The following is a 57,671-nucleotide window of genomic DNA, read 5'->3' as shown; positions in this document are numbered from 1 at the left end:
CCGCGCATGAAAGCTAAAGGAGCAATTTGTATGATTCCCTTTAAGATATAATCCTCCAGTTTTTCATTGGGCAACATATCGCGCAGGGCATCATAAAGCGGCTGCATATAAGGATCCAGTTTTTCTTTCATGTCACCGGGCAGGAAACCCAGATTCTCTCCCGCTTCAACAGCAGGACGTGTCAGGATAATCCGTTTTACTTGTTTTTCTTTCAGCGCTTTTATCGCCATGGCAACACCAGTATACGTTTTCCCCGTACCGGCAGGACCTACGGCAAAAACCATATCATTCTTATTGATGTTATCCACCAATAATTGCTGGTTCGGCGTCATGGCTTTGATAATTTTGCCGCCTACACCGTGAACCAGAATTTTATCATTACTGATTATATTTCTGTCGTCCTGCACGTCACCTAAAATAACACGTTCTATGACATTATTATCAATACTATTGTATCTTGAAAAATGCAACATTAGTCGTTGGAAACGTTTTTCGAACTCGTCCAGAATTTCTTTTTCTCCAAAAGCCTTTAAAGTTGATCCTCTGGCAACTATTTTTAATTTTGGAAAATATTTTTTAATGGTTTCAAGATGAGTGTCTTGAGCACCCCAAAACTCTTTTGGAGCGATGTCTATGAGCTCTATTATTCTTTCGTTCAAAAGTTGTAGTTTTATATTTAATTATTCAATCAATAAAATTAATCCATTTTGGGATTTAAACCTCGGTTTTATTTGGTTAATGTTTAGAATTTGTTTTTGCTTTTTTGCTTTTTTGAATTTACTATTATTAGCTTTGCATTTCTCAAATTTAATGAAAATTAATTTGAGCTTACACCAATAGTTATAAACAAAAGTATGTCAATAATTACCCTTACTACCGATTACGGCTTGAAAGACCACTTTGTAGGTGCGTTAAAAGGGAAAATCCTATCTGAATATTCAGAAGCTCAAATTATCGATATTTCGCACGATATTGACCCATTCAACACTGTTGAAGCCAGTTACATTATTAGCGCTTCTTATTCCAGTTTTCCAAAAGGGACAGTTCATCTCATTGGTGTGGACTTGGAATTGAATAAGGAAAATCAGCATATTGCCATGCAATGGAATGATTCCTTTTTTATTGCCGCCGATAATGGCATTTTAAGCATGCTTTCGCAAAAAATTGTCCCTCAAAAAATCGTATCCATCAATATCCATGACCGTTTACCTAGCGAAGCCACCGACTTGGATGTTTTTGTAAAAGTAGCCTGTCACATTGCTAAGGGCGGTTCCCTAAACGTCATTGGTAAAGAAATCAGCACCATCAAACAAATAACGGAACTCAAAGCAGTGGTTTCAGATGACAACAACATGCTCAAAGGACATGTGATTTATATTGACCATTTAGGAAACGTGGTAACCAATATCTCCAAAAAACAATTCTTAGAAGTGGCCAAAGGCCGTCCCTATGAAATCCTGATGAAAACCAAAAATATCAAAACCATATTACCCAATTACTCAGCGATAGCGAGCTCTGACAAATATCCGATAAAGAATTACGAAGGTGAAAAACTAGCCATTTTTAATGAAGCCGGTTTTCTGGAAATTGCCGTTTTCCGCAGTAATCCCTCAAATGTAGGTTCGGCAAATAGTTTATTGGGATTAAATTATAGAGATATCGTTTCTATTCAATTTAAGAATTAGAAAATTCCTGTAAATCTCAAAATCATCAATCGTTAATCATAAATATAAAATCTAACATGTTCGTACGAATAGTAAAAATGAGTTTCTCCGAAGAAAATATTCCCGCGTTCCTGGAAAATTTTGAATCCGTTAAAGAGAAAATCCGAAATGCAGCAGGAAATCGTTTTCTGGAACTGTATCAGGATAAAAATAATAAAAGCATCTTTTTTACCTATAGTTATTGGGAAACCGAAGCTGATTTGGAAAATTACAGAAAATCCGAATTATTTAATGAAGTTTGGACTTTTACCAAAAAATTGTTCAATGCTAAACCGGAAGCCTGGAGCGTGGATAAATTAGCTAGTTTGCAGTGATCAGTAATCAGTGTTCAGTCGCAGCTTGCCAACCGAACAACACCTAATTTATAATTCACAATAAAAAAAATGAAATCAATCGTTTTAAGAGAAATAAAATCCTTTTTCGGTTCGCCTATTGGGTATTTGGTCATTGTCTTATTTCTAATTCTAAACGGATTATTCCTTTGGGTATTTGAAGGAGAATACAATATACTAAATACCGGTTTTGCTGATATGAGTCCTTTTTTCACCTTATCGCCCTGGATCTTAATTTTTCTGATTCCTGCCGTAACCATGCGCAGTTTTTCGGATGAGAAAAAACAAGGAACACTTGAGTTATTACTTACTAAACCATTGAGTATTTGGCAAATTGTAAACGGGAAATTTCTTGGCGCCTTCTTATTAATTGTATTGGCTATTATTCCAACATTTATCTATGTTATTGTCATTTCTAATCTGGGGATGCCAGAAGGCAATATCGATATGGGTAGTACTATCGGGTCCTATTTTGGATTATTATTCTTAATTTCTGCCTATACATCCATTGGAATATTTACCTCTACTCTTTCTGAGAATCAAATTGTGGCCTTTATTGTTGCTGTTTTTTTATGTTTCTTTTTCTATTTTGGCTTTGAAGGTCTCGCCTCTTTATTACCTACGTTTTCGAGCTTAATTTCGGCGGTAGGCATGCAGGATCATTTTAAGAGCATGAGCCGTGGCGTTATTGATACCAGAGATGTTCTTTATTTTGTAAGTATAACGACGTTGTTTCTTTCGTTTACTGTTTATAAACTTAAATCTTTTAAATTGTAATGGTATTTCATAAAAAAAACAACCTGAAAAACGTATTGTTTATCATCCTATTCTTGTTGGTTCTCAATGGTATTGGATCCCAATTTTTTCATCGATTTGATTTAACCAAAGACAAACGCTATACTCTTTCACTTACTTCTTTAAATATTGTTAAACAGGTCAAAGAGCCTCTTTCGATAAAAATATATATGCAAGGTGATTTACCGGCTGAATTCAAAAGATTACAGCAGGAAACCAAACAGCTGTTAGAAGAATTTCAGGCCTATAATTCGAATATTGTATTTGAATTTGTCAATCCCCTGGAAAATGAAGAAGACAGCATGAATAATGTTAAAACGCTTTATTTAAAAGGGCTAACACCTATAAACATCACTGTTGACGATAAAGGAAAGCAATCTCAAGCCATGGTTTTTCCTTGGGCAACTGCCGTTTATAATAATAAGGAAGTCAATATTCCTTTGTTGAAAAACCGAATGGGCGCTTCAACAACTGACAAAGTTATAGGATCTGTTCAGCATCTTGAATATTCTATTGCCGATGCTTTAAATAAGATTACCAAAGACAAACAAAAAAAGATTGCCGTAGTCAAAGGAAACGGAGAACTACAGGATATTAGGATGGCCAAATTTCTTCTGCAAATTAGAGAAAGTTATCATATCGGTCCGTTTACCTTAGATTCTGTTGCTAAAAGCCCAACAGCGACTTTAGAAGCATTGGATAAATATGATTTGGCTATCATTGCCAAGCCTACAGAAAGCTTCACCGATACGGAAAAACAAGTATTGGACCAGTTCATCCTCAATGGTGGAAAAACCCTTTGGCTTATTGACCAGGTTGCGGTAGAAATGGATAGTCTTTACAACAATTCCGGTGCCACCTTAGCTTTTCCTAGAGATTTGAATTTGAACGACATGTTCTTTAAATATGGAATAAGAATCAATCCTGACATTGTCAAAGACGAGCAAGGAAGCCCTATAAAACTGGCTTCTGGCGAACAAGGTAGCGCTACCCAATACCAAGATTTCAATTGGAAATTTGCCCCTTTGGTCTATCCAGAAAGTACTCATCCTATTGTAAAGAATTTAGGCGGTATTAAATTTGATTTTGCCAATCCTATTGACACTTTGAAAAACGGAATCAAGAAAACGGTACTTTTAAAATCATCCCAATATTCTAAAAAAATAGGAACACCTTCAGAAGTCAATTTGAATATTGTTGCCGAAGAAACCAGTCCAAACCATTATATCAAGACAGGAAACATTCCGCTTGCTGTTTTATTGGAAGGTTCTTTTCATTCTATGTTTGAAAACAGGGTTTTGCCTTTTGAACAAAAAAACTTCAATGCTAAAGGAATGGAGAACAAAATGATTGTAATCTCGGATGGAGATTTGATAAAAAACCAACTCGATAAAAACTTTCAACCCGTAGAATTGGGATACGATCAAAGATCTGGGAATTTATACGACAATAAAGATTTTCTTTTGAATTGTGTCAATTATTTATTGGATGACTGCGGACTTATTAACATTCGATCTAAGGATCTTGATTTGCCTTTATTGGATAAAGAAAAAGTTTATCAAAACTATACTCGAACTCAACTCCTAACTATCGGGCTACCAATCCTAATTTTAATACTTTTTGGAACTGTATTTACATTTTTAAGAAGGCGAAAATACAGCCGCTAGATGTTAATAAAAAAGTTTCTTTACTAGAATAGTTTACGATATATTTGTAAAATGTATTTTATTTTACAAACTAAAATAGATACCACAAAAAAATAAAATAAAACAGATGAAATTTATAGTATCGAGTTCATACTTATTAAAACAATTACAAGTTTTAGGTAGCGTTATCAACAGTAGCAATACTTTGCCTATTTTGGACAACTTTCTATTTGAATTGGACCACAATGAATTGACGGTATCGGCATCAGATTTAGAGACTACTATGTCTGCCACCTTATCCATTGACTCTACCAGTAAAGGAAGTGTTGCGGTACCGGCAAAATTACTTTTGGAAATCCTTAAGACTTTCCCTGAACAGCCCTTAACTTTTACTGTTGAAGAAAACAATACAATTGAAATCAGTTCAAATTCTGGTAAATATGCGCTAGCTTACGCTCCAGGAGAAGAATTCCCAAAAGCGGTGAATTTAGAAGAACCGTCTGTAACCTTAGTTCCTGCCGATGTATTGGCGACTGCGATTAGCAAAACTATTTTTGCTGCCGGTAATGATGATTTACGTCCTGTAATGTCAGGCGTATTTTTCCAATTTTCACCTGAAGGTCTAACCTTTGTGGCAACAGATGCACACAAATTAGTAAAATATGCCCGTACAGATGTAAAGGCTTCTCAGGTTGCTGATTTTATCATGCCAAAGAAACCATTGACTATTTTAAAAAATATCCTTTCTACTTCGGATGCTGAAGTAAAGATTGAATATAATGATTCGAATGCTACTTTCTCTTTTGATAATTACATTTTAATGTGTCGTTTGATCGATGGAAAATATCCTAACTACGAAGCGGTTATTCCAAAAGAGAATCCAAATAAATTAATGATTGACCGTTCTCAATTTTTGAGTTCTGTGCGTCGTGTGGCTATTTTCTCCAACAAAACGACCCACCAAATCCGTTTGAAAATTGCCGGTGCTGAGTTGAATGTTTCTGCCGAAGATATTGATTATTCAAACAAGGCCGAAGAAAGATTGACTTGTGATTACCAAGGCGACGATATGCAAATAGGTTACAACTCTCGTTTTCTTACTGAGATGTTGACTAATTTACAGTCGGATATGATTATGCTAGAAATGTCATTACCTAACAGAGCCGGAATCCTAACTCCTGTAGATGGACTAGAAGAAGGTGAAACCGTTACCATGCTGGTAATGCCAGTAATGTTGAATAGTTAACAAAAAGTTAATATTTTTATTAAGTTTTATTTGTTAATTAACATATTATACTTATCATTGTATTTCAAAATACGCTATTAACCAAACCATTTTTTATATTGAAAAAAACCGCTATTTCCTGAAGAGGATATGCGGTTTTTTTTTGTTCGAAAGTAATCGAAAACTGATTACTGATTAGCAGGGACTTCTTCCTTAAATCACTCCCATTTTTTTCATCAAGAAGGTAGCGCTTTTGTTTTTGCAAATCCCGTCGCGAAGTTTGTAATCAAAATACAGTTCTTCATTTTGAATTTCGACTTCGAAACATTTGTTGATTAGCTGATCCGGAAATTCATTTGTGGTCAAGCAAACCTCAATATCATGGGTTGCAATGGCGCCAATCGCCTTTTTACCAATGACTTTTTTAACAACTTCAATGGTCCCATTGCGTTTATCATCTGAATTTGTTCCTCTTAAAATCTCATCTAATAAGACAAAAGCAGGTCTTCCTTCCAGTTCATCCATAATTTGTTTCAAACGCTTTATTTCGGCAAAAAAATAGGATTCACTATCCGATAAGGAATCTGATAATCGCATGGAAACTAAAACCGGCAACGGATGCACATTGGCTTGGCTGGCACAAACTACCGAGCCCATGCCTGACAAAACCATATTTATCCCTAAACTGCGCAGAAAAGTACTTTTCCCGGACATATTGGACCCCGTCAAAATCATATAGGATTGCGGATAAAAAGAGACCTCATTCCCTACCCTATTTTTCGAATTCAGCAACGGATGGCTCAAATTAGAGAAATCAATTTTATAATCGGAGTTTAAATCCGGATAGACAAAGTCCGGATTGTTATACGAAAAGTTAGCCAGGCTGTTCAGCATTTCAAATTCTCCAATGACGTCCAGCCATTCCTCCAAGGCTTGCGCATGATCTGCCTTCCACTGAATCAAATTCTTTAAAACGTGAATATTAAAAAGAAAAGTTCCGTTGAATAAGGATGCTGTAAACAGATTGGCTATGCTATCCATTTTAGAAAATAAAGAAGCTAATTGCTTCAAATGGATACTGGCATTCTCTTTCTTGTATTTGAGTTTTGCCTGCAATGCCATTAGCTTTTCGGATTCAAATGACTCCTCTTCTATTTGTTGCATCAGTAAACCGTACTGATTGATTATTTGATCAATATTGGATGAATTGGCTATTTCGATTTGAATACGCTTTAAAAATCTTCCTAGAAAAGCTAAATTAAAGACAAACAAATAAGCCATCAGAGACAGGAAAACAGCATTAGAGGTCCAGAAATAAGCCAAAACAAACCCTGTAAAAACAACTGGTGAAACATAAGAAATAAACAACGTCATTTTTGACAAAGGCTTGCTGTTAAAAACACTCCATTTTAATAAAGTCTCGTAACTGGATTGATTATCCTGACTGATTTTGGCCAAAGCCAAGAAATGTTGTCGCCAATTTATTTTTTGAGTCAGCTCTTTTACCGCCTGTTGATTGTCTAAAATTTCCTTATTAGGCAAAAGGTTTAACACTTGGCTTGCCAATGTCTTTTTTCCAATATAGGTGGCTGTTCTATTCAGATTTTGAAACAGGGAATTTTCACCAAATACATCTAAGTCATAGGCATAAGGATGATGAAAATCATTGAATTCCTGTCCGTTTTCAAAAGGGATTGATTTTCTTTCTAAATAGGAAATTTCGTTTTTATTTACTTCTAAAAGTGCCGTATTTAATTTTCTTTTAAAAAGCAAGTCCGAATGAATACGCATCAAAAAAATGAAAACCGCAATAAAAGCTACTGCCAAAGCAATGAAAATCATTTCCTCCTTCTGGAAATAATAGTAGATTGAACCGATAAAAAAAACAATACAGACCAATCTAAGAACGCTGACGGTATTGTGTTTTTTGGTGATTTTACTTAATTCTTCAGAAAAGTCTCTGCTTTTTGCTTTATATATTTCCATATTCCAATTAAATGAAATACAAATATAGGATTACAGGGGTAAATAAACATTCAAAAAATCCCCGAAAAAGCTTATTTGATTTGAAATTAGAATATAGCAACGGGGATACGTCAAAATACATCTTTTGAAACTTTTAAACCATTAAGACATTAAGAAAATTAAACTGCAATGAAAACTAAGTAAAAAGTTCATTAAAATACACCAAAGAAGCATTTCGTACTATTCCTCTCCACCATAGCAATAGTATGAAACAGAACTTAATAAGCTTAATTTCTTAATGGTTAAAATTTATTATTAATTGTGCATTTGTCATTTTCTTATAAAACTACTCTATATGAATCGACAGAATAGGTACGTCAAAACTGTTGGCAAATTTCTTAGTCAAACTGGGATGGAATAATCCTTCAAAAAAGCTTCTTTTATAAGTGAGCATGGTCAGCATATCAATTTCTTTATACAAGATAAAATCCAATATGGTTTCTTTGACTTCATCACTGGCAATCACAAAAAATTCGATTGGTTCATCAGCAAATTCTTCTTCCCATTTTTTAATCGTTTCCTTATCAACATCAGATTTTTCGGTTTTCACATAAAGGCATTTTAAATCAGCATGAGCCATTTTGGCTATTTCCAATACTTTCTTCAGTGCTTTTTTATCTTTTGGTCTAAAACGGGTTGTAAAGCCTATGGTATGGATTTTTTTAAACTGTGCATCGAGAGGAACGCATAACAATGGCACCTTGACATCCATTAAAACCGCTCCCGTATTGGTTCCCGAAAAGAATTCTGACCAACCTGAAGCGCCGGCAGTTCCCATAACCACGTAATCAATTTTATCGTCTTTGATTGCTTTGTTAATATTAAAAACCAAATCACCATCCATAAGACGATGACTCATTTTTATTTTATCGAGATTGCGCTCCTCGGCTATAGCGCGAAGTTTGGGTATCTCGTCTTTAAACATATCAAATTGAGACAGTTCTACTGATTCATAGATAACCATATAATTTTCGGGAAAAAACTGATTATCGAATATCGGCAAATCGAATGTATGCAACAGAATAATTTCGCCCTGAACAATTTTTGCAAATTCCAAAGCATGAACAAATGCATTAGTTGCTACTTCAGAAAAATCGGTTGGAAATAGAATTCGTTTCATTTTATAAATATTTAAAAGTCATTACTAATCAAATTTACATCTAAAGTTAAGACTTTAATATGATAATTATCAGTATTTTACACTTTTTTTTATTTCAAGAACAGTAGCAGTTCATAAAAATTAGATGCTTAAGTCGTTGAGGGGAATTCGCATTTGATGATAGTTTTTCGTCGGTTTGATTTTCGATTGAAAACACTAGCAATGCCGTTTTTATTAAAAGAAAAAAAATAAGGTTACTATTTTCTTTTTTAGTGGTGTTCGCAGAATCTTCGATTTCAAGTCTAGCCGTCGGCTACATGGTTGTTGTTGATTAAGAGATTCTTTACTTTTTTCCTTGATGAAAAAAGTAACAAAAAAATCACTGCCTGAAAATTAAAAACTTAAAAACTACCTCAAAACTATGTTCCGCAGCCCGAGCCGTTCGTCCTTCGTCCTCAACTCGCGGACTGCTGCCACGTCGTTTTTATCGTTGTTTTTTGACGTTTTTAATTTAAGGGCGGGATGAGAAGTTGTGAGCAGAAGCTAAGGTCAATTAAAACTTCGAAATAACAGTAATTTGAGATATGATTAGAACAAGTATAAAATGTCATTTAATATTGCTTTTTTTGAATAAAAATTTTAGCTCGAACTGAGGTTTTTAATATTTACAGTCAACGGCTATACTTATTTAGATTTAGTACCTTTGCCACTTAGAATAAAAAATATGTTATATAACGATTCCATAGTAGCGCTGGCAACGCCTTCGGGTGCGGGAGCAATTGCTGTCATACGAATTTCAGGTCAAGATGCGATTGCCATTGGCAACAGTGTTTTTAAATCCATTAAAAACAAAGATTTAAGCAAGCAGAAAACACATACTTTACATCTGGGGCATATTGTAGATGATTCGAAAACTTTAGACGAAGTATTGGTTTCTCTCTTTAAAGGTCCAAACTCTTATACGGGCGAGAATACGATTGAAATTTCCTGTCATGGTTCTACTTATATCCAGCAACAAATCATTCAGTTATTGCTTCGAAAAGGCTGCCGTATGGCCAATGCAGGAGAATTTACACTCAGAGCATTTCTAAATGGAAAACTCGATTTATCACAAGCCGAAGCCGTAGCCGATTTGATTTCGTCTGATAATGAAGCTTCGCACCAAATTGCGATGCAGCAAATGCGTGGTGGTTTTTCGAATGAAATAGCCAAATTGCGCGAGGAATTGTTGAATTTTGCTTCCTTAATTGAATTGGAATTGGATTTTGCCGAGGAAGACGTAGAATTTGCCGACAGAACTCAGTTTCATGAATTATTGAACCGCATTGAATTTGTCTTAAAAAGATTAATTGATTCCTTTGCCGTAGGAAATGTAATAAAAAACGGAATTCCCGTGGCTATTGTGGGCGAACCCAATGTGGGGAAATCAACCCTTTTGAACGCCTTATTGAATGAGGAACGGGCCATTGTTTCGGAAATTGCCGGAACAACGCGTGATACTATTGAAGACGAATTGGTCATTGGTGGTATTGGTTTTCGATTTATAGACACGGCGGGGATTCGAGAAACCCAAGATGTAGTAGAAAGCATTGGCATCAAGAAAACTTTCGAAAAAATAGAGCAAGCACAAGTGGTAATTTATTTGTTTGATGGTTTCAAGTTTCAAGTTTCAAGTTCGTCATTCATTTCAGAAATTGAACAAATCAAAAATAAATATCCTCTAAAACCTTTGCTTATTGTTGTCAATAAAAAAGATATTTTGTCTGTTGAAGAAGTTTCAAATATCACTAATAAGTTAGAAAACTTAAATGCAAAACTTTTATTAATTTCTGCCAAAGAAAAAATTGGTGTTGAGGATTTAAAAAATGAATTGCTCTCTTTTGTGAATACAGGAGCATTGCGCAACAACGAAACCATTGTCACCAATACCAGACATTATGATTCTTTACTAAAGGCATTGGATGAAATAAGCAAGGTAAAATACGGCCTTGAAACCGGTCTTTCCAGTGACCTCATGGCTTTGGATATTCGCGAAGCTTTATACCATTTTGGGATGATTACCGGACAAGTGACTAATGATGAATTACTTGGTAATATTTTTGCTAATTTCTGCATCGGAAAATAGGTTTCACAAAACATCACTAAATAAAACAAAGAATCCCAGTTAAAATGTCATAAAAAGGCATTTTAACTGGGATTCTTCTTTCTGTTTATTTAGCTTTATTTGCAGATAGTTTGTTCCTTTTTGTACCATTATTGTACCACGAAAATAATTTTCCTTATTGGATTTTTCTTTGGCGAAATTATGACACACAGAGACACACATAGACACAATGGGACACAAAATTAGTCACATTATGAGTTCTAACATTGAGGTTATCAGAATTTGTGAGCACTGCAAAAAACAGTTCACAGCCAGAACAACGCGTACACGGTATTGTTCGCACATTTGCAACAGCCGTGGTTATAAATCAATGGTGCGCAAAGGAAAAGTAGAAAAAAGCAATAACGAGATCGTTCAGCTTTTAAACACAGATTTAGAAAAAATAAAGCCACTTGAGTTTTTAAAAATTACTCAGGCAACCCTTCTTTTTGGAATCAGCAGAAGTACGCTTTACAGGTTAGTTAACAATGGACAGCTGGACATTGCAAAGTTTGGCAAACGAACTGTTATCCGCAGATGCGATCTTGAAGCTTTTTTTGCAATTCCTGTACAGGATGTAACCTTGAAAACTGGACAGCAATTTCCTGGTTTTGACAATTGCTATACTATAACGGAAATTCAACAGAAGTATAATATTTCTTCAGGAGCGCTCTATCTATTGATTCAACGGCAGGGTATAGTAAAATATTCCGTTGGAAAATTCACCTGTGTAGCCAAACAGGATATTGATATAATTTTTAATGCTGGGGAGAGATGAAAAATATAAACGTTACGCTAAGAAAAAGAACCCTTCCAAGTGGTAGGATAACATTATATCTTGATTTTTTTCCACCGATATATAACACTAAAGCCCGTAAATTTTCCCGCAGGGAGTATTTAAGTTTATTTTTGGTTCCAAAACCAAAAAGTGCTATTGAAAAAGCTTTGAATTCCGAGAATCTATATAAAGCTGAAATTATCTGTGCAAATAGGTTTAATGAAGTAAATAAGCCGCAGATCTACAATCCTTTTGAGATGGAGCAACTTCGTCTTAAAGAGATTGGCGAAAAATCATTTCTGCAGTATATCAAGCTTGTTGCAGAGCAAAAAACGGGTAATAACGGTAATATTTGGACTTATGCCATTATCCACTTTGAAAATTTTCTTAAGAATGAGGATATACTGATACAGGATATCGATGTGACTGTTATAGAAGATTTTAGGGAGTATCTCTTAAAGGCAAAATGTATCAGGAAAAAGGGTAAGTTTATAGCTCAGAATACAGCTTTAACTTATTTCAATAAGATCAAAGCTACTCTTCGAAAAGCATACAAAAAAGGATTGCTGCAGACCGATGTCAATGCTGCAATTGAAAGCATAAAGGAACAAGAGTCTCAAAGGAATTTTCTAACCATGGAAGAAGCTGTAAGGCTATTTAAAACCCCTTGTAAAAAGGAAATTGTCAAACGTATCAGTCTTTTTTCTCTGCTCACAGGCATGCGCTATTCCGATATATCAAAACTTACATGGGAAGAAGTGCAGTATAGTAAAAGTGAAGGATATTACATAAGATTTAAGCAACAAAAAACTGATAGACCGGTAACCCTTCCTATTTCTCAAGAAGCGTTCGAGCTCCTAGGTGAAAAAGAGGCACAAATTAAGAGAGTTTTTTATAATTTAAAAAAATGGGATGTAGACCGTTTACTGCCTATTTGGGTTAAAGACGCATCAATTGAAAAACATATTACGTTTCACTGCTTTCGTCATACATACGCAACATTGCAAATGGCGGCAGGTACCGACATTTTTACGGTATCGAAAATGTTAGGTCACAAAAACATAAAGACAACGCAGATATATACAAAAATCATCGACGAGAAAAAAAGAGAAACAATTAATAAAATTTCATTTAAATAACATTTTTTAATGCTAGTTAAAAAAGAAAAATGAATTCTCTACTAAAGACTTGACCCTAAAAATGGAAGAATGGTTGGATTACTACCTCAAAAATGGCGTGCAATCCCCTTGGATGCAAATCAATTATCAATATTAGAGTCGTTAAAAATAACAATGCAGTTTTCCTCTAGGAACTGCATTGTCTTTTTAAAACCAACTAAGAGTTGTTCTTAAGGGCGGTGAAAATCAACTGGATTAGTAAATCTAGTTGCCAAAACAGACAAATACTTTTCAAAACAAAAAACCTTCAAAATGAAATGACTTTAGAGGTTTCCAGATTTATTAGTAACACCTACGAAGCTTTTGCAAGATTTAGAAAAATAATGCTGCAAATTAGCCTTTCTATAAGCCTATTCCTGTGCTATTGTATCAAAAGTATTGTGCCAATTATCTAGTACTTGAACCCAATGCCTAACTCTTTGTTAGCATCCCAAACAGATTTATTGTTAGAGCTAAATAATAACACAGAATTCTTGCATCTAAACGGATGTTTAAATTTATAAAAAAAGAAATTTTCTTTTCCCATCCCTAAAGGGCAATGTCATTAAGTTAAGGGAAATACCTATAGTTTTGTCATTCCGAAGAATGAGGAATCTCACTAGTTGCTTACGTTATGTAATTTCTCCTTCGTCGAGATGACACAAAATATGCTTAACTTAATGACATTGCCTTAAAGGGTGAAAAAAATCTTAAAAATTCATCAAAATTACACACTTTAGGAACGGGAAAATTAATTTTGATACAATATAAACAAGTTCTAAAACTTTGTTGTATTTGCAATTTAACAGTTGGGAGGCTTTTAAATGTTGGATATCATTTTTTTTGAGTTTTCTTAAATAAAAAAAGTTTACTGAAACGAATTTCAATAAACTTTTGGAAACATTATATCTTATAGTCCCTAGAAAGGTCTTGATTGTGAGTCAAGACCTTTTATAATTTAAAAAAATGAATTTATTTAAAATTCCATGCTAATGTCACCCCAAAGGCAACAGGACGAATTTTTGCATTTTTATCCGTGCTGTACAATCCATTGGCTTTTCTATCCGCAACTGATGTTGGGTTATATCCTATGTAAGACTCATCTTTATCTTGATCAAGAATAGAGCCATACCCATTTTCAAGAAACATTGCTGCATACAAGGCGTTTTTTGCCCCCATATCAAATGTAAAACCCAACTCAAACATACTCATTACGATACCCTTAGTTTCGTATTCACCAGATGCTGAATAATTGCTTTGACTACCAAAACCGTACTCTGGTAAGTCATCAATAGTTAAATTAACATCTGGATAATAAGCTGTACCATTTACATTAGTTGCTGTTGCTTTTATTTTATAATTCACAGGTAAAAAGTACTTCGCTCCTGCTCTAAAATTAAAATCAATTCCTTTATTAATATTCGTTTTGTACTGTACGAAAAGTGGAATTTGAATAGCATGCAAGCTTTGTCTTTCTTTATAATTGCTTGCTGTAATCCTATATTCAAAAGCAGAAGTAGAAGGATCTACCTCAAAATTACTGAGCGTTGCCGATGAATTGCTTAAGAAAACATCCTGTTTGTACTGAGAAAATTCTATCCCAGTACCAATTCCGATATGATTGCTTAAAGAGTAAATATAACCCACTTTTATTGCTCCTCCAAGTTCATAACCTGAAGAGGTTCCATTAACATCACTTTGAATATTTCCAATTCCTGATTGCACTCCTACATAAAACTGTGCAACCATTGCTTGTGAAACTAAAAAAGCGGTTATTCCAATTGTATTTTTAATATTCAATTTCATACTTGTTTTTTTTCATCAGAATAATCCATCCTCATTTAATAAAAAATGAGGACTTCATACTCTTCATTATTTAATTTTTAACTAGAATGTTTTTAGTAAAATACTTCCCATTTGCTAAAGTCATCTTTACAATATAAATCCCTTCAACAGCAGGTGCTTTTAAAGTCACCGTACTTTGACTAGTTGTTTTATTCTCCATTAATAAACCACCTACACTATACACTTCAACACGTGCATTTTGTAATTTTGAAGAAGATATATTGGTCAGCAGTTCATAATTTGCATTAGGTTTAACTGGATTAGGAACCAATTTGATATATTCCTCTTCTACTGTTGGAGATAAAGTTAACGGACAAGTAGTAATAAACGTTCCATCTAATCTTGTTGCAACAGCATAATAAGTTCCATTTAAAACCCCATTTTCTTTAAAATACTGATTAGTTTGACTTGGAACCAAGACTCCATTTTTGTACCAAGTGTATGATTTAAAACTTTTAGAACTATTATCAAAGAAGAGAATGTTCTCAAATTGCTTTCTAATTAAATTTGGCTGACTGTCTACTATAGGTAACACCACTACTGGAGCAGCATTATAATTGTTATTTCCAACTTGTGAGGCAGTAATAGTAGCTGAACCATAATTCTTGAAAGTCAACAAACTATTTGAAACAGTTGCAATATTAACATTAGAAGAAGTATAACTTACCGTTAATCCACTACTAGAAGTAGCTGTTAAAGTAGCTGTAGTTTCTCCATCGCAACCTAATCCTAAGGTTTGATTCCAAGTAATCAACTGATTAGCTTTAGTAATACTAAAACTAGCATCTACGTATGTAATAGTATAATTTGCACCTGCACTCAAAGATCCTTTTCCAATTGCATAAGTACCTACATTTTCTCCCGCAGCTCTTGTTAAAACTCCTGTAAATAAATCTACACTTACTAAGGTTGGCAAAACGGAATACGTAAAAACAGGATCAGCTGTTCCATACACTTTTGTTTGCGATGTTGCGGTTACCGTTACCGTTTTCTTTCCAATAGTTAAACTAGCAGTTGTATAATTCAAAGTATAATTTCCACTTAAAACAAGTGTCCCTTGATTAATTGCATAAGTTCCCACATTTTCACCAATTGTTCTGCTTAGGTTTCCACTGAAACTATCTCCTGTTACTAAGGCTGGAGTAAAAGTATACGTTAATGCTGGATCAGCATCACTATAGTTTTTATTCTTAGCTGCTGCTGTTACTGCTACCGATTTCTTACCAATAGTTAAATTAGCAGTTGTATAATTCAAAGTATAATTTCCACTTAAAGCAAGTGTACCCTGATTAATTACATAAGTTCCCACATTTTCGCCAATTGCTCTGCTTAGACTTCCAGTGAAACTATCCCCTGTTACTAAGGCTGGAGCAAAAGTATACGTTAATGCTGGATCAGCATCACCATAGGTTTTATTTTTTACTGTTGCAGTTACCGCTATCGTTTTCTTAGCAATAGTTAAATTGGAACCTGTATAATTCAAAGTATAATTTCCATTTAAGGCAAGTGTCCCTTGATTAATTGCATGAGTTCCCACGCTTTCTCCAGTTGCTCTGCTTAGACCTCCACTGAAACTATCCCCTGTTACTAATGCTGGAGTAACAGTATAAGTCAATGCTGGATCAGCATCGCCATAGGTTTTACTTTTTGCTGTTGCAGTTACAGTAATTGGTTTAGCAGTGATAGAAAAATCTTTACTAACAAAAGTCATTAAATATTTAGACCCTGCAGAAAGGCTACCTACATTTATAGCATAACTACCTATATTTTGACCTGGAGCCCTACTTAAAGTTCCAGTGAATCCATCCCCTGGCAATAAGTTTGGAGTTACTGTATAGCTAAAATCAGGATCATTGTCTCCATACACTTTGATTTGAGATGCCGTTGCTGTTACAGTAATTGGAATTTGATTTAATTTTAAAGTAAAATCATAACTAGCTGTACAGCTATTTCCATCTGTAACCGTAACGGTAAAATTACTATCAGCAATCTGAGTTGAAGTTCCTGTTATTGTACCAAATGGTGACAGAATAAAACCAGAAGGTAAATCACCCGTTGTAACTGTAAATATTTTAACTCCTGTACCTCCAATAACATCAATATTTTGACTATACAAAGTATTAAAATCATAACCAGGAAATGTTGTAGTTGTAAAATTTAATGCTGCTGGTTGGGTAATTGTATAATTTGTAGTTGCCGTACATCCGTTTGCATCGGTTACCGTTACAGTATAAGTCCCAGCAATTAATCCTGAAGCTGTTGCTGCAGTTCCGCCAGAAGGCCACCATGAATAGGTATATCCTCCCGCTCCTCCTGTTGCATTAACCGTTGCAGATCCGTTAGAACCTCCATTACAGGAAACATTAGTTTGAGATCCTGCACTGGCAACTAATACTGAAGGTTCTGTTAAAGTAAAACTTTGAGTTGTGGTACAGCTATTGGCGTCTGTTACCGTTACTGTATAAGTTCCCGCAGCAAGTCCTGAAGCTGTTGCTGCAGTTCCGCCAGAAGGTGCCCATGCATAGGTATAGGTTCCAGTTCCGCCAGTTGCGCTTACTGTTGCTGATCCGTTAGTACCTCCAAAACAGGAAACATTAGTATGAGCTACTGGGTTAGCAACTAAACTTGCTGGTTCTGTTAAAGTAAAACTTTGAGTTGTTGTACAGCTATTTGCATCTGTTACTGTTACGATATATGTTCCTGCCGCAAGTCCTGAAGCTGTTGCTGCAGTTCCTCCTGAAGGTGACCATGAATAAGTGTATGTTCCAGTTCCGCCTGTTGCGTTTACAGTTGCTGATCCGTTGCTTCCATTATTACAAGAAACATTAGTTTGAGATCCTGCACTAGCAACTAAAATGGCTGGTTCTGTTAAAGTAAAACTTTGAGTTGTTGTACAGCTATTAGCATCTGTTACCGTTACACTATAAGTTCCCGCTGCAAGTCCTGAAGCTGTTGCTCCTGTTCCTCCTGAAGGTGCCCATGAATAGGTATAAGCTGGTGCTCCACCTGTAGCCGACACTGTAGCCGAACCGTTGGAACCACCATTGCAGGCGATGTTGGTCTGTTCAGAAGCAGAAGCCACAAGCTGTGTTGGCTGTGTGATTGTGAACGATTGCATTGCCTCACATCCGTTGGCATCCGTTACCGTTACGGTATAGGTACCAGCTGTAAGTCCCGTAGCCTTTGCTGCGGTACCTCCCGAAGGTGCCCATGAATAGGTATAAGCTGGTGTTCCACCTGTAGCCGACACTGTAGCCGAACCGTTGGAACCACCATTGCAGGCGATGTTGGTCTGTGCAGAAGCAGAAGCCACAAGCTGTATTGGCTGAGTGATCGTGAACGATTGCATAGCCTCACATCCGTTGGCATCCGTTACCGTTACGGTATAGGTACCAGCTGTAAGTCCCGTAGCCGTTGCTGCGGTACCTCCCGAAGGTGCCCATGAATAGGTGTAAGCTGGTGTTCCACCTGTAGCCGACACTGTAGCCGAACCGTTGGAACCACCATTGCAGGCGATGTTGGTCTGTGCAGAAGCAGAAGCCACAAGCTGTGTTGGCTGGGTAATTGTAAAAGATGTAGCACTTGACAAACCACAGGAATTGGTAACAGTACACGTCCACGTACCAGCAGAAAGTCCTATAGCAGTGGCTGTTCCATCACCAGCAGGATTACCTGGTGTCCAATCGTATACGAACCCATTTCCTCCAGAAGCACTTACTGTGGCAGTGCCAGTGGCATTATCTTTACAGGCGATATTTGTTTGGGCAACTGGGGTGACAGTAACCGAGGGACACTGCCATTTCATGGCATCCAATGACACATAGGCGATATTCCCTGTTGTTGTGATTACAAACTGATCTATGGAGGTATTGGAATTGTTGGCACCTCCAAAATTCACCATATTGATTAAGGTAAAACCATTGTTGACCCCCATACTGGTGTTGAAAGGTGAGCTTGCCGCGGCGGTAAATTGCACAGCCCCGCCAAGCTTTCCTGTAATGGTCAGTGTTCCGGAAACATTAAGTCCAAGATCTGATTTTGCCAAGAACAGATATAAGCTATTCAATGTAAAGGCAGAACCGCCGTTGGCGGAAATCGTAAATTGCACTGGTGTATTAAAGTAGGTTGCACCAGTGTTGTCTATAAATCGGTTATCAATCGAGGTACCGTTCCATCCTCCTCCCGAATAAAGGAAAACATCAAAAATAGCAGGGGCCTGACTGGTAATATTGAATACCTTACCACTATCGGTAAAGCTGGTTGATCCAACACTCTCGGTTTCAAAAGTTTCTGTTGACTGTGCCCAAACGTAGCCCAATGATAGAAACCAAATTAATACTAGAAGTAACTTTTTTTTCATTTGAAAGGATATTTATATTGATTGTATTATAAGCTGTATTGCTGGTTCTGTCGCATCTGTCAGCATCAAATATAAGAATTTAAAAGTTAGCCCGCCAATTTACAAAATGATTTAAACATACTTGTCCCTGACTTAAATATCTGATGCTTTCTTAACATATGTACTACTTCAATTCCTCCCAGAGTTCTTTTGGCAGATTCAAAACTTTTGAAACCTAGTCCATTTTGTATTCTCCATTTTATAAAACGATAGTCCTGCTCTATGATATTGTTTAGATATTTACATTGCCGAATTTTTATATTAGAAAAAGAGCGTTTGTTGTAAACTCTTATTGCGCTGGTGTTCGAGCCGCTTTTGTCTATATTTATTACTGTTGGCCGACAGTTATTATTTACTGCCTTAATTAGAAATGACTGGGCACTTATTCTCTTTCTTCTTCTGGTCAAAAGAAAATCCACTGTATTGCCCAATTTATCAACAGCACGATATAAATAACACCAAATACCTTTAACTTTTATATAGGTTTCATCCATTCTCCAGCTGACTCCAACTCTGCTCTTCCTTTTTTCATCTGTGATTCAAGCAATGGGACAAATTTAAAAACCCAGCGTTGGATCGTGGCATGATCAACATGAACTCCTCACATTTTCATGATCTCTTCAACATCCCGATAGCTTAATGTAAATCTAAGCTTAAAATATACTGCCTGCAGTATAATAGACTTCGGATAGCAATGACCTTTCGTATTCATAAGTTTAAGAATTTAAAAAAGGCAAAGATAAAACTTAGTTATAGATGCGACAGAACCAAAGTTACGCTATTATAAACAACTATATCAAACAGCATATTGAAAAAGGATTTTCGATGTACATCTATGATTTCAAATTCGATGATCTTTCTACCATTGCGTACAATCACTTATTAAAACATTCGGATAAGTATACCGTTAAACCAGAATTCTACATTATCAACTTTGACGATACTAGCAGAAGTCATCGTTGCAATCCCATCAACCCAGATTTTATGACAGACATCTCAGATGCTTACGAATCTGCCTATACCATTATGTTGAATCTTAACCGGAGTTGGATACAAAAACAAGGCGATTTCTTTGTGGAATCTCCCATTATATTACTAGCCGCTATTATCTGGTTTCTAAAGATTTACGATAATGGAAAGTTCTGTACATTTCCACATGCCATTGAATTGCTCAGCAAGAAATATGTTGATGCTTTTACCATCCTTACTTCCTACCCGGATCTCGAGAACTATTTATCTCCGTTTATAGATGCTTGGCAAGGTGGCGCACAAGATTAATTGCAAGGACAAATCGCTTCCGCAAAAATCCCTTTGTCTCGAATGATTTCACCTCAACTCTATTGGGTGATGACTGGAGATGACTTTTCTTTGGACATCAATAATCCGGATGAACCTAAAATTCTTTGCGTGGGAAACAATCCCGATAGACAAAATATTTACTCTGCTGCCTTGGGTTTGTACAATTCGAGAATTATTAAACTAATCAATAAGAAAGGTAAACTAAAAAGTTCGGTGATAATTGATGAGTTGCCAACTATCTATTTTAGAGGATTAGATAATTTGATTGCCACAGCTAGAAGCAATAAAGTAGCGGTATGTTTTGGATTTCAAGATTATTCGCAATTGACACGTGATTATGGTGTTAAAGAAAGTAAGGTCATCCAAAATACGGTGGGCAACATCTTTAGTGCTCAGGTTGTGGGAGTAACGGCCAAAAACTTATCCGAACGGTTTGGGAAAGTATTACAGAAACGCCAGAGTCTAACGATCAATCGAAATGACAAATCAACCTCAATATCTACACAACTAGACAGTTTGATACCAGCATCAAAAGTCTCCACGCTTACGCAAGGTGTGTTTGTGGGAGATGTTTCAGATAACTTTGACGAACGCATAGAACAGAAAATTTTCCATTCTGAAATTGTGTTAGACAATGAAAAAGTAGCGGCAGAAACGAAGGCTTATAAAAAGATACCCGTTATTTTACCTTTCGTTGATGAAAACGGACAAGATAATATGAAAGTCGAAATTGAGGCTAATTATAAACAGATAAAACGAGATATTGTTCTTATCATAGAAAGTGAATTGGAACGCATTAAAAACGATCCTGATTTACAACATTTGGTGCAAGAGGGGTGAAATAAATGTCCGTAAATAGAAGAAACCTCTATGCAATGTTTGTTATTATGTACATATTTACTTTTTTTGTTCATATTAATGAACATTAACAAAAATGAGCGCAAAAAAGCAAATCTTGTTCCCTAAACACCAAATCCTTTTAGAGCAAATGGGTGAGAATATTAAATTGGCTCGAAAAAGAAGAAAGCTCACTGCAATACAAATTGCTGAAAGAGCCGATATTGCTAGAACCACTTTATACCAAATAGAAAAAGGAAACTCAAGTGCGGCAATAGGTGCCTATTTTAATGTTCTGAAAGTACTAGGTTTGCAAGACGATTTTTTAAAAATAGCTGCTGACGACAAACTAGGAAGAAAACTTCAAGACCTTGACCTATTAAAGTAATCACTTGCTAGAAACAAATTAAACTGATCACTAATTCAAAACAAAAAACTTGTCACAAAGTAAAACCGACATCTACGTTTACGCCCATTGGCAAGAAATGCAGGAACCTAAACTAATAGGTGTCTTATCTGCACAACAAGCCAAAGGTAAAAAAGCATTTAATTTTGAATACGATATAAACTGGCTCAAAACAGAACAAAAATTCCTTTTGGATCCAAACATCCAATTATATGGTGGTCCACAATACCCGAACCAAAAAGAGAACTTTGGCATTTTTTAGCTTGACGCTAATAAAGCCTTTTACTTTTTTCTGTTAATAGTTCGTTTTATCATCCAGATTACTCAATTCAAAGACGCTTTTTTAGACTTATCGCCCATTTTATTATTCAGGAGAAAAATTTTAGTTGCAAATTGTTTTCCTAAATCAATGAATCCGTTGTTGTCATAATGGTATCTATCCGTATATTTATAGGTGTTCGTGGTTCTTACGATGGCTGCATTGGGTTGGGTTGCGGCAAATTTTTCTTGACAATATTGAACCAATTCGCCAAATTTCCAAACTTTTCCGCCTTCAATATCGCCAGAATCTGATATTTTTCCAATTACAATAGGCAAATCATTATTTCTAAAAGTGGCTCTCATCAGATCCGTCAACCTTTTCAAATTGGAATAGTATTGATTTGCGATGGCTTCCGTTTTATCGGCATCACTTTCGCCTTGCATCCAAATGATGCCACTTGGAATCAAAACATCTTCGACTCCATCACTGTTTATGTCTTTTACAGCTGTGGCACCTTTTACGGTTTTAAGAAAATAATCGTATTGATTCATCCCTTTTCCACCTTTGAAATCAGGTTCCCAAGCGCCAAAACCTGATGTTCCAATGCTATCAATTGAAGAGCCATTTCTAGCATATTTTATAAAAGCCAGTTTTTGGCCTGGGTATAATTCTTGCAACTTTTTGGCCAACGAAAGCTCGACTCCAAATCTATCTGAAAGTTTGTTCGTTTTTCCATCTGACGAAAAACCTGATCCGTGACCGGGCTGCAGCAAATCCCACTTTCCTAATCCGCCACTTGCGTCATTATCTACTACAGGGTTTCCTTGATAAATAAAAACATTTTTTACTTTTTTGTTCAAAGAATCCGGCAAATTTTTTACATAACCAAAACCTTCCATATTGGACTGTCCACCTAAATAAAACACTTTGATGCTGTCTTTTTTTATTTGCGCCAGAAGCATGAAGGGCATTACAAGGAATATTAAAATAGATTTCATAGTTGATAAATAATTAAAAAACATAAAAAAATGAGACAGACCAATTCCTGCAATCTAATAAACCAATGTCTGAATTCCATGAGCCGGAATTACCACAACTGTTTTTTCTGACGCTATAATCAAATTATAAGTAACGCTTTTGTTGCTTTGATTCATCACTACAGTCACCATTTTTCCATCGACATTAAGAAAAGAGGTGCTCAATAAGTCGCTTCTGCTCACTGATGTACTCACTCTTTTGGCATTTTGACGAATAAATTTGGAGAAATGACCAATGTAATAATAACTCGGCGTGTAAATTAATTCTCCCGAATCAATGTCCGCATGAATGGGTGCAAAACAAAAATTACCTACATGATTTGGGCCTCCGTTTTGGTCTAAAAGAATATTCCAATCCGTCCAACCTACGGTTCCGTTATTGAAATCATTAATCATGGAAGTGCCATATCGTTCGCCATTAGCCCAAAATTGGTATTTTTTGGCATCAAATTTTTCGACACATCCTTCGGTAAATAATAAATTTTTAGAGGGATATTGCTCGTAAACTTTACGAACATTTTCAAACATTGAAGCGCCTCCTGACCAATTTTCATACCAATGAAATCCCATTCCCCAAGCATATTTTGAAGCTTCTGGATCAGAAAAAATAACATTAGCCCTGTGTGTCATCAAATCACGATTGTGATCCCAAACCACAATTTTCTTGTCTGCAAAACCTTCTTTTTTCATTGTTGGTCCCAAGAAATTTTTCAAGAAATCTCTTTCCGCTTCAGCACTAAAAATACAGGATTCCCAAGTTTGAGTAGCCATTGGTTCGTTTTGAACCGTAATTCCCCAAATAGGGATTCCTTCTTTTTCGTATGCTTTGATAAATTTTGTAAAATAATTAGCCCAAGGCTGGTAATATTCTGGAAGCAATGTTCCTCCTTTTAGCATGTTGTTCGTGCTTTTCATAAATGCAGGCGGACTCCAAGGCGATGCATAAGTCAATAATTTTCCGCCAGCCGTTTTAATGGCTTCTTTAATCATGGGGATGCGATATTGCCTGTCGTGATCAATATTGAAAGTCTTTAAATCCTTGTCACCTTCTTTGATATAAGTATAGCTTCCGCTAGCAAAATCAGAGCTATGAATCGTGGTTCTTAACAATGAATAACCTATTCCTTTTTCTTTATCGTAATAGGCATTCATAAATTCTTTTTGCTTTTCTTTGGGTAATTTTGCATAAACCTCGGCACTTGCATCGGTTATTGCTCCTCCAATCCCCATAAATTTCTGGAAAGTTTTAGTGGGTTCAACAAAAACAGAAACCTCAACTTCTAATGGCTGTTTTGAAGCAGCAAACGTTAAAACATTGGTTTGTGTCAATCTCAATTTTGTGCTATCTGCCGTAGTGTAAACAGTAATTTTCTTGTTTTTGGTAGAAAATGACTTCGATTGCTCCTTATCTTTTTGCTGAGAAAAAGCAAAAAGCGATACCATCAAGAGCACTGTTGTTGTTATTTTTTGCATAATATTATATTCTATTGTTTACTGTTATTTACCAAATATAAGTGGCTACTGAACCTGCTTCTAAAGTAGAAGTAACCCATTTTCCGTTGTGTTTTATATTAAATTTTTCGGCTGTGTTTCCGTCATTTTCTACAATTAAAACTTTTTTCCCTTCGAGCGTTTTAAAAGCAACATTCTGCAAATTACCAGTCAAGTTACTTGCAATTCTAACCGAACCCGCCGGTACAAATTTTGATGCATGGGCAATAATATAATAGGCAACGTTTCTGGTAAAACTATCATCACTTACTATAGTCAAGGCACCTTTGCAAGTGGTGCAACCACCAAGAGTATTTGGACCAAAAGAAGCGTTGTTGGCCAAATTCCATTCTAATGCATTTTTACTCCAATTGCGCATCGAGCCAATAATAATATTTCTTACATGCCATTTTAAATCCCCGTCAAATGTGCCTGCCGTGCCCGTATATTGTTCTGTAAAATAGACATTCTTGTTCGGGAATGCATCGTGAACTGTTGACAATGCGCTGATGTCTCCTTCATACAAATGAAAGGCCGATCCGTCTATGTATGGATATGCCGCAGCATCATTTAAAATAGCTATCGGGTATTCCGGTTTATTACAATTATGGTCATAGGTAATGATTTTAGTTTTCAAATTTGCATTTTGGAAAACTGGGCCTAAATGATTTTTAATAAAATCGGCTTGTTGAGAAGCTAGCATTAACAAACTTGGATTGTTCCCTGGATGGAGTGGTTCGTTTTGAGGAGTTATGGCATCAATGGTGATTCCTTCGGCTTTCATTTGCTGGATGTATTTCAGAAAGTATTGTGCATAAACCGCATAATATTTGGGTTGCAAACTTCCGCCAATGAAACTATCGTTGTCTTTCATCCAAACTGGTGGAGACCAAGGCGTGGCCAGTATTTTGATGTTTGGATTGATGGCCAGTATTTCTTTTAACATTGGAATCACATCATTCTTATTGGGAGCCAAACTAAATTTTTCTAGATTCAAATCTGTTTGTCCGGTTGGCAAATCGTTATAGGTGAAAGGCGCCGAGTCCAAATCTGAAGCACCGATACTAATCCTGATATAACTTACCGAGATGGCATTATTGCCAGAACCAAATAATTCCTGCAACAATTCTTTCCTTTTTGCTGGGTTCAATTGGTTAATGACTTGAGCGCTTCCTCCTGTTAAAGTGTATCCAAAACCATCAATGCTTTGAAAAGTTTTTGTATCATCTACTTCTATAGTTGGGGAATTATTAGGAACTGAACCAAATGCCAAAACAGAAGATTGCTTTTGAAGTATTACACTTTGATTCCCTTTTGTTAACCAAAAATCCATTTCATTTGTAACTACTGGAGGTGTCGGCTTCTGCTTTACAGGGTCAGTAGTTGGCGAACATTGGACCAAAATGACTGATAAAACAGTAATAAGAAAAACCTTTGTACTATTATTTTTACTTTTCATGTTTTTATTTAAAATTAATTTCGATGTAAACCGGAAAATGATCCGATGGGTAATGTAAATTTTTTGAATCGGTTAAAACAGCGTATTTTTTTACTTCTATACCATTTTCTTTAGAAACAAAAATGTAATCGATCAACTTGGTAACCGGTTCGTTATAATTAAAATTATTAAAGGTTCCGGAAGGTCCAAAAGGTTTTTCTTGGGATACTTCACGACTATCATTCATTATTTTTTTTAATGACAAAATTCTATCTTCGTTAGGTTCCGAATTAAAATCTCCCATAAAAAACACCGGATATCCTTTTGTGTTTAAGGTTTTAATTTTTGAAACTATAAGTTCAATTCCTTTGGTTCTTGCTTCTTCCCCCATGTGATCCAGATGCGTATTAAAAACCCAAAACATTTTTTTTGTTTTCAAATCTTTAAAAAGCGCATAGGTACAAACCCTATTGAAGGCGGCATCCCATCCTTTAGAAATTTGATTTGGTGTCTCAGAAAGCCAAAATGTATTGGTTTCTTTTATCGAAAATCGTTCTTTTTTATAATAAATATTGGAAGATTCCCCTTTTCCAAAACCTTCTCGCCCTACACCTACATTATTGTATTCTTGCAAAGCATTTCCAATATCAATCACCTGATTGGGTTTTGCCTCTTGAACTCCAAAAATATCTGGTCCATAGAACTGAATTTGGGAAGTACAAAAATCTTTACGATGTGTCCAATCGTTTTCTGCGTCACTAGCTACATCAAGTCTAATATTGTAGGTCATTAGTTTTAACTTTTGACCATAAGAGAACAAACTTATCAGGGCAAAAACTACAGCAATAATTCCTTGTTTTGATTTTTTCATTCTTTAAAATTACAATTAATATTCTTCATTAAAGCTTCTATCCAGATACAAATAGAAGCTCCTAATGAAGAGCTAACTAAACAAAACGCACTACTAATTATTAAAAACTCTAATTAAAATATTGAAAAAATAAAACGGTCTAAATTGTATGCAGATACATATATAACACGAGTATATACCTGATGTTGTATATCTATAAGTAACATTACCTTTTTGATCTCTTCAATTTCTTTGCTAAGACTTTATAAAAGTGATAATTATAAAATTAAGCTCAGGACTTTTTGATTGTCCCGAGCTTATTTTAGCATCTTATATTAATTTGCTGGTTTTACTATTAATACCCAGGATTTTGGACTAATAACGCATTAGCATCTAATTTATCTTGAGGAATAGGCCATAAAAGTCTATTTTGATTGATATTAGTTGCAAATGACAGCACATTTCCACTGCCATCTTTTTGTTGAGACAATACTTGAATCGCTTTTCCCATTCTTTTTAAATCAAACCAACGATCTCCTTCGAAAGCTAATTCCATTAATCTTTCTTCGAGAACTTTGTCAATTGCAATAGATTGGCTTGAAGCACTAATTGAAGCAATTCCAGCTCTTGTTCTTACTTGATTTACTAAAACCATCGCTCCATTAAAATCTCCTTTACTTGCTAAAGCTTCGGCTTTTAGTAATAAAATATCGGCTAAACGAGCAATATAGTAGTTTTGCTTTCCATTTGTATCTCTCATTTTATAAGCAAAAGGATAGTTTGTAGAAGACCAATAAGCGTCAGACCAACCTACATTTGCTCTTGTTATAGTGGACGCTGCTCTTTGAGTATCTCCGTTATTTGCAAAAGCTTGTACTAAAGTATGGGAAGGAGCATTGAATTTTTTCCAATCTGTTCCTAAAAACATACCGGTATTCCAAGCCCCAATAGGACTGCTCCAACCATCGCCATTGACTTCCCAAATTGATTCGGCATTTCCTTCGTGTGCGCTGTCAAAAAGATGATCGAAAGTAGGCAAAAGAGTGTAACCACCACCAATAACCACATCGCAATGTTGAATCACTTTTGTCCAATCCGGATTAGGCATAGTGGCATATACTTTTGCAAGAAGAGCGTTGGCAGCCATTTTATTGGCTTTAAATTTATTAGAGGCGTCTGGTCCTTTTTCAATAGCCACTTGGCAATCGGCAATAATTTGTGCATACACTTCGGCAACAGGTTTTCTGGCTGGGAATAACGCGTTGAATGCCGCTTCAAAGTTTGCACTTGAAATTGAAAAAATGGCTTCTTTTGCAATTGGGCAATCGCCCCATAATTGAACCGCTTGAAAATGATTCAAAGCTCTAATCAAGGAAGCCTCACCAATCATTTCATTTTTTCGGGTGGCGCTTAAATCTGTAGCTTGATCCACATAATTAATCACGATATTACACGTATTGATGTTGTTGTAAATATCATTCCAATCGCCTTTCATTTGCGAATTTGTAGATAACATTTGATAGGTTTCATATTGAAAAATGGCAGGGTTATCAGCGCCCATATAAGCATTATCAGATTGTCCATCACCAACCAAGAAGAAATCCAATTGCCAATAACCCGAACCAAAAGTCCCATATACGGCATTCATTCTTTTTTCTGCATCTGCTGCATTTTTTATTACAATACCATCGTTTAAGGAGGTTGCTTCTTCCGTAATGGGTTCTGTATCTAAATAATCTGAACAGGATGTTAAAAATATCAGCATCAATGCCGAGAATATTTTTAAATAATTTTTAAATAATTTCATAACTATATCGTATTTATATTTTAGTATTAAAAATTGGCTTTTAGTCCAAAAATAAATGTTTTAACTTGAGGATAAGTTCCTAAATCAATACCTTGACCAATTCCTGTAGCATTGTTAAAAGCTCCAACTTCAGGGTCAAAACCTTTATAATCAGTTATTGTATATAGGTTTTGTCCAGTTACATATACTTTTATTGAATTTAATTTCAATTTTTCCAATTTAAATTGATACCCCAACGTAACTGCTTTCAATCGGATGTAGGAACCATCTTCTACAAACCGGTCAGAAACGTGCAAAGCACTTGCTTCATTCGCTTTTGGAACATCTGTAATTTGACCTGAAGTAGTCCATCTATTTAATACTTCTGTCGATTGATTGTTGTAATTATTCATCAATGTTAAATCCATTCTTGAAGCATTGAAAACATCTCCACCTTGTGAACCAGTGATTAAAGCATCTAAACTAAATCCTTTGTAGCTAAAATCATTGCTCAAACCAAATGTGAAATTTGGATTAGGATTTCCTATGTTTGTTCTGTCATCTGGAGTGATATTCCCGTCTCCGTTAATATCTTTGTACAATAATGTACCTGTAGCAGGATCAACTTTATCCACTTTATAACCGTAGAAACTTCCTAAAGAACTTCCTTCAGTCAATAGAATTACGCTTTCTCCAACAGAAGTTAAATTTTGAAACGGTAATTTTTTAAGCAACCCTAATTTAACCACTTGATTATCATTGAAAGATATATTAAAATTAGAATTCCATTTAAAATTACCCGTGAAGTTTATGGTGTTTAAACCTAGCTCCAATCCTTTGTTTTCAATTTCACCGGCATTATAATAATATGGTTTTGAAAAACCTGGGAAATAAATAATTTGAAGCAAGTCTTTTGTATTCTTTTTATATACATCAGCTGTTAATTTGATTCTATTATTGGATAAACCCAAATCTAAACCTAGATTGATATCCGTAGCTGTTTCCCATTTCAAATCAGGATTACCAATTTGATCTAATGTTGTAGCATTTGTCAAAGGATTCGTATAATTCAAATCAAAGCTTGAATAGGCTGGTAATCCTGATAAATTACCTGTTTTTCCCCAACCACCTCTAAGTTTTAATTCACTGATAGTGCTTACATCTTTCAAGAAATCTTCATTGGAAACAATCCAAGCAGCAGAAACTCCTGGAAAAAACCCCCATTTATTATCAGCTGACAATTGAGACGCACCACTTTCTCTAAATACACCATTCAAAATATATTTATTATTGATAATGTAGGTTGCTCTTCCAAAATAGGATAGACTTCTTACCTCATTTTCTCTGTTTTCGAAAGATTGATTTTTTGCAGCATTAATATCATAGCTGAGTTGCTCAACAGGAAATCCAGTTCCAGAATTGGCATCTTTAGTATAATTATTTTTCTGCATTGACATACCACCCAATAAGTTTAAATCTGAATTATCAAATTTCAATTGATAGTTTAACGTGTTTTCAAAATTCCAATTCTTATTGTTTTCTACTGTATTACTACCTCTTCCTTTGTCAGAATCAGGGTTATTGTCTCCATTTCTTCCCCAAACATTACTATATGGATCTACAAACTGAACATTGTCTGATTTTGTCCAATCTAACGATACCATTGGTTTCCAAACTAAATTGTGCAAAATATTGACATCAAAACTAATACTGCTTAAATATCTATTTACAGCTGTTGTGTTTTTTCTTGACAATAATGAAACTGGATTTTCCCATCCTGATTGATATGGATTTTCTGCATATTGACCATCTTTAAATCCATCTTTATAAGATCCATCTGTATTTGTATCTCTAACATTTAATTGAGAACCCCAAGTAGGCAAAAATGCTGGCGTTACTAAAGCACTCATAACTACACCACCTTGTCCAACGCTATTATTATCACTAATATACGAACCATCGGATTGAATGATATTCATACTTACATCTGTTTTCAACCAAGAAGTAAGATTGGCATTCACATTTATTTTTCCTGAAAAACGGTTGTATTTTGATGGATTTATTATACCATCTACTGTTTGGTATCCTAAAGCCCCATAAAGTCTTACTTTTTCAGTACCTCCAGCATACGAAAAATTATAATTTTGATCAATACCCGTTTTCAAGATTTCATCTTGCCAATTCGTGTTTATTCCTGTATATTTTGGGTCATTTGCAGTTGTTAAGTAACTTGGATTAATTTCATTTATTAATGTTTTATAATCTGTTAAATTTAAAACATCTACATTGCTCACGGCTTTTGACATCCCTAAATAAGAAGTAAATTGAAAATCATTTTTATTTGATTTTCCTTTTTTAGTAGTAATAACTACAACTCCTGATGAGCCATTTACACCATAAATAGCTGTTGCAGTAGCATCTTTCAAAATTGATAAATCCACAATATCTTCGGTATTTAAACCGGAAATATCTTTAGTTTGAATTCCATCAATAACATACAAAGGGGAGTTTTCAGAGTTTATAGAGCTAAGACCTCTAATCCTTACATCAAAACTTGCTCCAGGTTTCCCTGAAGTTTGAACAACATTTACCCCTGCAGCATTCCCTTGTATTGCTTGAGCAACAGATACAATAGGGCGATTTTCAAATGCATCCGACTTAACTTTAGAAACTGCATTTGTTGAATTTTTCATCTTCTGGGTTCCATAACCTACATTGATAACAACCTCTTGCAAGGATTGTGACTCAATCTGAAGTCTTACGTTAATTGTAGTTCTGCCGTTAATGGCTTCCTTAATGGAAGTATATCCCATATAACTAAATACTAAAGTACCGCTAGAAGCAGCCTTTATTTGATAAGTCCCATCCATGTCCGAGGTTGTTGCATTGGAGGTTCCTTTGATTAAAATCGTTACTCCTGGAATGGGTAATCCGTTTTCGTCTATCACTTTTCCTTTTATGGAAACATCTTGTGCTTGCCCATAAACTGAGAATAGAACAGATAAAAAACAAAAAATAAGTAATTTTGTTAATTTCATTTTTCTAAAAATTTTGGTTAATTAATTAGTAATTTGATACAATAGTAATATTATTTTTTTAGTATTAGCATTAAAAATTCCTTACAAAAACCAAACAAAGTTAATTTTTGAACTTGACAAAAACCAAACAAATATTTTACATTTATCTATTTATCAATATATTAAAAATAAATCTACGTTATAAACGAAAACAATTAAGAAAAAAATAAACACAACATTACAAAAAAAAGTAATTTAGCTCTTGAAATAAGTAAACATACCAAAAAAAGCCAAAAAATGGACTACGCTTTGAAAACAAAGAAATCGTTTTCGCTTATAAATCAAATAATTACATTTTGAATTCATTATGGATCGTTTAAAACTCAAAATACTACTATTACTCTTTTTTGCAACACCCGTTTTTGGTCAGGTAAAAAACATTGGGCTTCCAGAAATAAGAAATTATAAGAGAACCGACTATAAAGGTGGCACTCAAAACTGGAATATTGACCAAGATAAAAACGGAAATTTATATTTTGCCAACAACAATGGTTTATTCCAATTTGACGGATCAACATGGCACAATTATCCTTTACCAAATTCTCCTGATACTCGATGCGTAAAAATTGACCCGTCCGGAAAAATTTTCATAGGTGGCTACAGTGAATTTGGATACTACAAAACAAATTCAAAGGGGAAACTAGAATACGTTTCGATTTCAAAAATGGTAAACAAAAAAAAAATAATTGATTTCATCTGGAAAATACATCTTTATAAAAATGAGGTTGTTTTTCAATCGTTTGCCCGAATCTACAGCTATAAAAACAACCAATTAAAAATAGTGGAAGCCCCCGATAGATTCCAGTTTTCCTTTCTGGTAAACAACCGTCTTTACTTACAGGATGTTTCAGCCGGAATAGTAGAATATAAGGACGGCAAATTGTATCCCTTAAAAGGGACATCCTCTTTTAACAATACCGAAATTTGGGGCATGTTTTCTTTGCCGGAGAACAAAATACTCATCGCCACTCTAAACAAAGGACTTTTTGTATACAACCACGAAGAAACAACCCCTTGGAATACGGAGGCTAACGCTTTTGTCAAAAAAAACAGTTCTTTAGGAGGCGTATCATTCAACGATAAATTCATTGTATTGAATTCGGTTTTGGATGGCATTATAATTTGTGATACCAATGGCAAAATAATTCAACACATTAACCACAAAAAAGGACTCCAGAACAACACCGTTTTGACTTCTTTTATAGACAACAAAAACAATCTTTGGTTGGGACTTGACAATGGTATTGATTTTATAAATGAAAACTCGCCATTCACTTACTTTGGATTTAGTTACGGCATTAGTACGGTATATGCTTCGGTTGTGCATAAGGGGAATTTATATGTTGCGACAAATCAGGGTGTTTTTTATTCGCCGTGGAAAACGCCTTTCAGAGGCGAAAGTTTTTCTTTGGTGGAAGGAACAACTGGTCAGGCATGGAACATTCAGGTTATTGATGGACAGTTAATTTGTGGAAACAATAGCGGAGCTTTAGTAATTGAAGGCAACCATTCTGTTAAAACACTTGACACCAGAGGATACTTTCGTTTCATAAAAATTCCAAGCCGTCCTAATTATATTATTGGCGCTAATTACAATGGTTTTGCCGTTTTTGAGAAGACAGCAAATGGTTTGGAATACCGAAATCAAATTGCCGGTTTCGAAAAACCATCCATTTCTTTCGAGATAGACCAGTCTTATTTATGGTTAAAAAAAGATGATTTAATTTATCAAATGACTATTTCCGATGACTTGAAAAAATTCAACTCCATCAAAACCTACCCAAACCTGACCAACACCATTAAGGGCATTGGCAGTATTCAAACTTTGAACAATACCGTTTATTTTCAAACGAACAATCATTTTTATAAATACTCTAATGACCAAGACCTGTTTTTTGAAGACAAAAAAATGTCGGCTTTATTTAAATATTTGCCGGTGATTTACTCCCTTAACCAAGATTCATTAGGCAATATTTGGTATCTTTTTAAAAAATCATTGGGAGTGCTGTCAAAAAACGCTTCTGGCGAATACAAGAATATTGTTGCTCCATTTTCAAGCTTAACCGGTAATTTAGTCAACAACTATTTGTCTGTAAATACGATTGATTCCAAAAATATATTTATTGGTCTAACAAATGGATTGGCACATTATGATTCCCAACTTTTAAATAATTTCGATAGAAAACCCACTGCATTTATCCGAAGTTTTTCATTTCCGGGAGACACACTGATGTTTGGCAACAGCCCAAAAACCATTGAAAAACAAAAAATTCCATATAAATCAAATCGGGTAAAGTTCACATTTTCTTCTCCCAGCTATGAAAACATAGATAATATTGAATTTTCATATCAATTAGAAGGTTTTGATGACAGGTGGAGTAACTGGTCTCCCGTTGCCATTAAAGAGTATACCAACTTAAGGGAAGGCAACTACAAAATGAAACTGAAAGCAAGAGATAGCTATGGAATCCAATCCGAAGTAACACAAATTTCATTTGCAATTTCTCCGCCATGGTACAGACATTTTGTAGCCTATTTTTGTTACATCGTGCTAATTATTGCTATAACTTATTATATTCAAAATAGAATTAGGGCAAAAATTCGAAAAAACAAATATTACGAAACCATCGAACAACGAAGGCTTTATCTGGAAAGAGAATCGAAAATCAGAAAAGGGCAATATGATTTAGAAAAAGAAATCGAACGATTAAAAAATGACAAGCTGCAAATTAAAATCCTTTCCAAAGACAAGGAGCTGGTTACCAATACGCTACAAGTTGTAAAAAAGAACAAAATACTAAATGGAATTATCCATAAACTCAAAGACATCAATGTAGATGCTTTTGACGAATCCACTAAATTTCAATTCAACAAGCTCAACAAAAGCATTGTAAGAGAGGTAAATACCGACAAAAGCTGGAAAGACCTTGAAAAACACATCAAGAATGTTCATTTCGATTTCCTGAAAAGATTAAAAGAAAAATACTCAACCATTTCCCCACGCGAATTGGATTTATGCACCTATTTACTCATGAATATGTCTACAAAAGAAATTGCAGAAATCATGAACATTTCGAGTGGAGGTGTCGAAGTGTCTCGTTACCGTTTACGCAAAAAATTTAGGCTCAATAAAAAGGAAAGTCTAACCGGTTTTTTAATGAGTATTTAAACGTTTTTATAAGTGTTTAATTAAATATTATTTTGTCTAATAATCTCTATCGGTTATTTAGGAAGAGACATATCCCTTTTCCAATCGTGATCCTTGATATTTCATATTCAAAACTTAATTCATTAATGGATGGCATGACGTCTCCTTTTTTTAAAACACCATGCTTTATGGTGTTTAAGACGGCACTAACTAACTGTTGATACTTTGTGTAATAGAAAATTCATCAATTCTAAGGCTATTTATTACTGAAGTTTTTTTCATGAAATTGGATCGTTAATTTAAGAGTTAATATGTGGATCTCATTGTAGAAATACGATATTACATAATTTTATTCAATTCTTTGGATTTTAACTTTTTTTTTAAAGATTGTTATAAATTAGAAAAAATTATTTCACTTTATATTCTGAATAAGAGTACTTAATTTTTTGAATTTGTTAAAACGATCATGAGTGAGTATAATAACCCATACGACGTTATTAATTCATTTGAATGTTTATATTACTTATTGGAACTTGATAAATTAATGATGCTGCTCTACGAGAATGTTTTGGTATGTCTTTCTGCAGAAACTCGCATCATCATGAACCGTCATTTGACTCACTGCAGAAAGCATACCTCCAGCAACTGGATGATGATCGGACATATCAGGACTTTAAAAGAAAAAATTTATTCAAAAACTAGATGTTGCAATGAATGAATTTCTCAATTCTGGCGATACTTTCTTAAATAAGCATAGTGGTAGTTGTAATTATAAAGATTGTAATTATAACTGTACAGGATTCTCCTTCATCGGAAACAAATCAAGCAATCATATTGACATAATATTTGACATAAAAGAAGGTGCAGTATTAGATATCTATGAATGGTCACAATTTAAATCCGATGAAGAAGGGCTGAAAAAAAATATTCAAATCGAAATAGATGATTCGGATATGCCCTTTTGAAATTAAAACTGAAAAATTTTGCATTATATATTACCGAAAGGTTGATGAATAATCTCAATGGGGAGCTTTACTTTCATACTAACTATCTAAAAATCAGCAATTATTTCATGATCTAATACAATTTTATTACAAATTTTGTTACCTTTGCATAACAATATGAAAGAATCATTACGTTCATTAAAATCAATTCAACCAGCTGAAAAAACGATAGTTTACATATGTAATTAATTCATTTAGTTCTTATGGCAAAATCGTGGCACCTTTGATTATATATTAATAGAAATGCAGTATAGGCGCGGGTTCTAGCTTATTGGTTCGAATCCTGCTCTCCCCACCAGAAACGCTTCAAGTAATTGAAGCGTTTTTTTTTTAACTAAAAATCCCCTCTCACTTTTTTAAAATGAGAGGGGATTTTGATTTTTATAATTCTTTTGACTTTTGATTTATTCAAGAATAAAACTCACACTTACATTGGCTGTAATTGTAATTTCTCCTGCCGCTAGCGTTTCTCTTGGTGCACCGGCATCGCTCATCTCCATAGATTTCATTCTCGCATAAACAGGCTGCGGGTAATAACTTTGAGAATTATCAGATATGGTCATTGCACGACCTATTTTTTGCCCTAAAACAGACACATAATCGGTTGCTTTAAGCTTTGCTTCTTTCATCGCTAATTTTCTGGCTTCAGATTGATATTCGGCCAACTTAGAGGACTGAAAAACGACATTATCAATTCTATTGATTCCCTGACTCACTACACCATCCATTAACTCATCATATTTAGACAAATCTCTTAACAAAATTTCAATTGTCTGTGTAGCATTATAATTGCTTTTCTTTTTCTCATAATCATACTGAGGATTTAATGAAACACGCTGCGTTTTATAATCCGCGGGATTTAAATTCATCTTTTTAATCAATTTAAGCACAGCCTCCATCTGTTGATCGTTTTGCTTTTTAACGTCTTTGGCATTGTTTCCTTTTGTCTCAACGGTAACCGTTATCGTGGCTTGGTCCGGAACCACCTTTACCTTTCCTTCACCATTTACACTTATTTGTGGGACTTGTTTGATCTCTTGTGCGTTAGACAGACTTATAAATAGTACGGATAGAATTAATAATGTTTTTTTCATTTTGTTTTATTTTAATTAAATTATTTTGTTTTACTATTCTTTCAAAAGTTGTGCCACTAAATTTTTCCCATTTTAGCCATTACAAAAAGAATTATGATTGGAATAGTCAATAATACCACCATAAAAGTATGCTCTATCACTAATTGAGGATAAGTTACCAGAGTAATCAGATAGCCTCCAGCAGCACCTCCAAAATGGGCCGTATGACCTATATTATCGTTTTTGGTTTTCATTCCATAAATAGAATACAACAAATACAGAATTCCGAAAAGGTAAGCCGGGATAGGAACTATAAAAAACAGCCCCAACATCATATTAGGCTGCAATAATATCGCCGAGTATAAAACACCGGTAACAGCCCCCGAAGCACCAATAGCACGATAATTATAATCGTTTTTATGAAATACAATCGTCAATAAACTCCCAAAAATCAAACTCCCAAAATAAATAATAACAAAGGAAAGACTTCCCAACAACTGAATAACAACTGGCGCAAAAAAATAAAGGGTAATCATATTAAAAGCCAAATGCCCTATATCCGCATGAAGAAAACCCGAAGACAAAATACGTATTTGTTCACCTGAGCGAACGCTTCCCATGTGGAATTCATATTTTCTAAAAAAAGAAAGATCATTAAACCCTTTAAAGCTAATAAGTACGTTTGCAATCATTATTGCGATCAAAAAAGTATTCATAAAATATATTTATTGTTTAGGGTAAAAGTAATCATTCTTCAAGACTCGTCTAGCAAGTCTTCAAGTTTTATAATGATATTTGAATTATATTTGCAAGAAAATTTAATCCATGCAATTTCTTGTTTTCATTATAGTTTACCCCTTACTCTGGTTAATTTCCATTCTTCCATTTCGCATTCTATACCTGTTTTCTGATATAATTTATGTTTTAGTATACTATATAATTGGTTATCGCAAAAAGATTGTTAGAGCTAATCTGTCCATGGCACTACCTCATCTTAACGACCAAGAACGTCTTATTATCGAAAAAAAATCCTATCATCATTTATGCGATATGTTTCTGGAAATGGCTAAAACCCTGACTATTTCGTCTAAAGAAATGAATAAGCGATTTGTGATTAAAAACATTGAGGTAATCAAAGACTATGAAAAAAAAGGAAAAAGCATCATGCTTTTGGCTTCTCATTATGCGAGTTGGGAATGGTTAATTACGCTGAACCAAAAAATATCTTTTCGCGGAGTGGGCGTTTATAAAAAAATCAACAATAAATATTTTGACAAACTCGTCAGAAAAATTAGAAGCAAATACAACACCGAACTCGTTGTTACCAATAAAACAATTCCTTTCATCGCCGAAAATCAAAAAAAGGGAATTCTGTCCTTATATGCATTGGCCAGCGACCAGTCTCCTGCCGGAAACCGGATATTCCACTGGGATAATTTCATGGGAATCGAAGTACCCGTTCACACTGGCCCTGAAATGTTATCCAAAAAATACGATCTCAATGTTCTTTTTGTAAAAGTAAAAAAAGTAAAAAGAGGCTTTTACGAAGCAACTTTAGTCCCCATTACAGATGACGCTAAATCTATTCCTGATTTTGGGATTACCCATACTTTCATTAGAGAAGTAGAAAAACAGATAGAAGAAGCACCCGAAGACTATTTCTGGACTCATAAAAGATGGAAACACAGGCGAAAAGACTAAAAAAGCAAACATCCCTTACAGAATCAAAACCCGGTTTCAATTAACCGGGTTTTCTTTTCTCCGAAACATAGGATTATGCTTTAATTAACTATTGCTTCCCGTAAATTTCACTAATTTTGATATTATACTCTAAAAAATGAATTTAAAAATCAACAATAGATTTAGTAGCGAATTACTCGCCGATACTAATGAATCCAATACCATCCGGCAGGTACAAAAAGCTTGCTTTTCCTATGTTAATCCAAAAAACCCCTCTAATCCGGAATTAATCCATTATTCAGAGGAAGTCCTAAAACTCCTTGGCATTAGCAAAGAAGAAGCGCAATCCGCTGAGTTCACAAATGTTTTTTCGGGAAAAGAACTTTTACCTAATTCTCGCCCTTATTCGATGAGTTATGCTGGACATCAATTTGGAAATTGGGCAGGACAATTAGGCGATGGCAGAGCTATTATTTTAGCAGAAATAGAACACCAAAAACAAGTTTACACCCTGCAATTAAAAGGAGCCGGAATGACGCCTTATTCCCGTAATGCTGACGGACTGGCCGTATTACGCTCTTCCATCCGGGAACATCTTTGCAGCGAAGCCATGTTCCATTTGGGCGTTCCCACTACTCGCTCCCTATCACTAATTCTCAGCGGTGACATGGTGCTACGCGACGTCATGTACAACGGCAACCCTGATTATGAAAAGGGCGCAATTGTTTGCAGAGTGGCGCCTTCCTTTATCCGTTTTGGGAATTTTGAGCTATTTTCTTCACAAAATGACCTAAAAACACTGAAATTACTTACTGATTTCACCATCAAATATTATTGCCCTGAAATAAAAGGAAATCCAAAAGAAAAATACATTCAGTTTTTTCAGGCTGTGGCCAATAAAACACGCGAAATGATCGTACACTGGCAACGCGTGGGTTTTGTACACGGGGTGATGAATACCGATAACATGTCTATTTTAGGGCTTACCATAGATTACGGTCCTTACGGCTGGCTCGAAGATTACAATCCAAATTGGACTCCCAATACAACCGATCGTCAAAATCGCCGTTACCGTTTTGGCAACCAAGCCGAAATAGGCCTGTGGAATTTGTATCAATTAGCCAATGCCTTGTATCCTTTGATTGAAGAGGCGGCGCCCTTAGAATCCATCTTGGAGAATTATAAATCGCTTTATGAAACCGATTATTTGAATATGATGCAAAACAAATTAGGCTTATTTACAAAAGAAGAAAATGACAATCAGCTGATTCACATACTTACTGAAAATCTCCAACTCATAGAAACAGATATGACGATTTTCTTTAGAAAATTAAGTAAAATCAAGAAAGAGGAATCCGTTGAAAATGCCTTTTCACAGATTTACGAATCTTTCTATAAAGCGGAAGCCGTCACAGATCAGCTAAAAGATTCTTGGTTGTATTGGTTTACCCAATATTTAAATCGATTACAGCTGGAAACAACTAATAACAATGATCGAAAAACAGCAATGGATTCCGTAAATCCAAAATATGTGCTGCGAAATTATATGGCATCTCTGGCCATAGAAGCCGCTGATAAAAAGGATTATTCACTAATTGATGAATTACACCAATTGCTCAAAAAACCCTATCAGGAACAACCAGAAATGGAAAAATGGTTTGCCAAAAGACCCGATTGGGCCAGAGATAAAATAGGCAGTTCTATGTTGTCCTGCAGTTCTTAAAATAGAACCAAAAAGCCCTTCAACTGTATTGAAGGGCTTTTCTATAAAAACTAAATTAGCTATAAACTAAATCGAAAACCAGCTTTTCACTAATTCATCTTCCAAAGGTTTTGCTTCTTTGTGTACAAACTCATTCGTCTCTTTATTATAAGCATAATCCAAAGACCAAGTTTTATGATTCTCTGCCAATGCTTTGATCGCATTGCAAACCATTTCTATTTCGGCAGTCGTCGTGGTAGGATGAATTGACATTCTAATCCAACCCGGCTTTCTGATTAAGTCACCTAAAGTAATTTCATCAACAAGTTTATTAGACGTTTCTTGATCTACATGCAATAAAAAGTGCCCGTAAGTACCTGCACAACTGCATCCTCCACGGGTTTGAATCCCAAATTTATCATTCAATAATTTAACTCCTAAATTGAAATGCAAATCATCAACATAGAAAGAAATCACACCTAAACGGTCTTGGTGCTGACCCGCCAAAATCTTGATATTAGAAATTGAACCTAATTCTGAGAAAATATAATCCACGATTTCATGTTCTCTTTTCAATATGTTCTCAATTCCCATTTGCTCTTTTAACTGAATTGCAAGTGCAGTCTTGATTACTTGAAGGAAACCTGGCGTACCGCCATCTTCCCTATCCTCAATATTATCAATATACTTGTGCTCTCCCCAAGGATTTGTCCAGCTCACTGTACCTCCTCCAGGACAATCAGGAACTAAATTCTGGTATAATTTTTTATTAAAAACTAAAACACCACAAGTCCCGGGACCCCCAAGAAATTTATGTGGTGAAAAGAAAATAGCGTCCAAATAACTTTCCGGATCTGCAGGATGCATATCTATTTGTACATAAGGGCCTGAACAGGCAAAATCAACAAAACAAAGCCCATTGTGTTGGTGCATTAATTTCGCTACATCATGATAAGGCGTTCTAATCCCTGTAACATTTGAACAGGAAGTAATAGAGGCTATTTTAAAACTTCTGTCTTTATATTTATCCAACAGTAGTTGCAAATTTTCAATACTAAACAAACCATCTTCACTTGATGGAATAACTTCAACGTCAGCAATAGTTTCTAACCAAGAGGTTTGATTTGAGTGATGCTCCATGTGCGAAATAAAAACCACTGGTTTTTTCTCGGCCGGAATAGCGATAAAATCTTTTAAGTTTTCAGGTACTTTTAAACCTAAAATACGTTGAAATTTATTGACAACACCTGTCATTCCGGTTCCATCAGTTATTAAAACATCATCAGCATTCGCATTTACATGATGTTTTATAATATGACGGGCTTTATGATAAGCTTTTGTCATAGCCGTACCTGAGATAGTAGTTTCGGTATGCGTATTGGCTACAAAAGGGCCAAACTCATTCATTAATTTTTCTTCAATGGGACGATAAAGACGACCACTGGCTGTCCAATCGGTATAGACAATTTGTTGGTGACCGTAGGGTGAAACGAAATCCTGATTGATTCCAATGATATTCTCTCTAAATTGTTGAAAATATTGTTCTAATTGTGTGGTAATTGTTTTGGTAGTCATTCCTTTTGTAAATTTGACAACAAATGTATTCATTTTTTGTGAATTTAAAAATCCCGTGATTTATAACTTATTCTTATTTTACTAAAGATACGACTCAATCTTAAAGATAATTTGACAATAAAATAAATCGTTTGTTAGAATAAATCCCTAATTTTCACAATAAAAAAATGTGGTCATCCCAGTTAATTACAATAAAAAAAAACATTCTATTTTTTAGTATTTTATTGCTTATTAGTTGCAAAAGCAAATTAAATCCAGAGGCTGGCACATTATCCGATGACACAAGTTATTATACCGTTGCCTTTGGATCTTGTGACAACCAGAAAATAAAAAATGAACTTTGGGAATCTATAGATAGTAATCATCCGGCAGTTTGGATCTGGGGCGGTGACAATGTATATTCAGACACCGAAGATATGGAGGTTTTAAAAGCAAATTTCGCAAAGCAAAAACAAGATCCGGAATACCAAAATTTCATAAAAAACAAAACTATTCTTGGAACTTGGGATGATCATGATTATGGCCAAAATGACGGTGGAGAGGAATATAAATTCAAAAAAGAAAGCCAAAACTGTTTGTTTGATTTTTTAGATACGCCTCAAAATGCTCCCGAAAGGAAAAGAGAAGGCGTATATAATTCCAAGGATTTAATCATTAATGGGAACAGAATAAAAATCATTGTACTGGACAGCCGTTATTTTAGAACTGCATTAACCAAATCTGCTAATCCCAATAAACGATTTCAACCGAATATGTATGGAAACGGAACAATACTGGGTGAAGCACAATGGAAATGGTTAAAAAAAGAACTCTATTCGTCCAAAGCACAATTTAATGTAATTGTAAGCAGTATTCAGTTTTTATCGGATAAACATGGTTTTGAATGCTGGGGAAATTTTCCTCACGAACAAGAAAAACTAGAAAAACTGATTGTTTCCTCTAAAGCCAAAGGAACCTTTATCCTTTCCGGCGATAGGCACATTGCTTTATTCTCCAGCAAGAAAGTTAAGCAACTCTCTTATCCCCTAGTTGATTTTACTTCCAGTGGTCTTACGCATACTTATAGTGGATTTTCAGGAGAAGAAAACCCTTATTTAAAAGGCGAAGTTATCAAAGAAATCAATTTTGATATCTTGAAATTCGATTTCAAAAACAACCGGGTCTTCATGGAAATTCGCGGTAAAGAAAACAAACTACTTGCTCAGCGGATTCAAGATTACAATAAAATAAAGTAGAAAAACAGTTCAAAATTTTGATTGAATAATAGCTTTCGCAATACCTGATTTAAGCGACCAACAAAAGTGAAACAGGGCTATAAAAAAACCCGGAATTTAATTCAATCTGACTATTTTTTTGATTATTCGAAGATTAAGGCCTAATTTCACCAAAATTCCAAAGCCGCGAAAGATCTGGCTTACTGCTAAAAGATAAAATCCTCTAAAATTTTAGAATAAATGAAAAAACGAATAAAAATAAGCAACTTTAAAATAATAGCCCTTTCGCTATTTGCTTTATTTTTATTGATTGCCCCTTGTTCCGTTCGGAATTACTTAGAGACCCAATTAAAGATTGAAAATACCCAAACACTCAATAGAAATAAAGCCACGGCAATACAATCAAATGAATGTGACGTTGATGACAACCTTCTGCAAAAATCAACTATTGAAATACATAAAAAGGATGTAAAAAACGAGTGTACTCCAATCATTGCAAGGACTAATCCTACAATACTTTCTTTTGAGATTGAAAAAGACAATTCTTTTATCGCTCTCCGAAAAAACATAACTAATACCCTACCTTTCTACATTTTATATAAAAGACTAAAAGTTATGATTTAACAAAACCAAATTTGTTCAAATCATAAATAATCTTTACTATAAAATTTAATAAAATGCAAGATTCAAAATTATTGCAGTCCTACACTATGTCAGGACTTTTTACCTTGTCCTTACGACTTGTTGTTGGCTGGACTTATTTTTCGGCCTTTTGGCGCAGATTAATTTTAGAAAATAAATTAGACCCTGAAGCTTCGGGATATATTGGAGAAAAATTCAACCATTTTTTACCCAATGCACTGGGCATAAAACCCATAATTGAATATCTGGTAACGCATCCGGATTCTTTATGGTGGGCTATGGCTGTATTTACAATTATTGAAGGTATCGTAGGCTTATTGCTGATGTTGGGTTTATTTACCCGACTGATGAGCATTGGTGTTTTTGGTTTGGCAATGGGAATTCTATTAGGATCCGGATGGTTAGGAACTACCTGTCTGGACGAATGGCAAATTGGAATTCTAGGCATAGCCTCAGGATTTACGCTGTTTTTGTCCGGCAGCGGAAAATACTCGCTGGATTACCTTTTGCTAAAAAAACAATCCAAAATCACTGCTTCCCCATTTTTTAGTTGGTTGGGTTCCGGTCTGCTTCCTATTCGATTAAATTTATTACACAAACTCGTTTTCTCGGGTTCAGTATTGATTTTGTTCATCACCTTATTTACCAACCAATACTTTCATGGTGGCGTTTGGGGAAGCTTGCATAATAAATCGGTTAAGCCAAAAATTGAACTCCAAGATACTAAAATAACAAAAGAAACGCTCTCTTTTCAAGTGTATAGAACAGAAGGCGCTGATGTATATGGTTCTTTTTTAATTGGAATACAGCTCTCGGATGCCAGCGGAAATACCATTATTGAATTAGACGGCACAGCCCTTTCCGAATTTCCAAAAGAACAAATTCAAAACTTTTATGTCACCAAGGTGAAAAACGGCAAACACAGCATGCTAATTCCTTTGGGAGCCAAAGCAGTGCTTTCTATCAAAGATGAAAAATTATCCGTTTTGCCAAAAGGAAAATACAATTTGACCTTGATTGATATCAGCGGGGCAACTTGGTCTGAGGCTTTTGAAATATAATACTGATCTGAATTAATCCAAAAAACAAAACCCCTTTCAAAATTAAATTTTCGAAAGGGGTTTTTAGATTAAAAAACAACGCTTTTAGATTCCCGCTATGGCTTTTATTTCGTCAATAATACGAAGTGCAAGTGCATCCGCTTGTGCTTGTGAAGGTGCTTCGGTATAGATACGGATAATAGGTTCCGTATTCGATTTTCTTAAATGTACCCAATCATTGGCAAAGTCAATTTTAACTCCGTCAATGGTGCTGATATCTTCGTTTTTGTATTTTTCGGTCATCGCTACAAGAATCGCATCTACATCAATTTGTGGCGTTAATTCGATTTTGTTTTTGCTCATGTAATATTCCGGATAAGAAGCGCGCAAAGCCGAAACACTCATTTTTTTATTGGCCAAATGGGTCAAAAACAAAGCCACTCCCACCAGACTATCACGACCATAATGCGACTCCGGATAAATGATTCCGCCATTTCCTTCACCACCAATAATAGCGTTATTTTTTTTCATCAACTCTACCACATTTACTTCTCCCACGGCACTGGCCTCATAGCTACCGTTATGTGCTTTAGTTACATCGCGCAAAGCACGGGACGAGGACATATTAGAAACGGTATTCCCGGGAGTTTTGCTCAACACATAATCAGCACAGGCTACCAAAGTATATTCTTCACCAAACATTTCGCCGTCTTCACAAATGAAAGCCAAACGGTCAACATCAGGATCAACAACTACACCCAAATGGGCGCCTTCTTTAACCACCAATTCTGAAATATCGGTAAGATGTTCCTTTAAAGGTTCCGGATTGTGCGGAAAATGTCCGTTGGGTTCGCAGTATAATTTCACGACTTCAACTCCCATCAATTGCAATAATTTTGGAATGATGATTCCGCCTGATGAGTTGACACCGTCAACCACCACTTTGAATTTGGCTGCCTTAACTGCTTCCACATCTACCAAAGGCAAATTCAGCACTTCATCGATATGAATATCCATATAGGCATCATTTTCAGTGATCTCACCTAAGCTGTCCACATCCGAGAAATCGAAAGCTTCCGCCTCGGCAATTTTAAGTATTTTTTCGCCTTCAATTCCGTTAAGAAATTCTCCTTTTGCGTTCAATAACTTTAAGGCATTCCATTGTTTTGGATTGTGCGAAGCGGTAAGAATAATTCCACCATCGGCTTTTTCAAGCGGAACGGCCACTTCTACTGTAGGCGTAGTAGATAAACCCAAATCAATCACGTCGATTCCCAAACCTACCAGCGTATTAATCACCAAATTATGAATCATAGGTCCCGATATACGGGCATCACGACCTACTACGACCTTTAATTTATCCTCTCTGATAATGGAAGGATCCACACTGTTTTTAAGCCAAGTTCCATAAGCCGAAGCAAATTTAACCGCATCAACCGGCGTAAGGTTATCCCCTACTTTCCCTCCTATTGTTCCTCTAATTCCTGATATCGATTTTATTAAAGTCATCTTTTGTATCTATTTTATTTTAATTTTGAATCACAAATATAGCTAAAGTACTTTCTTGCAAAAAGGCAAAGCAGCAAAATTTTCGATGTAATTTCACAATGTATGTTAAAAAGCTTTTTTCTATATTTACATTCCATAAAGACTTTTCGCCTTTGTGGATTAAATAAAAAGAAATGAACTTTCTCGCACATATTTATCTCTCTGGCAACAGCGATTCAATCAAAATTGGAAATTTTATTGCCGATAGCGTCAGGGGAAAACATTTTCAGGATTTTCCCTTTGAAGTACAAAAAGGAATTATCCTTCACCGGGCGATAGACAGCTTCACCGATGCGCATCCGATTTTCAGAAAAAGCACCAAAAAACTACACGCCCGATACCATCATTATGCCGGAGTAATCGTGGATGTGTTTTATGATCATTTTTTGGCCAAAAATTGGTCAAACTATTCCGATGAGAATCTGACGGAATTTGTGGAACGTTTTTATCAATCGCTGACTGACAATTTTTCAATCCTTCCGGAAAAAGTCAAAAAAATGTTGCCCTATATGATGCGCGAAAACTGGCTTGTCAGCTATCAAACTGTGGAAGGGATTAAATACATCTTGACCAAAATGGATCAGCGCACCGCCAACGAATCAAAAATGCGCTTTTCAACCGAAGAACTAACCGAGTATTACTCCGAATTTGAACAGGAATTTACGGCTTTCTTTGAAGAATTGAGCGCCTTCGCAAAACAAAAATTAGACAAAAATTAGACAATAATTAAGATCAAAGCTATTTCAAAAAAACTGTAATAATTCAAATACATTGCTATGATGAAAAAAATAATCTTACTTCTTTTCTTAGCCATTTTAGGCTGTAAATCGAATGAAAAAGTAACGCTTCCTACCGGTTTGGTTACGGATAAAGCTATGGTTGTCTCGGCACGTGAAGAGGCTTCATCTATAGGAGTCGAACTAATGAAAAAAGGAGGCAATGCCTTTGACGCTATGGTAGCCACTGAACTGGCTTTGGCGGTTTCCTATCCGCAGGCCGGAAATATTGGCGGCGGCGGATTCATGGTCTACAGAAAAGCTAATGGTGAAACAGGAGCCTTGGATTATCGGGAAAAAGCACCGCTTGCGGCAACCAAAGACATGTTTCTCGACAAAGACGGAAACGTAATTGAAGGCAAAAGTACTGCCACAGCACTGGCATCAGGAGTTCCCGGTACAATAGCCGGAATATTTGAAGTACATAAAAAATTTGGTTCTCTACCCATAAGCGAAATCTTGGCACCTGTGATCGCATTAGCCCAAAGAGGCGTAATCGTTACGCAACAACAAGCGCAAAGCTTAGCCGAGTACAAAACTGCCTTCATCAAAGCCAATGGCACTAACAGCTTGTTTTCTGCAGCATACAAAGCAGGTGATACCATAAAATATCCGGCGCTGGCAAACACTCTAAAACGAATAGCACAAAACGGTCGCGATGAATTTTACAAAGGAGAAACGGCTCAAAAACTAATTGCTTTTCTTTCTAAAAAGGGCGGTACTATGACCTTGGAAGATTTAAATAAATATCAAGCAAAATGGAGAACACCAATCACTTTTCAATACAAAGATTTAAAAATTACCTCGATGTCTCCTCCTAGTAGTGGCGGTATTTGTCTGAATCAAATTATGAAAATGATTGAACCCTACAATCTTTCTGAAATGGGACATAACAGCCAAAAAGCGATACAGCTCATTACCGAAGCAGAACGCAGAGCTTATGCCGACAGGAACTATTTCTTGGGTGACCCTGATTTTGTAAAACTGCCTTTAAAAGAATTGGTCGATCCCAGCTATCTAAAAAAGAGAATGAGCAATTTTTCATTTGACAAAGCAAGTAAATCATCCGATATTGCCAACGGCGAAATCAAAGGATACGAAAGCAAGCAAACCACACATTACTCCATTGTGGATGCCGCAGGAAATGCCGTTTCGGTAACAACAACATTGAATGACAATTATGGCTCTAAAATCTATTGTGACGAATTAGGCTTTTTCCTGAACAATCAAATGGATGATTTTAGCGCTAAACCAGGGGTTCCTAATTTATACGGTCTTACAGGAACCAAAGCCAACAGCATTGCTCCCGAAAAAAGAATGTTGAGTTCGATGACACCAACCATAGTAGAGAAAAACGGAAAACTATTTATGGTCGTAGGAACTCCCGGAGGTTCTACGATCATCACCTCAGTATTACAAACGATATTTAATGTTTATGAATTTAACATGAGCATGCAAGAAGCAGTAGATGCGCCACGTTTTCATCACCAATGGTTGCCCGACGAAATTACATTTGAACCTTCTTCCTTTGCTAAAGATTTATTAGAAAATCTAAATAAAAAAGGATACCATATCAATGAGAAAAACAATCAAATTATAGGACAAGTAGATGCTATTTTAGTTTTACCCAATGGAAAACTGGAAGGTGGCGCAGACAAAAGAGGCGATAACAAATCGGTTGGTTTCTAATCTACAATTATATTTATGAGTTTTATTTTTTCTTTAGAGTCAGCTTTTATGGAAAACAGCCATCCTGAAAATGCAGCTCCTATGGCTAAATATATGAGGAATCATTTTGCTTTTTTTGGAATAAAAACAACCGAAAGAAGACGGCTTTTCAAGGAAATTTGGAAGCAAAATAAAGCAGAAGTTACCGAAAATTGCAGAACGGTCGCTTTGCAATTATTTGCAAAAAAACAAAGGGAATTTCACTATTGCGCCATAGAGATTTTGATAAAAGAACTCAAGCAAAACTATTTAAAGGATGACATTCATTTAATAAAAAAACTGATAACTGAAAATTCTTGGTGGGACAGTGTGGATACCATCTCAAAATACATTCTGGGAGAATATTTATTGGAATTTCCTGATGAAACTGATGCCGTAGTGAAGCTTTTTTCTAATGCTGACAATATGTGGTTGAACAGAAGCGTCATTCTTTTTCAATTGGGATACAAGAAGAAAACCAATTTTGAGTTATTAAAATCTATTTGCCTTAAACAGCAATCGTCTTCTGAGTTTTTTATTCAAAAAGCAATTGGTTGGGCATTACGGGAATACGCAAAAACGGATTCTGAAGCCGTTAAGGAGTTTGTTGCTGTTACTGCCTTTAAGCCTTTAAGCAGAAAAGAAGCATTAAAAAATACATGAGGTTGCGCAAAATAATAGTAATTTAGCCCTTTCAAAAAAAGATAAATGTTTAAAAAATATATTTCTAAATTAGAAAGTATAATTGCTTGGTGGCAATCTATCCTGAGTGAAAAACAATTTATTTTCTTATCCAGTGTATTAGTTGGTATAAGTGTTGCCTTTGCAGTAATTGTCTTAAAGTCATTTGCCCACTGGGTTTTCTTATTTGCTACCTACATCAATGGCATTTTAAAACTTAGTTTTATCAATAGTGTTTTACCCATTGCCGGTTTGTTATTGACCGTATTTGTGGTAAAAAAAGTACTTCGTGGTTCCATCGAAAAAGGAACTTCACAAATTTTATATGGAGTTGCCAAAAAAGCCAGTATTATTCCAAAAAAACAAATGTATGCACAAATCGTTACCAGTTCCCTTACGGTAGGATTGGGTGGTTCAGCCGGTTTAGAAAGCCCAATTGTGATTACAGGTGCAGCTTTTGGTTCTAATTATGCTCAAAATTACAAATTAAGTTACAAAGACAGAACCCTTCTTATAGGTTGTGGTGTCGCAGCTGGTATAGCCGCAGCCTTTAATGCGCCCATTGCCGGTGTTCTGTTTGCCATCGAAGTTTTGTTAGTCGATGTGAGTATTTCGGCATTTACGCCCATAATGATTGCCGCTGCAACCGGCGCCTTGGTCTCTGTAATTACATTAGACGAAACCATTTTATTGAATTTCAAACAACAACAGCTTTTTGATTACCATAAAATCCCTTTTTATGTACTTTTAGGAATAGTAACTGGTTTTATTTCTGTTTACTACACCCGAAATTTCCAAAGAACGGAACACTTTTTTGCCCGACTTAAGCTAAGTCCTTACAAAAAAGCAATGTTTGGCGCTTCTATTTTAGCGATCCTTATTTTTATTTTCCCTACACTCTTTGGCGAAGGTTATGAAAGCATCAAAATCCTATCCGAAAACAATCCAGGCAAAATATTAGACAACACTCTTTTTAGTGATTACAAAGACAAAACCTGGTTGCTTATTATTTTTGTTGGTTTGACGATGATGGTCAAAGTTTTTGCAACAGCCATTACATTAGGATCAGGAGGAAATGGAGGTAACTTTGCGCCTTCGTTATTTGTAGGTTCTTACGTGGGTTTTGTATTTTCCAAAGCAATAAATCTTACAGGACTCACTCATTTACCGGTCAGCAATTTTACCATGGTGGGAATGGCCGGAATTTTGAGCGGATTATTTCATGCACCATTAACCGCGATTTTCCTAATTGCCGAAATAACGGGCGGATACAGCCTGATGATTCCCCTTATGATTGTCGCCTCCATCAGTTTTGCTATTTCAAAACGGTTTGAAAAACATTCGATGGATGTAAAAGATTTGGCAAAAAAAGGCCATGCTTTTACCAGTAATAAAGATACTAACGTCCTTTCGACATTAGATACTAATTCGATTATACAAACCGATTATCTGACTGTTTCTCCTGACGAAAATCTAGAAAAACTGGTCGATTTGATTTCACATTCCAATCAAGTTGTATTTGCAGTTGTAGACAAAGAAAAACATTTATTGGGTATTGTTCATTTCAATAGCATACGCGAAATTATATTCAATACTTATAGGGTAAAATATACTTTGGTGAAAGAAATTATGATTGATCCGGCCGAAGTTATTTATCCTTTTAACAGCATGGAAACCGTAATGAATAAATTTGAAACTTCTAAAGTGGCTTTCCTTCCTGTGATTAAAGATGATAAATACTACGGATTTATCTCTAAATCGGTTGCGCTGGAGGCCTATAGAACCAAGCTGAAATCGATGACAATTGAATAAATTTCTATCGGTTTTTAACATAAACTTCTAAACTGTTGTACCTAAAGAACAAATCAAAATGCTAACTTTGCTGTCATTGCGATGAAAGAAGCAATCAGCAAAAATATGTTAGATAAAGACAATACCATCGAAGTTCTAGGCGCTCGAGTTCACAACCTAAAAAACATAGATATTTCCATTCCTCGCGAAAAATTGGTAGTAATTACCGGTCTTTCGGGTTCTGGAAAGTCATCTTTGGCATTTGATACCATCTATGCTGAAGGACAACGCCGTTATGTAGAAACTTTTTCGGCTTATGCCAGACAATTTCTTGGCGGACTGGAACGCCCGGATGTGGATAAAATAGACGGACTTTCGCCCGTTATCGCTATCGAACAAAAAACTACTTCCAAAAGTCCGCGTTCTACCGTAGGAACCATTACTGAAATCTACGATTTTCTGCGTTTGCTTTATGCACGAGCCGCAGACGCCTACAGCTACAATACGGGAGAAAAAATGGTCAGTTATTCTGACGAACAAATCAAAGATCTTATCATAGAGGATTTCAACGGAAAACGCATCAATATTCTGGCTCCGGTTATTAGAGCCCGAAAAGGACATTATGGCGAATTATTCCAGCAAATTGCCAAGCAAGGTTTCCTGAAAGTGCGCGTGAATGGTGACATTCTCGATATTACGCCCGGAATGAAACTGGATCGTTATAAAACCCACGATATCGAAATTGTGGTAGATCGAATTGTTATTGAAGCTACTCCTGATAATGAAAAAAGATTGTCAGAAAGCATCAACACAGCGATGCATCACGGAGAAAATGTATTGATGGTTTTGGACCAAGATTCGAACGAAGTGCGCTATTTCAGTAGAAACTTAATGTGTCCCACAACCGGAATTTCGTACCAAAATCCGGAACCGAATTTATTTTCTTTCAACTCTCCAAAAGGAGCTTGTGATCATTGCAACGGACTGGGAACGGTAAACGAAATCAATATCAAGAAAATTATCCCAAATCCGAAATTATCGATAAAAGCCGGAGGTTTTGCGCCTTTGGGCGAATACAAATCGTCTTGGATTTTCAAGCAATTGGAAATCATCGGAGAAAAATACGGTTTCAAAATTACCGATGCCATCGAAAAAATCCCCGAAGAAGCCATGGAAATGATTCTCAACGGCGGAAAAGAAAAATTTACGATAAATTCCAAAGATCTGGGCGTTGCCAGAGACTATAAAATAGATTTTGAAGGAATCTCCCATTTCATAAAAAACCAACACGACGAAAGCGGTTCGACAACTATCAAGCGTTGGGCAAAGGAATTCATGGACGAAGTACGCTGTCCGGTTTGCGAAGGTTCCAGATTAAAAAAAGAAGCATTATTCTTTAAAATCAATGAGGAGAATATTGCCGAATTGTGCAATATGGATATTTCGGATTTGACGGCTTGGTTCAAAAAATTAGACAGCCAATTATCCGATAAACAAAAACGAATCGCCACCGAGGTCATCAAAGAAATTAAAGATCGCTTGGATTTCTTGATGAATGTGGGCTTGGATTATTTGGCTTTAAGCCGAAGCTCTAAATCGCTTTCTGGAGGTGAAGCCCAACGCATCCGATTAGCAACCCAGATTGGTTCGCAGCTGGTGGGTGTACTTTATATTTTGGACGAACCAAGCATCGGTTTACACCAAAGAGACAACGAGAAATTAATCCATTCTTTGGAACAATTGCGTGATATTGGGAACTCAGTAATCGTGGTAGAACACGATAAAGACATGATTGAGCGTGCCGATTATGTAATTGATATTGGTCCAAAGGCGGGGAAATTTGGCGGTGAAATCATCAGCAAAGGAACTCCTGCCGAAATCCTGGCCTCACATTCGATGACTGCCCAATATCTTAACGGCGAAATGAAAATTGAAATCCCGGCAAAACGTCGTGAAGGCAATGGGAAATTCCTAAAGTTGACTGGAGCAACAGGAAATAATCTCAAAAACGTTTCGATTGAATTGCCTTTGGGTAAAATGATTTGCGTGACGGGAGTTTCAGGAAGCGGGAAATCGACCTTAATTAATGAAACGCTCTACCCTATCTTGAATGCCTACTATTTTAATGGTGTAAAAAAACCACAGCCTTATAAAAAAATTGAAGGGTTAGAACATATTGATAAAGTAATTGATATTGACCAAAGTCCGATAGGCAGAACGCCACGCTCTAATCCGGCGACTTATACCGAAGTTTTTACCGAAATCAGAGCTTTATTTACAAAAACTCCTGAGAGTATGATTCGTGGCTATAAAGCGGGACGTTTCAGTTTTAATGTCAAAGGTGGACGCTGCGAAACCTGCGAAGGTTCAGGAGTACGAACCATTGAAATGAATTTTTTACCGGATGTGTATGTCGAATGTGAAACTTGCCAAGGCAAACGTTTCAACAGAGAAACTTTGGAAATCAGATACAAAGGAAAATCCATTTCGGATGTATTGAACATGACGGTAGACGAAGCCGTTCCGTTCTTTGAAATGATTCCGAAGATCTATAGAAAAGTAAAAACCATTCAAGATGTAGGTTTAGGCTATATCACTTTGGGACAACAAAGTACAACGCTCTCGGGCGGAGAAGCACAGCGAATAAAATTAGCGGGGGAATTATCTAAAAAAGATACCGGAAATACCTTTTATATTTTGGACGAACCCACAACAGGTTTGCATTTTGAGGATATCCGAGTATTAATGGACGTGATTAACAAACTGGTTGACAAAGGGAATACAATATTGATTATCGAACACAATATGGATGTAATCAAACTAGCCGATTACATTATTGACATAGGTCCCGAAGGAGGAAAAGGCGGCGGACAAGTTGTTGCCAAAGGAACTCCCGAGGAAGTAGCCAAAATTAAAAAGAGTTATACGGCGCAGTTTTTGAAAAAAGAGTTACTTTAGTATTTAGGAGATTTAAACTCTGTCCCATTAGCTATTTGGGATCAAGAGAATATAGCTAAAATAATAGTTAAATAATACAATACGAATATGAGATTAGAAGATTTTGATAATGATGAAGATAAAGTAATCCAAGATAAATTAAAACAAAAAACTTGGAATGAGATTAGAACCAATGACAGTTGGGCCATTTTTAAAATCATGGCCGAATTTGTAAACGGTTACGAAAGTATGGGACGCATTGGTCCTTGTGTATCCATTTTTGGATCAGCAAGAACCAAGCCCGAGGATAAATACTATAAACTTGCCGAAAGTATTGCCTATAAAATCAGTAAAGCCGGTTATGGCGTGATTACCGGCGGTGGTCCCGGAATCATGGAAGCAGGTAACAAAGGGGCACATCTCGGCGGCGGAACCTCGGTAGGATTAAACATTGAACTGCCTTTTGAGCAGCATTTCAATCCTTATATCGATGGAGACAAAAATTTAAATTTTGATTATTTCTTTGTTCGAAAAGTGATGTTTGTAAAATATTCCCAAGGTTTTGTGGTTATGCCTGGGGGTTTTGGAACCTTAGACGAATTGTTTGAAGCGATAACCCTAATTCAAACCAAAAAAATAGCCAAATTCCCGATTATACTTGTTGGAACCAGCTTTTGGTCGGGATTGATTGACTGGGTAAAAACGGTCTTAATAGAAAAAGAACAAACCGTGAGTCCCGATGATTTGAAATTGATAAAAATTGTGGATTCTGAGGATGAAGTAGTTGAAGCTTTGGATAATTTCTATAAAAAGTACAATTTGAAACCTAATTTTTAAGAATAGGGCTGTTTTTTAAGACAGCCCTATTTTTTTTTAGTATTTTAACTACAAAGCACTGTGGGTTTTATGCAAATAAAATGTATCTTGTACTACATTAAACCGAGACCTACAATTGAAATCAACCTACAAATTAGCGGTTTGCCTTTTGGTTTTATTGACGTCAATAAAACAGTATGCCCAACATCATTCCAAAATGCTTGTTGAGGTAGATTCTAATACTAAAACCTTGAATATCCAGCAGGAAATTACTTTTTTTAATGATTCTAATGATAGCCTTTCGACAATAGTTCTCAACGACTGGAATAATGCCTACTCTAATGTAAAATCACCTTTGGCCAAACGTTTTTCGGATGAGTTTTACAGAGGTTTCCATTTGGCAAATGAAAAAGAAAAGGGAAGTACAAGCAATATTACCATTATTGATACCAATAAACTTTTCCTAAGCTGGAACCGAACAGAGGAAAATCCGGATGTGATCAGCGTAAACCTCAGAGAAAAACTGGCTCCAACGCAAAAAACGATATTTTATCTTACTTATGTGGTAAAAATTCCCAGTGATAAATTTACCAAATATGGCTACGATACTAACGGAGGCATGAATCTAAAAACATGGTATCTAAGTCCAGCCCGATATGAAAACCACGCTTTTATAACATACAACAATGAAAATCTGGACGATATTGTCAATGCCGTTTCAGACTTTGATATAGAATTGAAAGTCAATGAAAACATGGAAGTGACTTCTGATCTAAATTCTATTGAACCCATACCTAAAGCCAACTCTACCATATATAAATTATCCGGAAAAAACAGAATCAATTTCGATCTATTTATAGAACCAAAATCCAGTTTCTACAGTTTTAAGAATAATTCCATTGAGGTATTAACCAATTTGAAGGAAGAAAAAATTAGCCAAATTCAAAAAGCCATTATTATTGATAATATTGTCTGCTATGTAAATGAGTTAATAGGGAAATATCCGTTTGAAAAAATCATTGTTTCTGAAACAGATTATGAACGAAATCCTTTTTATGGATTGAACCAACTGCCCTCTTTTATAAGTCCTTTTTCGGATGAGTTTACTTATGAGATCAAATTCTTAAAAACCTATTTGAACGCCTATCTCAAAAACACGATGAGAATAGACAACCGAAAAAATAGTTGGATCACTAACGGGATTCAGGTTTATGCGATGATGAAATACATTCAAGAGAATCATCCTAACAGTAAGATGTTAGGAAGCGCTTCCTCGTTTAAATTATTGAAAAGTTATAATTTGACAAACCTGGATTTTAACGAGCAATACAGCTATTTCTATATGCTGATGGCGCGCAAAAACCTAGATCAATCACTAGCGAGTCCAAAAAACACTTTGATCAAATTCAATGAGCAAATTGCCGGTAAATACCACGCTGGATTGAGTTTGCGTTATCTAGACGATTACCTTGGCGAAAATTCCGTTACCAATAGCATCCGTCAATTTTACGCTAAAAATCAGGAAAGCCAAACCTCCGAAAAAGATTTTGAAAAGCTGTTAAAATCCAATACTGAAAAAGATATTGATTGGTTTTTTAGTACCATCATAAACACTAGAAAAATCATAGACTATAAATTTTCGAATGTCATCAAAACAAAGGATAGCATCTCCTTTTCAATCAAAAATAAAACTGGCGTTATTGTCCCAGTTCCCATTTATGGCGTAAAGCAAGGGAAAATTGTATTAAAAAAATGGCTGGAACCGCAATCAAATGATACGGTTTTTACTTTGGAAAGAAATAATGCCGATAAGATTGTCATCAACTATAATAATGAAGTACCAGAGTACAACCTAAGAAACAATTGGAAATCCCTGAAAAGTTTTTTCCCGAACAACCGTCCCATCAAATTTGTGTTTATGAAGGATCTTGAAGATCCCTATTACAATCAGGTTTTGTATGTGCCAACCTTGACTTACAATTTATACGATGGCCTGTCGCCAGGACTAAGACTCCATAATAAAACCATTCTAGACAAGCCTTTTGTTTTTGATATCAATCCTTCCTATTCCACAAAAGCAAGCACTCTATCAGGTTCGGGCTATTTTGTGGTAAATCAAAACTACAGAAACAGCGCCTTATACAATGTTCGCTATTCGCTATCGAGTTCTTATTTTCATTATGCGCCGGATGCCACTTACCTTTCGATAAATCCGACCGTTCAATTGCGCATTCGCGAAAACGACTTTAGAGACAACCACAAGCAATTGATTCTTTTTCGCCAGGTAATGATTAATAGAGAGAAAAGTGCGATTGTAGTGGATAATTCCAAAGAAAATTATTCGGTTTTTAATGCAAAATATTTTAACTCCAAAAATGAAATTACTAAGCAATTCAATTTCATGACTGACCTGCAATTGGCAGGAAAATTTGGAAAAGCAGCTGCCGAATTAAGTTATAGAAAACTATTCGAGAACAATCATCAGATACAATTACGCTTCTATGCCGGCAGTTTTTTATACAATAAAACCGATTCTGATTTCTTTAGTTTTGCTTTAGACAGACCAACAGACTATTTGTTCGACTATAATTATTATGGAAGATCAGAAAGTAGCGGTTTTTTTAGTCAACAATTAATTATTGCCGAAGGCGGATTTAAATCCAAATTGAACACACCTTTTGCCAAT

The 57,671-nt window shown here is 35.5% G+C and carries 41 protein-coding genes and 2 pseudogenes (2 of these 43 cut by a window edge); 25 read left to right on the top strand and 18 right to left on the bottom strand.

The window, feature by feature from the left end; genetic code table 11:
• Positions 1 to 659, bottom strand: the 5' portion of a protein-coding gene (locus tag BUB25_RS14780; protein WP_072945662.1) for a PhoH family protein. Its footprint begins 292 nt before the window's first position; 659 of the gene's 951 nt are visible here — the first part of the coding sequence; its start codon is at positions 657 to 659; its stop codon lies off the left edge, out of view.
• Positions 660 to 854: 195 nt separating this feature from the next.
• On the opposite strand from BUB25_RS14780, the gene BUB25_RS14775 reads away from it, so the two are divergent.
• From BUB25_RS14775 to dnaN, 5 genes are all read left to right on the top strand, one after another.
• Positions 855 to 1,685, top strand: a complete 831-nt coding sequence (locus BUB25_RS14775; protein WP_072945661.1) for an SAM hydrolase/SAM-dependent halogenase family protein — start codon at positions 855 to 857, stop codon at positions 1,683 to 1,685.
• Between the two features lie 56 nt (positions 1,686 to 1,741).
• On the top strand, positions 1,742 to 2,038 hold the full coding sequence (locus BUB25_RS14770) for a putative quinol monooxygenase (protein WP_072945659.1): 297 nt from the start codon (positions 1,742 to 1,744) through the stop codon (positions 2,036 to 2,038).
• A 69-nt stretch (positions 2,039 to 2,107) separates the two neighbouring features.
• Positions 2,108 to 2,833, top strand: a complete 726-nt coding sequence (gene gldF / locus BUB25_RS14765; protein ID WP_072945657.1) for a gliding motility-associated ABC transporter permease subunit GldF — start codon at positions 2,108 to 2,110, stop codon at positions 2,831 to 2,833.
• On the top strand, positions 2,833 to 4,518 hold the full coding sequence (gene gldG / locus BUB25_RS14760; RefSeq protein ID WP_072945656.1) for a gliding motility-associated ABC transporter substrate-binding protein GldG: 1,686 nt from the start codon (positions 2,833 to 2,835) through the stop codon (positions 4,516 to 4,518). The genes gldF and gldG overlap by 1 nt, the downstream gene beginning before the upstream one ends.
• 106 nt (positions 4,519 to 4,624) lie before the next feature.
• On the top strand, positions 4,625 to 5,743 hold the full coding sequence (dnaN, locus tag BUB25_RS14755; RefSeq protein WP_072945654.1) for a DNA polymerase III subunit beta: 1,119 nt from the start codon (positions 4,625 to 4,627) through the stop codon (positions 5,741 to 5,743).
• Between the two features lie 192 nt (positions 5,744 to 5,935).
• On the opposite strand, the gene BUB25_RS14750 is transcribed toward dnaN, so the two are convergent.
• Together BUB25_RS14750 and BUB25_RS14745 are read right to left on the bottom strand one after the other, a co-directional pair.
• Positions 5,936 to 7,708, bottom strand: a complete 1,773-nt coding sequence (locus BUB25_RS14750; protein ID WP_072945653.1) for a MutS-related protein — start codon at positions 7,706 to 7,708, stop codon at positions 5,936 to 5,938.
• A 325-nt stretch (positions 7,709 to 8,033) separates the two neighbouring features.
• Positions 8,034 to 8,867, bottom strand: a complete 834-nt coding sequence (locus BUB25_RS14745) for a universal stress protein (RefSeq protein ID WP_072945651.1) — start codon at positions 8,865 to 8,867, stop codon at positions 8,034 to 8,036.
• A gap of 703 nt (positions 8,868 to 9,570) precedes the next feature.
• Between BUB25_RS14745 and mnmE the strand changes: the two genes are divergently transcribed.
• The 3 genes from mnmE (at position 9,571) to BUB25_RS14730 (ending at position 12,906) form a co-directional block, all read left to right on the top strand.
• Positions 9,571 to 10,971, top strand: a complete 1,401-nt coding sequence (gene mnmE, locus BUB25_RS14740; protein ID WP_072945649.1) for a tRNA uridine-5-carboxymethylaminomethyl(34) synthesis GTPase MnmE — start codon at positions 9,571 to 9,573, stop codon at positions 10,969 to 10,971.
• A 232-nt stretch (positions 10,972 to 11,203) separates the two neighbouring features.
• On the top strand, positions 11,204 to 11,767 hold the full coding sequence (locus tag BUB25_RS14735) for a helix-turn-helix domain-containing protein (RefSeq protein WP_072945698.1): 564 nt from the start codon (positions 11,204 to 11,206) through the stop codon (positions 11,765 to 11,767).
• Entirely contained in the window at positions 11,764 to 12,906 is a 1,143-nt protein-coding gene (locus tag BUB25_RS14730) for a tyrosine-type recombinase/integrase (RefSeq protein WP_072945648.1), read from the top strand. Before BUB25_RS14735 ends, BUB25_RS14730 begins: the two co-directional genes overlap by 4 nt.
• Before the next feature lie 990 nt (positions 12,907 to 13,896).
• Here BUB25_RS14730 and BUB25_RS14725 read toward each other — a convergent pair.
• From BUB25_RS14725 to BUB25_RS14715, 3 genes and pseudogenes are all read right to left on the bottom strand, one after another.
• Positions 13,897 to 14,730 (bottom strand): outer membrane beta-barrel protein, encoded by an 834-nt coding sequence (locus tag BUB25_RS14725; protein ID WP_072945646.1) that lies wholly within the window; start codon positions 14,728 to 14,730, stop codon positions 13,897 to 13,899.
• A 70-nt stretch (positions 14,731 to 14,800) separates the two neighbouring features.
• Complete coding sequence (locus BUB25_RS14720; protein WP_072945644.1) at positions 14,801 to 19,129, bottom strand: MBG domain-containing protein; 4,329 nt, start codon at positions 19,127 to 19,129, stop codon at positions 14,801 to 14,803.
• 86 nt (positions 19,130 to 19,215) lie between these two features.
• Positions 19,216 to 19,880, bottom strand: a pseudogene (locus tag BUB25_RS14715) (IS6 family transposase).
• Between the two features lie 56 nt (positions 19,881 to 19,936).
• On the opposite strand from BUB25_RS14715, the pseudogene BUB25_RS14710 reads away from it, so the two are divergent.
• The 3 genes and pseudogenes from BUB25_RS14710 to BUB25_RS14700 form a co-directional block, all read left to right on the top strand.
• A pseudogene (locus tag BUB25_RS14710) lies at positions 19,937 to 21,307 on the top strand (TraM recognition domain-containing protein); the annotation flags it as partial.
• A 94-nt stretch (positions 21,308 to 21,401) separates the two neighbouring features.
• On the top strand, positions 21,402 to 21,692 hold the full coding sequence (locus BUB25_RS14705) for a helix-turn-helix domain-containing protein (protein WP_072945642.1): 291 nt from the start codon (positions 21,402 to 21,404) through the stop codon (positions 21,690 to 21,692).
• Between the two features lie 49 nt (positions 21,693 to 21,741).
• Positions 21,742 to 21,972, top strand: coding sequence for a hypothetical protein (locus tag BUB25_RS14700; protein ID WP_211297029.1), 231 nt, complete (start codon positions 21,742 to 21,744; stop codon positions 21,970 to 21,972).
• 62 nt (positions 21,973 to 22,034) lie between these two features.
• Here BUB25_RS14700 and BUB25_RS14695 read toward each other — a convergent pair whose 3' ends face one another.
• The 6 genes from BUB25_RS14695 to BUB25_RS14670 all read right to left on the bottom strand — a co-directional run bounded on the left by BUB25_RS14695 (position 22,035) and on the right by BUB25_RS14670 (position 31,612).
• Positions 22,035 to 22,970, bottom strand: a complete 936-nt coding sequence (locus BUB25_RS14695) for a sialate O-acetylesterase (protein WP_170066913.1) — start codon at positions 22,968 to 22,970, stop codon at positions 22,035 to 22,037.
• Positions 22,971 to 23,024: 54 nt separating this feature from the next.
• Positions 23,025 to 24,482 (bottom strand): glycoside hydrolase family 30 protein, encoded by a 1,458-nt coding sequence (locus BUB25_RS14690; protein WP_072945636.1) that lies wholly within the window; start codon positions 24,480 to 24,482, stop codon positions 23,025 to 23,027.
• A 28-nt stretch (positions 24,483 to 24,510) separates the two neighbouring features.
• Entirely contained in the window at positions 24,511 to 25,959 is a 1,449-nt protein-coding gene (locus BUB25_RS14685; RefSeq protein ID WP_072945634.1) for a glycoside hydrolase family 30 protein, read from the bottom strand.
• Between the two features lie 4 nt (positions 25,960 to 25,963).
• Positions 25,964 to 26,809 carry an endonuclease/exonuclease/phosphatase family protein gene (locus BUB25_RS14680; RefSeq protein WP_072945632.1) on the bottom strand — a complete coding sequence of 282 codons (846 nt, stop codon included), beginning with the start codon at positions 26,807 to 26,809 and terminating at the stop codon, positions 25,964 to 25,966.
• Positions 26,810 to 27,143: 334 nt separating this feature from the next.
• The gene (locus BUB25_RS14675; protein WP_072945631.1) at positions 27,144 to 28,595 is read right to left on the bottom strand and encodes a RagB/SusD family nutrient uptake outer membrane protein; all 1,452 of its coding nucleotides are present in this window, start codon (positions 28,593 to 28,595) and stop codon (positions 27,144 to 27,146) included.
• Between the two features lie 26 nt (positions 28,596 to 28,621).
• Positions 28,622 to 31,612 carry a SusC/RagA family TonB-linked outer membrane protein gene (locus BUB25_RS14670; protein WP_084089643.1) on the bottom strand — a complete coding sequence of 997 codons (2,991 nt, stop codon included), beginning with the start codon at positions 31,610 to 31,612 and terminating at the stop codon, positions 28,622 to 28,624.
• A 346-nt stretch (positions 31,613 to 31,958) separates the two neighbouring features.
• On the opposite strand from BUB25_RS14670, the gene BUB25_RS14665 reads away from it, so the two are divergent.
• On the top strand, positions 31,959 to 34,820 hold the full coding sequence (locus BUB25_RS14665) for a helix-turn-helix and ligand-binding sensor domain-containing protein (protein WP_072945629.1): 2,862 nt from the start codon (positions 31,959 to 31,961) through the stop codon (positions 34,818 to 34,820).
• A 46-nt stretch (positions 34,821 to 34,866) separates the two neighbouring features.
• Here the strand turns inward: BUB25_RS14665 and BUB25_RS16880 are convergent, their stop codons facing one another.
• Together BUB25_RS16880 and BUB25_RS16815 are read right to left on the bottom strand one after the other, a co-directional pair.
• Positions 34,867 to 35,040 carry a GntR family transcriptional regulator gene (locus BUB25_RS16880; RefSeq protein ID WP_084089640.1) on the bottom strand — a complete coding sequence of 58 codons (174 nt, stop codon included), beginning with the start codon at positions 35,038 to 35,040 and terminating at the stop codon, positions 34,867 to 34,869.
• Between the two features lie 300 nt (positions 35,041 to 35,340).
• On the bottom strand, positions 35,341 to 35,463 hold the full coding sequence (locus BUB25_RS16815) for a hypothetical protein (protein WP_262496852.1): 123 nt from the start codon (positions 35,461 to 35,463) through the stop codon (positions 35,341 to 35,343).
• Positions 35,464 to 35,509: 46 nt separating this feature from the next.
• Between BUB25_RS16815 and BUB25_RS14655 the strand changes: the two genes are divergently transcribed.
• A complete protein-coding gene (locus BUB25_RS14655) occupies positions 35,510 to 35,764 on the top strand; it encodes a hypothetical protein (protein WP_072945627.1) in 255 nt (84 codons plus the stop codon).
• 443 nt (positions 35,765 to 36,207) lie between these two features.
• Here the strand turns inward: BUB25_RS14655 and BUB25_RS14650 are convergent, their stop codons facing one another.
• Both BUB25_RS14650 and BUB25_RS14645 read right to left on the bottom strand, forming a co-directional pair.
• Positions 36,208 to 36,897 (bottom strand): SIMPL domain-containing protein, encoded by a 690-nt coding sequence (locus tag BUB25_RS14650; RefSeq protein WP_072945625.1) that lies wholly within the window; start codon positions 36,895 to 36,897, stop codon positions 36,208 to 36,210.
• A 56-nt stretch (positions 36,898 to 36,953) separates the two neighbouring features.
• Positions 36,954 to 37,592, bottom strand: a complete 639-nt coding sequence (locus tag BUB25_RS14645; RefSeq protein WP_072945623.1) for a rhomboid family intramembrane serine protease — start codon at positions 37,590 to 37,592, stop codon at positions 36,954 to 36,956.
• 109 nt (positions 37,593 to 37,701) lie between these two features.
• Here BUB25_RS14645 and BUB25_RS14640 point away from each other — a divergent pair, with 109 nt between their 5' ends.
• On the top strand, positions 37,702 to 38,577 hold the full coding sequence (locus tag BUB25_RS14640; protein WP_072945622.1) for a lysophospholipid acyltransferase family protein: 876 nt from the start codon (positions 37,702 to 37,704) through the stop codon (positions 38,575 to 38,577).
• A 136-nt stretch (positions 38,578 to 38,713) separates the two neighbouring features.
• Positions 38,714 to 40,279 carry a protein adenylyltransferase SelO gene (locus BUB25_RS14635; RefSeq protein ID WP_072945620.1) on the top strand — a complete coding sequence of 522 codons (1,566 nt, stop codon included), beginning with the start codon at positions 38,714 to 38,716 and terminating at the stop codon, positions 40,277 to 40,279.
• A gap of 66 nt (positions 40,280 to 40,345) precedes the next feature.
• On the opposite strand, the gene BUB25_RS14630 is transcribed toward BUB25_RS14635, so the two are convergent.
• Positions 40,346 to 41,833 carry an aminotransferase class V-fold PLP-dependent enzyme gene (locus tag BUB25_RS14630; protein ID WP_072945695.1) on the bottom strand — a complete coding sequence of 496 codons (1,488 nt, stop codon included), beginning with the start codon at positions 41,831 to 41,833 and terminating at the stop codon, positions 40,346 to 40,348.
• Positions 41,834 to 42,000: 167 nt separating this feature from the next.
• Here BUB25_RS14630 and BUB25_RS14625 point away from each other — a divergent pair, with 167 nt between their 5' ends.
• The 3 genes from BUB25_RS14625 (at position 42,001) to BUB25_RS14615 (ending at position 44,750) form a co-directional block, all read left to right on the top strand.
• Positions 42,001 to 43,068: an alkaline phosphatase D family protein gene (locus tag BUB25_RS14625; RefSeq protein WP_072945618.1), complete on the top strand. Its 1,068-nt coding sequence runs from the start codon at positions 42,001 to 42,003 to the stop codon at positions 43,066 to 43,068.
• Positions 43,069 to 43,287: 219 nt separating this feature from the next.
• Entirely contained in the window at positions 43,288 to 43,671 is a 384-nt protein-coding gene (locus tag BUB25_RS14620; protein WP_072945616.1) for a hypothetical protein, read from the top strand.
• A gap of 53 nt (positions 43,672 to 43,724) precedes the next feature.
• Positions 43,725 to 44,750 (top strand): TQO small subunit DoxD, encoded by a 1,026-nt coding sequence (locus BUB25_RS14615; RefSeq protein ID WP_072945614.1) that lies wholly within the window; start codon positions 43,725 to 43,727, stop codon positions 44,748 to 44,750.
• An 84-nt stretch (positions 44,751 to 44,834) separates the two neighbouring features.
• On the opposite strand, the gene glmM is transcribed toward BUB25_RS14615, so the two are convergent.
• Positions 44,835 to 46,238 carry a phosphoglucosamine mutase gene (glmM, locus tag BUB25_RS14610; RefSeq protein ID WP_072945613.1) on the bottom strand — a complete coding sequence of 468 codons (1,404 nt, stop codon included), beginning with the start codon at positions 46,236 to 46,238 and terminating at the stop codon, positions 44,835 to 44,837.
• A 173-nt stretch (positions 46,239 to 46,411) separates the two neighbouring features.
• Here glmM and BUB25_RS14605 point away from each other — a divergent pair, with 173 nt between their 5' ends.
• From BUB25_RS14605 to BUB25_RS14575, 7 genes are all read left to right on the top strand, one after another.
• Positions 46,412 to 46,996: an acyl carrier protein phosphodiesterase gene (locus tag BUB25_RS14605; RefSeq protein WP_072945611.1), complete on the top strand. Its 585-nt coding sequence runs from the start codon at positions 46,412 to 46,414 to the stop codon at positions 46,994 to 46,996.
• Between the two features lie 60 nt (positions 46,997 to 47,056).
• Positions 47,057 to 48,742, top strand: coding sequence for a gamma-glutamyltransferase (gene ggt, locus BUB25_RS14600; RefSeq protein WP_072945693.1), 1,686 nt, complete (start codon positions 47,057 to 47,059; stop codon positions 48,740 to 48,742).
• Between the two features lie 15 nt (positions 48,743 to 48,757).
• A complete protein-coding gene (locus BUB25_RS14595) occupies positions 48,758 to 49,423 on the top strand; it encodes a DNA alkylation repair protein (protein WP_072945609.1) in 666 nt (221 codons plus the stop codon).
• A gap of 45 nt (positions 49,424 to 49,468) precedes the next feature.
• A complete protein-coding gene (locus BUB25_RS14590) occupies positions 49,469 to 51,253 on the top strand; it encodes a chloride channel protein (RefSeq protein WP_072945607.1) in 1,785 nt (594 codons plus the stop codon).
• Positions 51,254 to 51,358: 105 nt separating this feature from the next.
• A complete protein-coding gene (gene uvrA, locus BUB25_RS14585; protein ID WP_072945691.1) occupies positions 51,359 to 54,190 on the top strand; it encodes an excinuclease ABC subunit UvrA in 2,832 nt (943 codons plus the stop codon).
• 87 nt (positions 54,191 to 54,277) lie between these two features.
• Entirely contained in the window at positions 54,278 to 55,006 is a 729-nt protein-coding gene (locus tag BUB25_RS14580) for an LOG family protein (RefSeq protein WP_072945605.1), read from the top strand.
• Between the two features lie 196 nt (positions 55,007 to 55,202).
• A protein-coding gene (locus BUB25_RS14575; protein WP_072945689.1) for an aminopeptidase crosses the window boundary here: on the top strand, positions 55,203 to 57,671 show its 5' portion. The gene runs 279 nt beyond the window's last position; only the first 2,469 of its 2,748 coding nucleotides appear in the window; the start codon lies at positions 55,203 to 55,205; its stop codon lies off the right edge, out of view.

It is taken from the genome of Flavobacterium granuli (assembly GCF_900129705.1).
GTDB classification, from domain to species: domain Bacteria; phylum Bacteroidota; class Bacteroidia; order Flavobacteriales; family Flavobacteriaceae; genus Flavobacterium; species Flavobacterium granuli.
The sequence above is the reverse complement of the archived record's forward strand: the minus strand, read 5'-3'. Positions and strand labels throughout refer to the sequence as shown.

What these genes read in the sequence shown, in the direction of transcription:
- uvrA (WP_072945691.1), top strand. Translation starts at nt 51,359, where the DNA reads ATGTTAGATAAAGACAATACCATCGAAGTTCTAGGCGCTCGAGTTCAC.
- BUB25_RS14665 (WP_072945629.1), top strand. Translation starts at nt 31,959, where the DNA reads ATGGATCGTTTAAAACTCAAAATACTACTATTACTCTTTTTTGCAACA.
- mnmE (WP_072945649.1), top strand. Translation starts at nt 9,571, where the DNA reads ATGTTATATAACGATTCCATAGTAGCGCTGGCAACGCCTTCGGGTGCG.
- BUB25_RS14705 (WP_072945642.1), top strand. Translation starts at nt 21,402, where the DNA reads ATGAGCGCAAAAAAGCAAATCTTGTTCCCTAAACACCAAATCCTTTTA.
- BUB25_RS14630 (WP_072945695.1), bottom strand. Translation starts at nt 41,833, where the DNA reads ATGACTACCAAAACAATTACCACACAATTAGAACAATATTTTCAACAA.
- BUB25_RS14770 (WP_072945659.1), top strand. Translation starts at nt 1,742, where the DNA reads ATGTTCGTACGAATAGTAAAAATGAGTTTCTCCGAAGAAAATATTCCC.
- gldF (WP_072945657.1), top strand. Translation starts at nt 2,108, where the DNA reads ATGAAATCAATCGTTTTAAGAGAAATAAAATCCTTTTTCGGTTCGCCT.
- BUB25_RS16815 (WP_262496852.1), bottom strand. Translation starts at nt 35,463, where the DNA reads ATGTCCGATCATCATCCAGTTGCTGGAGGTATGCTTTCTGCAGTGAGT.
- BUB25_RS14725 (WP_072945646.1), bottom strand. Translation starts at nt 14,730, where the DNA reads ATGAAATTGAATATTAAAAATACAATTGGAATAACCGCTTTTTTAGTT.
- BUB25_RS14595 (WP_072945609.1), top strand. Translation starts at nt 48,758, where the DNA reads ATGAGTTTTATTTTTTCTTTAGAGTCAGCTTTTATGGAAAACAGCCAT.
- BUB25_RS14680 (WP_072945632.1), bottom strand. Translation starts at nt 26,809, where the DNA reads ATGAAAAAATCAAAACAAGGAATTATTGCTGTAGTTTTTGCCCTGATA.
- BUB25_RS14670 (WP_084089643.1), bottom strand. Translation starts at nt 31,612, where the DNA reads ATGAAATTAACAAAATTACTTATTTTTTGTTTTTTATCTGTTCTATTC.
- gldG (WP_072945656.1), top strand. Translation starts at nt 2,833, where the DNA reads ATGGTATTTCATAAAAAAAACAACCTGAAAAACGTATTGTTTATCATC.
- BUB25_RS14730 (WP_072945648.1), top strand. Translation starts at nt 11,764, where the DNA reads ATGAAAAATATAAACGTTACGCTAAGAAAAAGAACCCTTCCAAGTGGT.
- BUB25_RS14735 (WP_072945698.1), top strand. Translation starts at nt 11,204, where the DNA reads ATGAGTTCTAACATTGAGGTTATCAGAATTTGTGAGCACTGCAAAAAA.
- BUB25_RS14655 (WP_072945627.1), top strand. Translation starts at nt 35,510, where the DNA reads ATGAATGAATTTCTCAATTCTGGCGATACTTTCTTAAATAAGCATAGT.
- BUB25_RS14640 (WP_072945622.1), top strand. Translation starts at nt 37,702, where the DNA reads ATGCAATTTCTTGTTTTCATTATAGTTTACCCCTTACTCTGGTTAATT.
- BUB25_RS14695 (WP_170066913.1), bottom strand. Translation starts at nt 22,970, where the DNA reads ATGAAATCTATTTTAATATTCCTTGTAATGCCCTTCATGCTTCTGGCG.
- BUB25_RS14720 (WP_072945644.1), bottom strand. Translation starts at nt 19,129, where the DNA reads ATGAAAAAAAAGTTACTTCTAGTATTAATTTGGTTTCTATCATTGGGC.
- BUB25_RS14775 (WP_072945661.1), top strand. Translation starts at nt 855, where the DNA reads ATGTCAATAATTACCCTTACTACCGATTACGGCTTGAAAGACCACTTT.
- BUB25_RS14645 (WP_072945623.1), bottom strand. Translation starts at nt 37,592, where the DNA reads ATGAATACTTTTTTGATCGCAATAATGATTGCAAACGTACTTATTAGC.
- BUB25_RS14750 (WP_072945653.1), bottom strand. Translation starts at nt 7,708, where the DNA reads ATGGAAATATATAAAGCAAAAAGCAGAGACTTTTCTGAAGAATTAAGT.
- BUB25_RS14625 (WP_072945618.1), top strand. Translation starts at nt 42,001, where the DNA reads ATGTGGTCATCCCAGTTAATTACAATAAAAAAAAACATTCTATTTTTT.
- glmM (WP_072945613.1), bottom strand. Translation starts at nt 46,238, where the DNA reads ATGACTTTAATAAAATCGATATCAGGAATTAGAGGAACAATAGGAGGG.
- BUB25_RS14745 (WP_072945651.1), bottom strand. Translation starts at nt 8,867, where the DNA reads ATGAAACGAATTCTATTTCCAACCGATTTTTCTGAAGTAGCAACTAAT.
- dnaN (WP_072945654.1), top strand. Translation starts at nt 4,625, where the DNA reads ATGAAATTTATAGTATCGAGTTCATACTTATTAAAACAATTACAAGTT.
- BUB25_RS14580 (WP_072945605.1), top strand. Translation starts at nt 54,278, where the DNA reads ATGAGATTAGAAGATTTTGATAATGATGAAGATAAAGTAATCCAAGAT.
- BUB25_RS14615 (WP_072945614.1), top strand. Translation starts at nt 43,725, where the DNA reads ATGCAAGATTCAAAATTATTGCAGTCCTACACTATGTCAGGACTTTTT.
- BUB25_RS14620 (WP_072945616.1), top strand. Translation starts at nt 43,288, where the DNA reads ATGAAAAAACGAATAAAAATAAGCAACTTTAAAATAATAGCCCTTTCG.
- BUB25_RS14675 (WP_072945631.1), bottom strand. Translation starts at nt 28,595, where the DNA reads ATGAAATTATTTAAAAATTATTTAAAAATATTCTCGGCATTGATGCTG.
- BUB25_RS14605 (WP_072945611.1), top strand. Translation starts at nt 46,412, where the DNA reads ATGAACTTTCTCGCACATATTTATCTCTCTGGCAACAGCGATTCAATC.
- BUB25_RS14690 (WP_072945636.1), bottom strand. Translation starts at nt 24,482, where the DNA reads ATGCAAAAAATAACAACAACAGTGCTCTTGATGGTATCGCTTTTTGCT.
- BUB25_RS14590 (WP_072945607.1), top strand. Translation starts at nt 49,469, where the DNA reads ATGTTTAAAAAATATATTTCTAAATTAGAAAGTATAATTGCTTGGTGG.
- ggt (WP_072945693.1), top strand. Translation starts at nt 47,057, where the DNA reads ATGAAAAAAATAATCTTACTTCTTTTCTTAGCCATTTTAGGCTGTAAA.
- BUB25_RS14685 (WP_072945634.1), bottom strand. Translation starts at nt 25,959, where the DNA reads ATGAAAAGTAAAAATAATAGTACAAAGGTTTTTCTTATTACTGTTTTA.
- BUB25_RS14635 (WP_072945620.1), top strand. Translation starts at nt 38,714, where the DNA reads ATGAATTTAAAAATCAACAATAGATTTAGTAGCGAATTACTCGCCGAT.
- BUB25_RS14650 (WP_072945625.1), bottom strand. Translation starts at nt 36,897, where the DNA reads ATGAAAAAAACATTATTAATTCTATCCGTACTATTTATAAGTCTGTCT.